The sequence below is a fragment of the Sunxiuqinia indica genome (assembly GCF_009847015.1).
Classification (GTDB): Bacteria; Bacteroidota; Bacteroidia; order Bacteroidales; family Prolixibacteraceae; genus Sunxiuqinia; species Sunxiuqinia indica.
In genome coordinates this window covers 288,358-346,028 of record NZ_WVEM01000006.1, presented here as the reverse complement: position 1 = coordinate 346,028, position 57,671 = coordinate 288,358, and the positions used below count along the sequence as shown (strand labels likewise).

General features: G+C 42.3%; 35 protein-coding genes and 2 pseudogenes (2 of these 37 only partly in view). 18 read left to right on the top strand and 19 right to left on the bottom strand.

What is annotated here, in order from left to right; translation table 11 throughout:
* The 5 genes from GR929_RS11510 to GR929_RS22015 form a co-directional block, all read right to left on the bottom strand.
* Positions 1–1,848: the 5' portion of a RagB/SusD family nutrient uptake outer membrane protein gene (locus GR929_RS11510; protein WP_159519909.1), read on the bottom strand. Its footprint begins 117 nt before the window's first position; only the first 1,848 of its 1,965 coding nucleotides appear in the window; its start codon is at positions 1,846–1,848; its stop codon lies off the left edge, out of view.
* 19 nt (positions 1,849–1,867) lie between these two features.
* A complete protein-coding gene (locus tag GR929_RS11505; protein ID WP_159519907.1) occupies positions 1,868–5,272 on the bottom strand; it encodes a TonB-dependent receptor in 3,405 nt (1,134 codons plus the stop codon).
* A gap of 199 nt (positions 5,273–5,471) precedes the next feature.
* Complete coding sequence (locus GR929_RS11500; protein ID WP_159519905.1) at positions 5,472–6,611, bottom strand: FecR family protein; 1,140 nt, start codon at positions 6,609–6,611, stop codon at positions 5,472–5,474.
* Positions 6,612–6,710: 99 nt separating this feature from the next.
* Positions 6,711–7,355 (bottom strand): RNA polymerase sigma factor, encoded by a 645-nt coding sequence (locus tag GR929_RS11495; RefSeq protein WP_235934289.1) that lies wholly within the window; start codon positions 7,353–7,355, stop codon positions 6,711–6,713.
* A 95-nt stretch (positions 7,356–7,450) separates the two neighbouring features.
* On the bottom strand, positions 7,451–7,585 hold the full coding sequence (locus tag GR929_RS22015; protein WP_262886048.1) for a hypothetical protein: 135 nt from the start codon (positions 7,583–7,585) through the stop codon (positions 7,451–7,453).
* 152 nt (positions 7,586–7,737) lie between these two features.
* Here GR929_RS22015 and GR929_RS11490 point away from each other — a divergent pair, with 152 nt between their 5' ends.
* The 3 genes from GR929_RS11490 to GR929_RS11480 all read left to right on the top strand — a co-directional run bounded on the left by GR929_RS11490 (position 7,738) and on the right by GR929_RS11480 (position 11,333).
* Positions 7,738–8,895 carry a Gfo/Idh/MocA family protein gene (locus GR929_RS11490; RefSeq protein WP_159519901.1) on the top strand — a complete coding sequence of 386 codons (1,158 nt, stop codon included), beginning with the start codon at positions 7,738–7,740 and terminating at the stop codon, positions 8,893–8,895.
* Positions 8,896–9,003: 108 nt separating this feature from the next.
* Entirely contained in the window at positions 9,004–9,999 is a 996-nt protein-coding gene (locus GR929_RS11485; protein WP_159519899.1) for a sugar phosphate isomerase/epimerase family protein, read from the top strand.
* Positions 10,000–10,022: 23 nt separating this feature from the next.
* Positions 10,023–11,333 carry a Gfo/Idh/MocA family protein gene (locus tag GR929_RS11480; RefSeq protein WP_159519897.1) on the top strand — a complete coding sequence of 437 codons (1,311 nt, stop codon included), beginning with the start codon at positions 10,023–10,025 and terminating at the stop codon, positions 11,331–11,333.
* A 299-nt stretch (positions 11,334–11,632) separates the two neighbouring features.
* On the opposite strand, the gene GR929_RS11475 is transcribed toward GR929_RS11480, so the two are convergent.
* Complete coding sequence (locus GR929_RS11475) at positions 11,633–12,373, bottom strand: 5'-methylthioadenosine/adenosylhomocysteine nucleosidase (protein ID WP_159519895.1); 741 nt, start codon at positions 12,371–12,373, stop codon at positions 11,633–11,635.
* 126 nt (positions 12,374–12,499) lie between these two features.
* Here GR929_RS11475 and GR929_RS11470 point away from each other — a divergent pair, with 126 nt between their 5' ends.
* The 9 genes from GR929_RS11470 (at position 12,500) to GR929_RS11430 (ending at position 30,667) form a co-directional block, all read left to right on the top strand.
* Positions 12,500–15,373 (top strand): triple tyrosine motif-containing protein, encoded by a 2,874-nt coding sequence (locus GR929_RS11470; RefSeq protein ID WP_159519893.1) that lies wholly within the window; start codon positions 12,500–12,502, stop codon positions 15,371–15,373.
* Positions 15,374–15,609: 236 nt separating this feature from the next.
* Positions 15,610–18,744, top strand: a complete 3,135-nt coding sequence (locus GR929_RS11465; protein WP_159519891.1) for a SusC/RagA family TonB-linked outer membrane protein — start codon at positions 15,610–15,612, stop codon at positions 18,742–18,744.
* A 22-nt stretch (positions 18,745–18,766) separates the two neighbouring features.
* Positions 18,767–20,296: a RagB/SusD family nutrient uptake outer membrane protein gene (locus GR929_RS11460; protein ID WP_159519889.1), complete on the top strand. Its 1,530-nt coding sequence runs from the start codon at positions 18,767–18,769 to the stop codon at positions 20,294–20,296.
* 20 nt (positions 20,297–20,316) lie between these two features.
* Complete coding sequence (locus GR929_RS11455) at positions 20,317–22,098, top strand: PKD domain-containing protein (RefSeq protein WP_159519887.1); 1,782 nt, start codon at positions 20,317–20,319, stop codon at positions 22,096–22,098.
* A 74-nt stretch (positions 22,099–22,172) separates the two neighbouring features.
* Positions 22,173–24,425: a beta-glucosidase BglX gene (gene bglX / locus GR929_RS11450; protein WP_159519885.1), complete on the top strand. Its 2,253-nt coding sequence runs from the start codon at positions 22,173–22,175 to the stop codon at positions 24,423–24,425.
* Positions 24,426–24,507: 82 nt separating this feature from the next.
* Positions 24,508–27,216: a carbohydrate-binding protein gene (locus tag GR929_RS11445; protein WP_159519883.1), complete on the top strand. Its 2,709-nt coding sequence runs from the start codon at positions 24,508–24,510 to the stop codon at positions 27,214–27,216.
* Positions 27,217–27,300: 84 nt separating this feature from the next.
* Positions 27,301–28,131 (top strand): glycoside hydrolase family 16 protein, encoded by an 831-nt coding sequence (locus GR929_RS11440; protein WP_159519881.1) that lies wholly within the window; start codon positions 27,301–27,303, stop codon positions 28,129–28,131.
* A 43-nt stretch (positions 28,132–28,174) separates the two neighbouring features.
* Positions 28,175–29,947 carry a family 16 glycosylhydrolase gene (locus GR929_RS11435; RefSeq protein WP_159519879.1) on the top strand — a complete coding sequence of 591 codons (1,773 nt, stop codon included), beginning with the start codon at positions 28,175–28,177 and terminating at the stop codon, positions 29,945–29,947.
* Positions 29,948–30,037: 90 nt separating this feature from the next.
* On the top strand, positions 30,038–30,667 hold the full coding sequence (locus GR929_RS11430; protein ID WP_159519877.1) for an HAD family hydrolase: 630 nt from the start codon (positions 30,038–30,040) through the stop codon (positions 30,665–30,667).
* Here GR929_RS11430 and ispG read toward each other — a convergent pair.
* Complete coding sequence (gene ispG, locus GR929_RS11425) at positions 30,664–32,526, bottom strand: (E)-4-hydroxy-3-methylbut-2-enyl-diphosphate synthase (protein WP_159519875.1); 1,863 nt, start codon at positions 32,524–32,526, stop codon at positions 30,664–30,666. The genes GR929_RS11430 and ispG overlap by 4 nt on opposite strands.
* Before the next feature lie 282 nt (positions 32,527–32,808).
* On the opposite strand from ispG, the gene gldA reads away from it, so the two are divergent.
* From gldA to GR929_RS11410, 3 genes and pseudogenes are all read left to right on the top strand, one after another.
* Positions 32,809–33,723 carry a gliding motility-associated ABC transporter ATP-binding subunit GldA gene (gene gldA, locus GR929_RS11420; RefSeq protein WP_159519873.1) on the top strand — a complete coding sequence of 305 codons (915 nt, stop codon included), beginning with the start codon at positions 32,809–32,811 and terminating at the stop codon, positions 33,721–33,723.
* Between the two features lie 68 nt (positions 33,724–33,791).
* A pseudogene (locus GR929_RS22160) lies at positions 33,792–33,959 on the top strand (glycosyltransferase); the annotation flags it as partial.
* 125 nt (positions 33,960–34,084) lie between these two features.
* Positions 34,085–36,742 carry a chitobiase/beta-hexosaminidase C-terminal domain-containing protein gene (locus GR929_RS11410; RefSeq protein ID WP_235934286.1) on the top strand — a complete coding sequence of 886 codons (2,658 nt, stop codon included), beginning with the start codon at positions 34,085–34,087 and terminating at the stop codon, positions 36,740–36,742.
* 414 nt (positions 36,743–37,156) lie between these two features.
* Here GR929_RS11410 and GR929_RS11405 read toward each other — a convergent pair whose 3' ends face one another.
* The 6 genes and pseudogenes from GR929_RS11405 to dusB all read right to left on the bottom strand — a co-directional run bounded on the left by GR929_RS11405 (position 37,157) and on the right by dusB (position 42,410).
* Positions 37,157–37,897 carry a DUF6261 family protein gene (locus GR929_RS11405; protein ID WP_159519869.1) on the bottom strand — a complete coding sequence of 247 codons (741 nt, stop codon included), beginning with the start codon at positions 37,895–37,897 and terminating at the stop codon, positions 37,157–37,159.
* Positions 37,898–38,785: 888 nt separating this feature from the next.
* Entirely contained in the window at positions 38,786–39,571 is a 786-nt protein-coding gene (locus GR929_RS11400; protein WP_262886047.1) for a class I SAM-dependent methyltransferase, read from the bottom strand.
* Positions 39,568–40,247 (bottom strand): annotated as a pseudogene (locus tag GR929_RS21780) (sulfite exporter TauE/SafE family protein). Before GR929_RS21780 ends, GR929_RS11400 begins: the two are co-directional and overlap by 4 nt.
* Positions 40,248–40,457: 210 nt before the next feature.
* Positions 40,458–40,793, bottom strand: coding sequence for a YXWGXW repeat-containing protein (locus GR929_RS11390; protein ID WP_159519865.1), 336 nt, complete (start codon positions 40,791–40,793; stop codon positions 40,458–40,460).
* A 223-nt stretch (positions 40,794–41,016) separates the two neighbouring features.
* Positions 41,017–41,400, bottom strand: a complete 384-nt coding sequence (locus GR929_RS11385; RefSeq protein WP_159519863.1) for a YkvA family protein — start codon at positions 41,398–41,400, stop codon at positions 41,017–41,019.
* On the bottom strand, positions 41,397–42,410 hold the full coding sequence (dusB, locus tag GR929_RS11380) for a tRNA dihydrouridine synthase DusB (protein WP_159519861.1): 1,014 nt from the start codon (positions 42,408–42,410) through the stop codon (positions 41,397–41,399). Before dusB ends, GR929_RS11385 begins: the two co-directional genes overlap by 4 nt.
* 960 nt (positions 42,411–43,370) lie before the next feature.
* Between dusB and GR929_RS11375 the strand changes: the two genes are divergently transcribed.
* Both GR929_RS11375 and GR929_RS11370 read left to right on the top strand, forming a co-directional pair.
* Complete coding sequence (locus tag GR929_RS11375; RefSeq protein WP_159519859.1) at positions 43,371–44,075, top strand: hypothetical protein; 705 nt, start codon at positions 43,371–43,373, stop codon at positions 44,073–44,075.
* 273 nt (positions 44,076–44,348) lie between these two features.
* Positions 44,349–45,272, top strand: a complete 924-nt coding sequence (locus GR929_RS11370; protein WP_159519857.1) for a CPBP family intramembrane glutamic endopeptidase — start codon at positions 44,349–44,351, stop codon at positions 45,270–45,272.
* Here GR929_RS11370 and GR929_RS11365 read toward each other — a convergent pair.
* From GR929_RS11365 to GR929_RS11340, 6 genes are all read right to left on the bottom strand, one after another.
* Positions 45,265–45,999 (bottom strand): hypothetical protein, encoded by a 735-nt coding sequence (locus tag GR929_RS11365; protein WP_159519856.1) that lies wholly within the window; start codon positions 45,997–45,999, stop codon positions 45,265–45,267. The genes GR929_RS11370 and GR929_RS11365 overlap by 8 nt on opposite strands.
* Before the next feature lie 182 nt (positions 46,000–46,181).
* Positions 46,182–47,174 (bottom strand): quinolinate synthase NadA, encoded by a 993-nt coding sequence (nadA, locus tag GR929_RS11360; protein WP_159519854.1) that lies wholly within the window; start codon positions 47,172–47,174, stop codon positions 46,182–46,184.
* Between the two features lie 189 nt (positions 47,175–47,363).
* Positions 47,364–50,573, bottom strand: a complete 3,210-nt coding sequence (locus tag GR929_RS11355) for a glycoside hydrolase family 2 TIM barrel-domain containing protein (protein ID WP_159519852.1) — start codon at positions 50,571–50,573, stop codon at positions 47,364–47,366.
* 339 nt (positions 50,574–50,912) lie between these two features.
* Positions 50,913–52,820, bottom strand: a complete 1,908-nt coding sequence (locus tag GR929_RS11350) for an endonuclease (RefSeq protein ID WP_159519850.1) — start codon at positions 52,818–52,820, stop codon at positions 50,913–50,915.
* Positions 52,821–52,972: 152 nt separating this feature from the next.
* The gene (locus tag GR929_RS11345) at positions 52,973–54,244 is read right to left on the bottom strand and encodes a hypothetical protein (protein WP_159519848.1); all 1,272 of its coding nucleotides are present in this window, start codon (positions 54,242–54,244) and stop codon (positions 52,973–52,975) included.
* Positions 54,245–54,356: 112 nt separating this feature from the next.
* Positions 54,357–56,975 carry a TonB-dependent receptor gene (locus GR929_RS11340; RefSeq protein WP_159519846.1) on the bottom strand — a complete coding sequence of 873 codons (2,619 nt, stop codon included), beginning with the start codon at positions 56,973–56,975 and terminating at the stop codon, positions 54,357–54,359.
* A gap of 671 nt (positions 56,976–57,646) precedes the next feature.
* On the opposite strand from GR929_RS11340, the gene GR929_RS11335 reads away from it, so the two are divergent.
* Positions 57,647–57,671 carry the 5' portion of a hypothetical protein gene (locus tag GR929_RS11335; protein ID WP_159519844.1) on the top strand. The gene runs 449 nt beyond the window's last position, so only the first 25 of its 474 coding nucleotides appear in the window; its start codon is at positions 57,647–57,649; its stop codon lies beyond the right edge, outside the window.

Here is a 57,671-nt window from a genome sequence, read left to right as displayed (position 1 = left end):
ATCGGCACCAGTGGTTCCGGTATATTCCCATCCCCAAACAGGGCTTGAGAATTCCATGACGGCTCTTTTGGTCCGTATCATGTCCCAGAAACGGCTTCCTTCAAAGGCAAATTCAATGCTTCTTTCCTGAAGGATGATGTCACGCATGCCTTCCTTGGTTTTGTGCTTATTGACCGTTTTTACGATTGAGGCATCAGCCCAAACGCTTTCAACATCAGGAACTCCGGCTCTCTCGCGAACCACATTAATGGCGTCATAGACCTCCTGGGTTGGCGTGTCATAGTATTCGTTCAGGGCTTCCGCTTTCATTAGATACAAATCGGCCAGACGGATAATTGGATACGGATACTTTACCGTACGTGCCCAGTGCCCGGATTTAGATTCCATGTGAACAAACTTCTTGATCCCAATTCCGGTTTCGTAATAGTCGGTTGTGTGTTGCGAAGAGTTGAATCCACCGTGACTACCGGCATACATCATCGTATTAATCCGAACACCGTGAGAACGCCAGTAACCACCCGTAATGGCCAGGTTAGCATAAAAACGTGGTTCACGATTCATGTACAGATTGATCGTTTCGGCTCCGGGCTGCATAATGCCGCGCAGTTCCGTGTATTCCGGGTCGTTGGCTCCGGGAGTTGTGGTCAGTTCCCACTTTTTATCCTGATCAAAGTTCAGGTCTTCTTCTATGGGAACTCCGTTTTCGGTATAATACCGTTCTGCCATCCGGTAGGTTGCTGCCATCCACTGCCAAGAGAAACCAGGCTCATTGGTAATGCCACCACCATAGCCTTCGGGCAGGCGCATGTTGGTGGAGTGTGCCAGCTCGGAACCACCATAAATGTCAATGTTGGAGAAGCCCCAGACCAACTCCTTGTTCCATGGGTCGGTAATGGCCATTCTCAAATCGTAAATGCGTTGTACGTTTTCTGTATTGGCCATATAATCTTCACGATCAAAAATATAGGGTTGTGCGCTGTATTCGTATAGTTCGATGCCGTTGGTCTCGCAGGCCAGTAAGGCTTCTTCGATAGCGTCGATAGCCTCTTTCCATTTTTCCTTATTATAGTCTAGAGGGAAGTAGGGTTCTCCGTCGGGGCCAACAAAATCACCAAAATATTCCATATTGCCATTGAAGAAAGGACTGGCACGGAACAGCATCACTCTGGCTTTAATGGCTTTAGCTGCGGCCTGATCCACTTGACCGAGGAGCGTAGCAATCGCTTTTTCCCGAAGATCAGGAATGGCTTCATTCATCAAGGCGATGATGTAGTCAAAGCAGTCTTCCACTTTCGTACGTTCCAAAAACAATTGGTCTTTAGATGCATCCGGGGCAATCAATTCATCTGAAATGATAATTGGCCCGTATTTCTTAACCAACAAGAAGTTGTAATAGGCTTTCAGGAATTTGACCTGGGCACGCCATTCGCTTCTTTCTTGGTCCGACATATCCGGCACTTGATCGATATTGGAGAGAAAAACATTGGCTTGGCGGATTCCAGCGTATAGCCGTGTGCCTCCATTTGTATTTGACCAATCGCCCAGCAGAGGATTTGTAACAGATTGTAGTCCCCGCATCAAACGGATTCCTCTCAAGTCTCCTGTATTATCGTTATAATCCAAGCGTCCGATATACTCATCTCCTGCTGTCCAGATAGAGCTGTGTGTTTGTTCTATTCGTGGCATATAGCTGTAAACTTTGGCTAATGCATTCCAGGCTTCCTCTTTCGATTTAAAGAGGTCCTCCAGGGTTAAAGTATTGTCCGGCACCACATCCAGATAATCAGAGCAGGATGGTGTTAGGCTAAGGACAAGAAACAATATGATTAAATTTTTCAATCTTTTCATCTTCAATCTTTTTTAGGTATTAAAATGATAACTGGACACCAATATTAAATCGTTTGTTTGGCGGATAGCCCAATCCAGCGCGACCCATTTCCGGATCCCACAGTTTGAACGGACTGATAACAAACAAATTGGTTCCACTGGCATAGAGCCGGACGCTTTGTAAGCCGATCTTCTTGAAGGTGTCCGCCGGGAGATTGTATCCCATTTCCACGGTTTTTAAACGAAGGAAGGCGCCATTACGCAACCACCACGATGATGTTCTGGTATTGTTTTCGAGGGGATCGACCGATAAACGTGGCCAAAAGGCATGGACATCCGGGTTGGTTTCACTCCAGTAATCTTCAGCGATTATGGTCAAAGCGTTGCGTCGTGAAGCGAACGGAGCGATACCGTAACGATTGTTGATAGGATCGCTCACATCGCTTGGGTCAATAAATACAGAGACACGGGCATTCCCCTGGAAGAAGAACGATAGGTCAAAGTCTTTAAATCCACCCGACAACCCAAATCCATACTGAACTTCGGGTACGGTAGGTAAGCCCAGAGGGACTTCGTCGTTAGCATTCACTACGCCATCACCGTTTACATCTTTGTATTTAATGTCACCGGCCTGGTAGGTACCAAAGTCTTGCTTGGGCGAGTTGGCAATTTCAGCTTCATCCACAAACAAACGCTCGGCAATCAGTCCCCACCACTGTCTGATGGGATGTCCCTGGCGTTTCAAGTACTCATCGGCATAATCCCGTTCATCCAATTGCACATATTCATTGGTGGCAAAGGTGAAGTTGGCACGGCCGGTCATCCACCAATCCTTTTGCGAAATGTATTGGTAGTCAATGGAGGCTTCAAAACCCTTTGATTCCACTTTCCCTACGTTTCCGCTAATGGATGCCTCTAGACCTACAGAAGATGGGAAGTTTTGGCGTTGCAGATAAATCTGATCACGAATATCCTTGAACACATCCCCCTGAATCTTTAAAGCATCGTCGAGGAAAGTTAATTCAATACCCAGGTTCATTTTGGTTGAAACCTCCCAGGTAATATCGGGGTTGGCATATCGGTTAATCCGGTAGCCGCCATATGAATTCATAAAGGTATTTCCCCAACGATAACCTCCACCACCTTTGGCGATATCAGATAAATAGAAGAAACGATCTTCCCGACGGGCAATGGCATCGTTACCCACTTTACCCCAGGTTCCCTTCAACTTTAGGGTGTTGATGATGTTTTCCAAAGGGGCCCAGAATGATTCATTTGAGACGAGCCAGCCACCCCCAAATGAAGGGAAGAATCCAAACCTTCGGTCGCCGCTAAATTTCTCAGACCCGTTGTATCCGTATGCGAACTCGAAGAAGTAACGGTTGTCGTAGTCGTAAGTTAAACGTCCGGAGTTTCCCATGTTCCTTTCAGGAAGTGTTTCGTAAATCGACCGGCTGTTTCCACTGGTCAACAGGTACTCTTCAAACATACCCACGGTCATTAAACCTACGCTGTGTAGCCCGAATTTGCGGTCCCAGTTCAAACGTCCTTCGTAATAATAGTGTGCACTGGCGTTACGTCCCGGATTGACATCACCCAGGAAAGCTTGTCCGTCGTTTGGGTTCAGGGCAAAAAGTGTATATTCTCCGGTAATCTGGTTGTAGTTTTCCAAATCATAGAAGAAAGGATTGTATGATCTTGTACTTTTGTATTCGCTCCATGTGTTAACCGAGGCTTTGGCCTGCAACTTCAAACCTTCTGTAATAAAATCGAGATCTTGCGAAAGGGTTGCCATGGCTGTAATTGAACTTTCATTTCGGTCTTCATAGCCACGAACCATCTCTGCATAGGGGTTGGCTTTCAGGGGGCCGCCAACGAAGGTGCTTCCAAATAGTATATGATCAGCAAAAGCATGTTTTTCATCGGGTTCATATACGGCAGGGAAATCTACCGGGTTTGAGTTCATAACCTGTCTGAAAATTTCACTTGCTGCTGTGGCAGGACCATTGTAACGTTCGAACCGGCCTTGCAGTCTGGTATCCAATCGGGTGGTTGGTGTCAGTTTAAAAACAACATTGTTCCTTAACTGCACCCGGTTAATGTTGATGTTGTTGTTAAAATTATTCTCCGGGGCAACTTTCAAAAGGCCATTTTCATTTTCTATGGTTCCCGCCACATAATAGGTTGCTATTTGGCCGCCACCCGATACGTTAAAATTGGCTTTTTTATTAATGGTTGATTTTTCAAACAACTCATCGTACCAATCGATGTTGGGGTAGATCATTGGATCAAGACCATCAGCGGTCGATTGAATCTTCTGTTCACTGTATAAAGCACCGAGTATTGGATTTCTGGAAATCCGGGCCTCGTTGTACAGACGCATATAGTCTACGCCATCCAGCAATTCGTTCATCTGGGTGGGAGTGGCTATGTGTGTTTCGAGCCTGATGTTGATTTTTGCCGGTCCTTCGCGTCCCGACTTCGTCTCAACAATGATGATTCCATTCGCACCTCTGGCACCGTAAAGTACGGTAGCGGAAGCATCTTTCAGAATGGAAAAGCTTTCGATGTTATCAGGTTCCATGCGAGCCAAGTCATCGGGTGAGGCTTCAAATCCATCAATCAAAATCAGTGGATTGGTTTTATAACCAAAGGTGGTAACCCCGCGAACAAAGAATTGCGCGTTGTCATTACCTGGTTCACCTGTCGTTTGGTACGAAATAATTCCCGGAATTTTACCTGCCAAAGCACTGGTCAGATTCGAGGCGGGTTGTTTCAGATCGCCTGGCCTCACGGTCTCAATCGAAGAAATCACACTCGTTTTTTTCTGCTTACCAAAGGCAACCACCTGAACTTCCTCCAGCTGGGTGTCATCGTCATACAGCGCTACATCGAAGATATTGCGGTCTCCAACAACTTGCTCAACCGGGGTTTTTCCGATAAAAGAGAAAACCAGCGTGTCGCCAACCGCCGCTTGCATGGAGAATTCTCCGTTGGCGTCGGTCACTGTTCCCCTTGAAGTTCCCCTTATGGCAACTGAAACACCGGGAAGACCAAGTCCCACATCGTCTTTTACAAACCCAGATATTGTTTTCAGGCCGGGTTGTTCTATAACTTCCTGCACCTGTTCGGAAGCAGCGGTTTGGTCAGGGATAATAACAATTTGCCGATCAGAGATCTGATAGGTTAGGTTTGTTCCTTCAAAGGCTTTTCTAAGAATTCGTTCAACAGAAAACCGTTCAGCCTTGACGCTTACTTTCTTTTCCAAATCCACATCGCTGTCCTTGTAGAAGAAAATAAACTCGCTCTGGTCCTGAATTTCTTCAAAAAGTTGTTTAATGGTTCCATTCTCCATATTCATTGAGAACCGTGTACTCTGGGAATAAGTAGAAGTTGCGTACAAGCTGCCAACCCCCATCATAAATAGAAGTAAGGTTAATTTCATAATTCTCAAGAAGTGTGCACAGTAATCCCTTCTATGGAAAAAATAAGCACAGGTGTTACTTTTTTTCATAAATTTGTTCACTTTTAGTTAATAAAATATCGCTTTATGCGATGTTTTTTTAGTTCATAAGCTTGCAGGTGTTACAGCATCTGCAGGCTTTTTTTGTTAAGTTTGATTGATACTATCGTTAGTTTTTAGTTTAGTATATTGTGACTATTTTTTCCTCCTCTTTAAAGTTAAATGGTGTTGTTTTTTTTATGGTATGTAAAACTTCTTTGATGTTGTTTTTTAGGTCCAAACGCCCCGAAAAGGTTATTTGAGCAAGTTCCCTGTCTTTCAGATCGATCTCAATATTATAGTAGCGTGATATTTTTTTTAGAATATTTCCAAGCGTTTCGCTTTTGAAAACATAATAGCCGTGATGCCATGAAAGATAGTCGGATGGATTAACTTTCCGGACAACAAGTTGCTCTCCTTCTTCTTCAAATGTAACCATCTCCCCGGGAGATATCATTTTATTCTCAGTTGGCAAATAAGCTTTTGTTTTCCGGATTAGCTTAATGGAACCTTCCTTCAAAACGGCAGTTGAGCTTTGATCGTCCGAATAAGCACTCAGGTTGAAAATTGTTCCAATTACCTCTATGTTAAATTGCTGTGATTGAACTACAAATGGCCTTTCCGGATCTTTGGAAACATTGAAAATGGCTTCGCCGTCGAGGTATACTTCGCGTTTGTTTTTAGCAAAAACAGCGGGATAAACCATCTTTGAGCCCGAGTTTAACCAGACGGTGGTACCTTCGGATAGGGTTATTTTTGACCGTTTGCCGTACGGAACGGTAAGCGTATTGTAGCTCGGCTTTACAGGCTCCAGTTTTTGTTGAACAGTTTGACTGGATCCAATGGCAATTTCCTCTCCCTTAGTGTCGTATTGGATTTCTGATTCCACTTCAGAAATCTCAATGGCCCGTGCTTCACTTAGTACCAGACGCGTAATGGTATCGTTTTTACTTTCCTTTATGCTGTTGGCAAAATCAGCAATCTCAGAGGGTTGATTGAATTGGCTGTACCAGATTCCACCGGAAATAGCAAAAATGAAAACCGAAGCGGCGGTAAACCAGATTCGTCGGGTTTTTCTCCGGGTTATGGTTTCGATCGAATGTTGTATTCGGAAGTGCAATTGTTTTTTTTCTAGTGCTGACCACTTATTTTTTGGAGTTTTTAAGTAGGAATATAGCTGATTGGCGGTATCTAAAATCTTCGGACTGGCATTTGGCTCTTCCTTGATTTTCTTTTCCGTAATCCCTTCTTCTACTAAAATATCTTCAATTTTCTTTTTCACGTGAATAGTTCTAATACCAAGATAAAGGAGAAAAATGCCAAAACATAGACAGCAAAAATGATTTTTTTTGAAAAAAATCAATAAACTGATGTATAAAGCTTACTGTTTGTAGCAAAATTGAAGGAATAAACTCAAGTAAATCCGGTTTTTTGATACACTTTTTCGCAGTGATTTTAAGGCACGGTACATATTGGTTCTGGCTGATTCAACGGAGATATTCAGCAGGGTGGCAATTTCGGCGTAAGTAAGATCTTGTTCAAACTTCAAAAAAAGTGCTCGTTGTTGGACCTTGGTAAGTTGACTGACGGCATTTGACAGCAGATTCAGGTTTTCCTGTTGCATTTCTGAATGGATCAGAGCCTCGTCCGACGCTGGTGCATGTAAGTGGAGCATTTGCTCGTGGTTTTGGTTCAGATTTAATAAGTTGATTTTTAGTTTCTGTTTGTGAATGATTCGCCTCAAAGCACGGAACAGATAGAACTTGATGGAGTCAGTCGGTCGCAATTGTTCCCGGTACTTGTGTAGGTCCAGAAACAAGTCGTGGATACAATCTTTGACGAAATCAGGATCTTTGCAAAACTGCATACCAAAGCTATATAGCGCATCGCTATATTGATCGTATAAATCGCAGAAAGCTCTATCATCCCCTTCCCTAAAGCTTTTCCAGAGCAAATGGTCTTTGTTCGGTTGGTTTTGCATACAATTCTGTACCTGGCGGTTTCCTAAAACTCTTAAGCGGTTCAAAGTTAGAATTAATTTCGTTAAGAATAGGTTCTCATTGAACATCAAATAGTTTTGTTCTTCATTCTAAGGACTTTATGCTTTCCTGTAGATGCCAATTATGGCTTGTTTGCTTGCTTCTCTGGAAATGCTGATTCTGATGATGATAGTCCGGCAGCTGCAAAACTGCCGAAGGCAGCATCTCCGATAAAATTTCTTCTTCTCATTGTAGAAATCACTTCTGGATTGCCCATTCATATATTGTCTGCTTATCACGGAGTTTCGCACGGGCTGATTAAAATTTCACTCCTTCTAAGTTATTCCCACTGCTATTCTGATCTGTTTTTTCCGTCTTCAACAGAAGTTTTATACATTTGGGAATTACTAAATCAATAAACCAAATACTATGAGTAGGAAACTTCGCATGGGCATGATTGGCGGTGGAACTGGTGCCTTTATTGGAGCTATTCACCGAATTGCTGCGATCATGGATAACCAGATTGAACTAGTCTGTGGATGTTTTAGTAGCAGTCCTGAAAATTCCCTCAAATCCGGCAAGTCTTATTTTTTACCCGAAAATCGAATCTACTCTTCCTACCAACAAATGCTTGAGTTAGAAGCTCAATTGCCGGAAGATGAGCGAATGGATCTTGTGGTTATTGTAACACCGAACCATGTCCATTTTGATCCGGCAATGCTGGCAATGGAACATGGCTTTCATGTGGTGATGGATAAGCCAATTACCTTGTCATTGGATGAAGCACTTCAACTTAAAAAGAAACAGCAGGAGACCGGTTTGGAGCTGGCTTTAACCCATACTTATTCAGGTTATCCTGCGGTGAAGGAAGCTAAGATGCGTGTTGCACGGGGCGACTTAGGGAACATCCGCCGTATTTATGTCGAATATCCACAGGGCTGGCTTTCAGCAAAGGAAGAGGATAGCAACAAGCAAGCTGAGTGGCGAACCGATCCTAAGCGATCAGGGAGAGCTGGCTGCATAGGCGATATTGGTACACATGCCCACCAAGTGGCTGAATATATTTCGGGATTGAAAACCACCGAGATTTGTGCCGAGTTAAATAAGTTTGTTCCCGGGCGTTTGCTGGATGACGACGGCGCTGCACTATTGCGTTTTAATAACGGAGCACGTGGTGTACTGATGGCTTCTCAGATTGCGGCCGGTGAAGAAAATAACGTTAAAATACGAGTGTATGGCGAAAAAGGCGGTTTGGAGTGGCAACAGCATGAACCCAACACCTTGTGGGTGAAATGGGCTGATCGTCCAACCGAGATGGTGCGCGTTGGAACCGGACAGATGGGTGAATGGGCGCAACACAACACGCGTACGCCCGGCGGACACCCCGAAGGTTACCTGGAAGCATTTGCTAATATTTACCGGAACTTTGCGTTAACCGTTCAAGCGAAGATGAATGGTGAACAACCCACTTCAGAAATGCTTGACTTTCCTGGTGTGGAAGATGGAATACGCGGCATGCAATTTATCGACACGATGGTAAAAGCCGGATATAACGATTCGGTAAAGTGGGTGAAATTTGGGGAGTAAAGAAGAATGTGGGAAGAAGGAAGTTCGACCACCGTGCGCTGGCCCTTTTAGTAAATAACAATTCAACTTATAAACCAGTTACAAGTTAAACTTAAAACTTAATAAACGATGGGTAGACCAGTAACATTATTCACCGGACAGTGGGCCGATTTAACAATTGAAACCATGTGTCAAAAAGCGAAGGACTTTGGATACGATGGTTTGGAGCTTTGTTGTTGGGGCGATCATATGGAAATTGATAAAGCGGATCAAAAATATTGCGATGACCGTATCACTTTGTTAAAAAAGTATGACTTGAATTTGCACACTATCTCGAATCATCTGGTCGGTCAGTGTGTTTGCGATCAGATTGATGAGCGCCATAAAAATATTTTACCGGACTACATATGGGGAGACGGTGACCCTGAGGGTGTTCGTCAACGGGCAGCAGCCGAAATGATTAACACGGGCAAAGTTGCCAAACAGCTAGGTATAGATACTGTAGTTGGTTTTACCGGAAGTTCCATTTGGCACCTGCTGTATGCTTTTCCGCCCGTATCGAAGGAAATGATTGATAAAGGATATGAAGATTTTGCCAGGCGATGGAAACCTATTCTGGATGAATACGAAAAGATGGGTGTAAAATTTGCCTTGGAAGTTCATCCTACCGAAATTGCTTTTGACATTGAATCGGCCAAGCGCGCTTTAAAAGCATTGGACAACCATCCAGCATTCGGTTTCAACTACGACCCAAGTCATTTGGGGTATCAGCATGTCGATTATGTCCGGTTTATATACGAGTTTGCCGACCGTATTTTCCATGTTCATATGAAAGATGTGTACTGGAGTGATGTTCCAGCGACAGTGGGCGTTTTTGGAGGACATATTCCTTTTGGTGATAATCGTCGATATTGGAATTTCCGCAGTATGGGGCGAGGCAATATTAATTTTGAAAATATTATTCGTGCATTGAATGATATTCAATATACCGGACCGCTTTCAGTGGAATGGGAAGACAGCGGGATGAACCGGGAAGCAGGAGCTGCTGAGTCTTGTGAGTTTGTCCGCTACAGTGATTTTGATCCATCGGATATCGCTTTTGACGATGCCATGCAAAGTGAGTGACCTACCAACTAATTTAAGTATAAATGACAACTAGAAGATCTTTTATTAAAAGTACCACTACGGCAACTGCTGCTGTGGGGTTGGCCGCTTCAATGCCGGCGGCGATGACGGCCTGTGCTCCAAAAATTGTTCGTTGCGGACTGATTGGAGCCAAAGGCATGGGATTTGCCGATTTGAAAGCCTTTTTAGGCCAGCCGGACACGGAGTGTGTCGCGATTTGCGATGTCGATCAGCGGGTACTGGATGCGCGCATATCAGACACAGAAAAGCTTCAGGGCAAAAAACCAAAATCCTACAACGATTACCGCCAGCTAATTGCTGACCCGGAAGTGGATGCCGTCATTATCGGAACACCCGATCATTGGCACTGCCTGCCTTTTGTTGAAGCTTGCAAGGCAGGAAAAGCTGTTTATTGTGAGAAACCGTTGGGGAATACCATCGAAGAAATCAATATCATGGAAGCTGCTGCCAACAAGTACAACACCGTTGTGCAAATTGGGCAGTGGCAACGAAGCGATTCCCATTGGCGCGATGCTGTCGATTTTGTGAAGTCCGGAAAATTAGGCAAAATCAGGACAGTCAGAACCTGGTCCTATCAAGGCTGGATGGGGTCTATTCCGGTTAAACCTGATCGTGAAGCGCCCGAAGGTGTCGACTACGATTTTTGGCTGGGACCTGCAAAAGAACGTCCGTTCAACCCTAATCGCTTTCATTTCGACTTCCGCTGGTTTTGGGATTATGCCGGCGGATTGATGACTGATTGGGGGGTGCATATTATAGACTATGGTCTTTTTGGTATGCAGGTTAAAGCACCGAAATCGGTGATGGCGATGGGCGGCAAGTTCGCCTATCCCGAAGATGCTGCAGAAACACCGGATACTTTGCAAGCAATTTATGAATTTGATGACTTTACCATGTTGTGGGATCATGGTATTGGGATTGATGGAGGTTATTATGGCCGCACACATGGTGTTGGTTTTGTTGGAAATAATGGCACGCTAGTGGTCGATCGAAAAGGATGGGAAGTCATTCCTGAACGTAAAAATGATCAGGATTTGATGGAACGTGTTGAACTTCAAAAAGGAACAGGGAAAGGGCTTGAACACCACATGGAAAATTTTCTGGATGGTGTTCGTGATAATAGACGCGACTTGAATTGCAGCATTGATATCGCCGCAAATACGGCTCGGGTAGCTCATCTTGGAAATATCGCTTTGAAAACCGGGCGACGATTGTATTGGGATAGCGAACAAAGCCGGTTTATTGGCGATGATGAGGCTAATAAACACCTGGTTCCAAGCTATCGAAGTCCTTGGGAGTTACCAACAGTGTAATTGATTTTGTCAGAACAAATCTGATGGAGATTTAATTGGCGAGATATTTCTTGAAAAAGTAAAAACTCCTGAGCACGTTACTCAGGAGTTTTTTTCTGGTCTTTCTAAACTAAAAGTCTCATTGTTTAATTGTTCCCACATCTTTGTGGGGTATATATTGTTTTTGTGGCTGAAAAGAGAACCACAACATCTGTGCCATCTTATGCTGTTGCCGATCTAGCATCCTAATTTTTTTTATAGATAATCGGTCCGATTCTCATCGTTATTGCTGTGGAAGTATAGTTTGTGGCAGTAAGTGACTAGTTTAGCACCAGTTTGGCCAGCTCAACCGAAATCTGACTAATATTTTCAAAGAGAAAACTTGTAAACGAATCGTGTGCCTCTTCGTCTGCTTTGTCTGATATCACGCGAATTACCGTACACGGAATATTGTAATCTGCTCCAACCTGCGCGATTGCGGCTCCTTCCATCTCAGTACATAAAATCTGCGGAAAGCGTTCGCTAATCTTCATTTTACCATCTTTCGATGCGATAAACTGGTCGCCGGTACCAATAGCACCTACATAAACGGTTGGATTGTAGGTGGAGCTAATGGAGGGATAATCTCCTTTTCTCAAATTGAGAAGGAATTTCTCAACGGCTTCAGAGGCTTTCATTTCGGAATCAGACATCACTTTAAAGCTAAACTCTTTCCAAAAGGGAGATTGAACATTGGGGAATCCATCAAGCCTGGTCAAGTCAACATCGTGTTGAATGAGCTGATTGGCGATTACTATATCTCCAATATTCAGATGAGCTTGAATGGAACCAGCCAAGCCAATAAAAACCAATTGATCCACTTTGTAGTGGTTTATAAGTGTAGTGGCAGTGGTTGCAGCGGCAACTTTTCCCCAGCCCGACAGGCACATCACCATTTCTTTGTTATGAATAGTGCCTGAATAAAATTCTCTCGACCCGAATTGCTCCGATTTTAAGTCTTTAATGTCTTTTTTTAAGAGGAGGATCTCTTCATGCATAGCTCCAATTATACCGGTTTTCATAGTTATCAATTCAAAATTTTGGTAAAAATAGTAGTCTTGTAGGTTATAAAACATTACCAATGACAAAAAAATCGTTTTTGCTATATTTGTTTTATGCGCTTTACTCAGTTTAAATACTTTTTTCTTTTGGTATCGCTTTTTATGAGCGTGTTCTCTTACGGCCAATTAAAAGATATTGGGGTTCCTGATATTCGAAATTTCACAAAGCAAACCTATGAGGCAGGAACACAAAATTGGCAAGTAGAAAGAGGGAAAAACGATTTCATCTATTTTGCCAATAACGATGGCTTGTTGGAGTTCGATGGCAATCACTGGCAATTGTATGATTTGCCGAATCAATCCATTGTTCGGTCGCTTGCTATTGACGAAAATGGACGCATTTATTTAGGGCAGCAAAATGATTTTGGTTATATGGAGCCTGGTGTTGATGGAAAGCTTCGATACCACTCCTTATTGGAGCTAGTGCCAGCTGAAGCCCGTAATTTTGAAGAAGTATGGCGCATTCACCTCACTAGTTTTGGAGTTGTATTTCAATCTTATACTTATCTCTTTATCTATCGGAATAAACAGATGTCAATGGTTGAATTGCCAAATCGACTTCGATTTTCGTTTTACGTCAACGGTCAATTATGGGTACAGGATGAGCTTGAAGGAATAAGGGAATATCGGCAAGGACAGTTTTTTGATCTTCCCGGACTTGAATTGTTGAAAGATAAAGAGGTTTGGACAATCTTGCCCATTTTTAATAACCGTCTTTTGATTGGAACTGCAAATCATGGTGTTTTTACCTATGATGGTTCAAAACTTAAGGCTTGGACAGGGCCTGCCAATCAGTTCTTGATGGCTAATCAAGTTTTTTCGGCTACCCGGTTTATGGAGGCATACTACGCATTTGGAACCATACAAAATGGATTGTTGATTACTGATGAAACCGGAACGATAGTCCAACATATCAACAAAAAAAAAGGTCTCCAGAATAATACAATCCTCAGTGTTGGTACCGACCAGGATAACAATCTTTGGCTGGGCCTTGATAACGGGATTGACTATGTTGATGTCAGTTCGCCTTTTACCTTTATGTATGATGAGGAAGGGCTTGGGGCAACATACACAACCTTAGTTTATAAGGGAAAGCTATATGTTGGAACAAACCACGGTCTTTTTGTAAAAGATTGGCCGGAGGAAGTTGATCTAAATCCAGAGGGGTTTAGGTTAATACCAAATACAGTGGGACAGGTTTGGTGTCTGGAGGTTCATCAGGAGGTGATTTTATGTGGACACAATAATGGGACTTACGTTATTGAAGGAGAAGAAGCAAAATTGGTGTCGAATGTGAATGGGGCCTGGACATTCCTCGAACTGAAGGATCAGGATGAGTATTTAATTGGTGGAAATTACAATGGGCTGACTCTTTTCAAAAAAGACAATGATCGTCAATCGTGGGAGCTTGTTAATGAAATTAAAGGGTTTTCAGAATCATCCAAATTAATAGCACAGGACAAAAATGGTGATATCTGGATGAGTCATGGGTTTAAAGGCGTCTTTCGTATTCGCCTGAATCAGCAGTTGGATAGTGTTATTCATTACGACTTTTTTAATTCAAATGATGGATTTCCTTCAAATATTTATTTAAACCTGATGACCGTTGGTGATGATATTGTCTTCACCTCACCTAATGGTATTTATGAGTACGATGCGGCTTTAAATCGATTTGAACGATCGGAATATTATAACAGCATTTTTGAAGAGCAGAAAGACATCGATTACATTAAGGAAGATCAGTTTGGAAATATCTGGTTTGTGGGAGAAAACGTTCCTGGTGTTTTAAGGTTTCAGGAAGATGGTACCTATAATAAAGTGATCGGTCCTTTTGAAAAGTTGTCAGGACATATTATTTCAGGTTTTCAGCATATTGAGACTGTTGATCGTCAGAATACGTTCATTACGCTTGTTGATGGTTTGGCACACTACAGGCCAAATTACCAGGCAAATCAAGAGGAAAAATTTAATGTGTTTATTCGGGATGTCACCAATTTGCATAATGGTAAAGCGTTTAATCCTTCCCTGATGTCACCTGATATTCCTGAGGATTCACTGATATTTCAACATAAAGGCAATAATCTGGAATTTACATATTCTTGTCCCGATTACAACAGCTTTAACAATACGGAGTTTAGTTATTTTCTTGAAAACTATAGCAGCGAGTGGTCGGAGTGGTCAGAAGAGTCGAGTTGTGAGTTTATGAATTTACGCGAGGGAGACTATGTTTTTAAAGTGAAAGCAATGGATCCTTTTCAGTTGGAAACCGAAACTGCCAGCTTTGCATTTTACATTAAGCCTCCGTGGTATCGGTCAATAGTTGCATTTACCTTGTATGCCTTGTTTGTACTTAGTCTGATTGGACTAACAATTTGGTACATGTATTATCGGGTAAAGATTTCCAAACGAAGAGAACGCTTAAAAAGCCTACAGGAACATCGGAAGCAGCTCCAGCAATATCAGCGTGAAGCATTGATATCTGAGCGTGAAATTGTGAAGCTTCGTAATGAGAAGTTGCGTGGGAAAATGATACATTTGGATAAGGAATTGGCTAATCAAACGATGAGCCTTGTTCAGAAAAATAAATTCATGGCACGGTTGAAAGAAGAGCTGAAAGGCTTGCAAAATCAAGCAACAGATAGTGGCATGAAGTCGAAAGTTAGCTTAATCATTAGTCGTATCGATAAAGAATTCGATGATAAAAAGCAAAAAGAGCTTTTTGAAACGTATTTTGATGAGGTACACGAAGACTTTTTTAAACGCCTTAGTGAAACATATCCTTCCTTAACACCACGAGAACAGAAACTGTGTGCTTACATTAAAATGAATATTCCCACCAAGGAAATTGCAGCTCTTCAAAATATATCAACTCGTGGAATAGAGATCAGCCGTTATCGTTTACGGAAAAAGTTAGATTTGGATCGGGAAACTAATTTAGGAACGTTTATTTCCAACATTTAACTGTCCTGTTGTATAACACATTGCTGTGTGATGTATCAAAAAACAATACTTATACTTTTTTAATTATCTGATATATAGGCATTAAGTATTTTTATGTAGTATTTTTGTTGTAGTCTGGGATATCCTTATGTAGTATTATTGAAGTACGCAATAGTTTTACTGTCCTGCTGGTAAAGTACATATTTGAGTCAAAATTAATTTGTAAAAAAGATTATTTGCTATTTAAAACTTAACGCATGAAACGAATCTTATTTATTTTATTCTGTTCTTTCTTTAGCTTGAGTTTACTTGCCCAGGAAGTATCCGTTACGGGTAATGTAACTGCGAAAGAAGATGGACAACCCCTGCCTGGGGTAACGGTATCTGTTTTGGGGACAATTAATGGTACAGTTACCGATATTGATGGTAATTATACGTTAGAAGTACCGACAGACGCAACACTGGTATTTTCTTATATCGGTATGGAAACTCAAAGGATTGAAGTGGACGGTAAGACTACTATTGATGCTGTGCTATCTGGAGACTATACGGACCTTGATGAGGTCGTTGTGGTTGGTTATGGAGTACAAAAGAAAAGCGTTGTAACGGCTGCAATTAGCAGCGTGTCTTCAGAGGAGATGGAAAATTCAACTCCAACTCGGATTGAAGATGTTATGAAAGGACGTGTTTCCGGAGTTCAAATCACACAAAGTTCCGGTCAACCGGGGTCTGATTCGAAAGTCAGAATTCGTGGTATTGGTACTATTAACAATAGTGAACCTCTTTATATTGTCGACGGAATGGCTGTTGGCGGTGGTATTAGCTACTTAAATCCATCTGATATTGAATCTGTTGAAGTGCTGAAAGATGCTGCTTCTGCGGCTGTTTATGGAGCAAGAGCTGCCAACGGAGTTATTTTGGTGACAACAAAAAAAGGTAAATCAGGCAAGGCGTCTATTAACTACGACTTTTCTTATGGAATGCAAAATCCCTGGAAAAAGAAATCAGTGCTGAATGCCAAAGAGTACATGATGATTATGAACGAAGGGGAGTTGAATGACAATAAAGCGCCTCGTTATTCTGCTGACCAAATTGCCAATGCTGGTGCTGGAACCGATTGGCAGGATGAAACTTTTAACTACGATGCTCCGGTGCAATCGCATCAAATCAGTATTAATGGTGGTAGTGACGATGTGACCTACTTTTTATCTTTTGGGTATCTTAACCAAGAAGGTATCGTTGGAGGAGATTATGGTCGTTCAAATTATGAGCGTTATAGTATCCGCTCGAATACAACGTACAATGTTTTTGAGGCTGACCGTTCCTTTCTGAATAATGTAAAAGTAGGGGTGAATGCAGGTTACTCGCGTGTTTTATCTAGCGGTATTGAAACCAACTCAGAGTATGGTTCTATTTTAGGAAGTGCTCTCACTTTCAATCCGCTTGTTCCGGTTTATGCTCAAGACCCGGATGCTGTTTTGGCTGCTCACCCCAACGCGGTGACCGATGAAAACGGAAATGTATTTTCGATTCCGCCAGCAGGGTTTCAGGAAATTGCCAACCCGGTGGCTATGTTGAATGCACCTACCGGAGGTGAAAATAATGAAGATAAATTCGTCTCTTCCTTTTGGGGAGAAATCAACGTGGTTGAGGGCTTGAAACTCAAATCAAGCTACGGAGTTGATCTGGCTTTCTGGGGAGCAGATGGTTACGAATTTGAGCACTTTTTGGCAACACAGGGAAAAGACCTGACGCAAAGCCATGTCTACTCAAACATGCATCGTGGTTTTGCCTGGCAGCTTGAAAATACGCTGACCTATGCCAAGACAATTAATGAGAAACACAATTTTACGGTACTGCTAGGGCAGTCGGCTCAGGAATATACAGTTCGTCACTTATATGGTGATGACTACGATTTGTTGGAAAGCGATCCGAGGAAAGCTAACATTGATTATGCCATTGCTCCTCCTACCGAAGGACGCGTAGCTGGCGGAACCGGAGGTTTCTCCAACGAAACGCTGGCGTCTTACTTTGGTCGTTTAGATTATAACTTTGATGAAAAGTACATTTTGCAGGCTACTATTCGCCGTGACGGTTCTTCCTCATTCGGACCCAACAACAAATGGGCTATTTTCCCTTCATTCTCCGTGGGGTGGAACGTACTCAACGAAGCATTTATGGAAAACGTACCAGAGTGGTTTAATTACCTGAAGCTGAGAGCGAGCTGGGGAACCAACGGGAATAACCGGATTGGTAACTTCGCCTACACGAGTTTGATGGCTGGTAATCAGAACTACTACTTTGGAACGGATGACGATATGTACATGCAGTACGGTAGCAGTCCTTCAAAATTGGCAAACGCCGATGTGAAATGGGAAGAATCAGAACAAATTGATATTGGTTTCGATACCCGGTTCCTGAACAGTGCCTTATCCTTTGGTTTTGATTATTTCAAGAAGACAACTAATGGGATGTTAATTGATCAGCCAATTCCTGGTTATGTTGGAAAAGGTGCTCCTATTGCTAATGCTGGAGATATGGAAAACAGCGGATTAGAGTTTGAATTAGGTTACAGAGGGAGTGCAGGGGACTTTAGCTACAATATCTCAGCTAATGCTACTTACCTGAAAAACAAACTGATCAATATGGGGAATGACTCCGGTGAAGCGATTTACGAATCCGCTGGGGCGTCAGGTGTTGGAAGTTATGTGAAAGGGATGAATGGCGAAGTATTTCCTTATTTCTATGGATATGAAACCGATGGCCTGCTTCAGAATCAAGCAGAAGCGGATGCTTACAACAGTTTGTATGGCGAAAATGCCAAACCCGGCGATGTTCGTTTTGTTGATTTTAATGGTGACGAAAGTATTACAGATGATGATAAAACGAAAATTGGTAAAGGAATGCCCGACTGGACCTATGGTTTTACAGTGGGTGCTGAATGGAAGCAGTTTGACTTCAATATGTTTTGGCAAGGATCTTTAGGAAACGACATCTTTGACTTCTCGCAGCGTGGTGATATTCCTGCAATGAACCGTCCAAGCTGGATTCTGGATCGCTGGACTGGCGAAGGAACTTCAAATTCAATTCCTCGCATAACCAATTTAAACAATAACCGGAACTGGAGATCATCTGATTTATATATCAAAGATGGTTCTTATGCACGCTTGAAAAATATTCAACTGGGTTATTCTTTGCCAACGGCATTATTGCAAAAAGCATCGATCTCACGCCTGCGCGTATTTGTTTCAGCGGAGAACCTTTTGACGATAACTGATTACGATGGTTTCGATCCTGAAGTTGCATCTGGTGGCTATACAACAATTGGTATTGACCGGGGAATCTATCCTCAATCAAGAACAATTAACATTGGAGCTAATATTACTTTTTAATCAATAAAAAACAGAAGAAGTTATGAATAAATATATTAAAGCAATAGTCTTTATTGCGATATTGGGATTTACATCGTGCACGGATGATTTCCTTACAAATTATCCGACTGATTCTCAGGCGTCAGGAGGAACAGCAACTGAGGGTGCTATTTTATCAAACTTAGGCTCCTGTTACCAGGTTCTACTGTTCGATAGTTATGCAAACAATAACTATAATAGTATCGTTCTGATGTCTGACCTTCGCTCAGATGATATTTTCAAAGGTGGTGGTGACGCTGGTGATCAGGGGCAATTGTACCGCTTGTCGCAGTTGGATGCCACTCCGACCGAATTACCCGAAGGCCTTTGGACGATTTACTATAACGCACTGGCTCGTTGTAATAATGCTATTTCGGCATGCGAAAATGCGGTAGGCGTTGATGAAGCCAGTCTGGCCCAATACAATGCCGAAGCTCACTTCCTACGTGCTTATTACATGCATTGGTTGTGGAAGTTTTGGGGTAATATTCCTTATTTCGAAGAAGATTTGGCTGAACCTTATTTTGCACGTCAATATACGGCTGATGAAATATACGCCGAAATTATTGAAGATGTCAATTTTGCATTGGAAGGTGACAAGCTGCCAATGAATGCGTCCGGTGCTAAAGAAGGACGGGCAACTAAAGCTGCTGCTATGCTGCTGAAAGCCCGCGTAGTGATGTATCAAAACGACGAGTCTAAGTACGCTGAAGTATTGGCCGACATGAATGCAATTTATGAAAGTGGCGAATATAGCTTGGCTAACTTCGCATCTATTTGGACCAGAGAAGGTGAGTTTGGTGCCGGATCCATTCTGGAAGCAAATCATCTTCCAGGTGAATATGGCGGTAAAACATGGGCCGATGGTTGGACTGGTTTTGGAACCAACTTGCCTGCTTTTATCTCACCAAACGGATTGAGTGGAGCTGACCAGTTAAGTGGCTTGTCAGTTTTCCAAGGTGGCTGGGGTTTCGGACCCGTACGTTCTGAGTTAGTCGATATTTTTGAAGATGGAGATGAGCGACTGGCTGCTTCAATCAATCATTTTGCTGATGGAACCTATACGCCACGTTTTCAGAATACTGGTTATTTTATGGGCAAATATGCTGCTCGCAAAGGCTATAATGAGCCACCGGGTGATGTTGACCTGAACTACGAAAACAACCTGCGGATCTTCCGTTATGCTGAGGTCTTGCTGAATGCTGCTGAATTAATCGTAATTCATGGTGTGGCTCCTGTCGGACAGTTGACGGCCGAAGTTGCTATCAACGAAATCAGAGATCGCGCTGGCTTGGATCCTGTAGCACCAACTGCGGAATTAGTTAAGCTTGAAAGACGTCGTGAGTTTCTGGGTGAAGGCATGCGCTTCTGGGACCTCGTTCGCTGGGGTGAAGGCAGTACCTTAACTGAAAACCTTCCTGAATATTCTTCAACCCGTACGTGGGATGCTAATAAAAAGTACCTGCCAATTCCTCAGTCAGAAATCGACAAAACGGAAGGGGAGTTCAAGCTAGTTCAAAATGATGGTTATTAATCGCTAAAATTGAAAAAACGATGAAAAATATATTTAAAATTAGCTTGCTAATGTCTATGTTGGCAATGCTATTTACCGCTTGCGAACCGCAAGAATTTGACTCGGGCGATGCCAGAGAAAGTTACCCTCCTTCAGAAGAGGAGGTAATGGCAAATGTCAGTCAGGGAAGTGATGCGTACCATTTCAATATGGTTAACAATACTGAAGTTTCTGGTATTCATCTGGTAAAATGGGACCTGGGAAACGGTAGTGTCGCTGAAGGGAATGAGGTTGAAGCTTATTATCCGCTTCCTGGTACCTACGATGTGACCCTGACCATTACAACCAATACGGGAGCATCTACTCAGAAAGTAGTTGCTCAGATTGTTCAGGAAGAAACGGACTACTCTATTTTTACCAGCGAAGAATTTATTTTCCTGAGTGGTGGCGTTGATGACTTGGATGGAAAAACCTGGGTGTTGGATAGTTTAGCCAAGGGACACCTTGGGGTTGGACCAGCCGGTTCCAATGGTTTGGAATGGTGGAATGCTGATCCATTGGCAAAGCAAGCTGTTGGTGTTTTGTACGATGATGAAATTAACTTTCAGGTGAATGGATTTGGTGCAACATTGACTAATCACGGACAAAGCTATGTGAAGGGTTTTGTAGCAGATGATCCAGCTTACAGTAATGGATATGAAGATGATTCTGATTTTGTAGTTGACTACAGTCCGCAACCCGGTAGTTGGTTTTTAGAGGAAAGAGATGGCAAGTGGTATTTGGCACTTTCTGGACCTACTCCCATGTTTCCCTGTTTCGATGTAGGTGCTGTCAATGGTTCATACGAGGTTTTGAAAATCGAAGAAAACTTGTTAGAGCTAGTTGCCATTGACCGTGTTGAAGGTAACGCTTGGCATTATCAACTGATTCCAAAAGGCTATGTGAAACCTTCTGTAACAGCTGAACTTTTGGTGACTGATGTTTCTGCAACTGAAGTGAATACCTATGAGGCTTCATTGACTAATATGGATATCCCAGCAGGGCAAGCGATTAATGGAGTGATTTTCGACTTTGGAGATGGAGAGACAGTTGTTGCTGACAGTAATACCGATGTGGTTTCGCATACATACATGCGTGCCGGAACTTACATGATCAGCGCGCTAGTAAGCACATCAATTGGAGACTTGAATCTTTTTGAATCCGTAACTGTTGATGCCAATCACCCGGATTACGTTCCATTTTTATTGGACGAAATGGTTATGTATAACGACTTTAGCGAAGTGCAGTTAGCGCCAATCGTTGGTGAAGACTGTTTTGTTGCAAAATCCGACAATCCAAGTCGCATTTATCCCAATAGAAGTGCAAACGTTGCTTTTTACTCGAAAACTGATAATCAGTGGGCAAATGCAAATATGCAGCTTCCGGCAGGATACCGTTTTGACCTGAGATCAATCTCAACCTTCAGAATTATGGTTTATGGAAATGCGGGTGATGTGGTACTGTTGAAATTGGAAAATACGGATATGGGTGGAAATGCCTGGCAAACAGGTGTGGAGCTCACTTACACCATTCAGAATGACAATACCTGGGAACTAGCTGACTATGATTTTTCTGGAGCGGGAACTGCTGATCTATCATGGGATGCAGGATTAGCTCCATTGATGGCTAGTGATGTTACGACTGATAATCGCTATAACCACGATTATTATGATATCGTTCGGATCATGCTGAATCCAGGTAACGGAGAAGGCACACACGAATTCTATCTCGATGAATTGTCTGGTCCTCACGTAGAGGGAATTAAGTCGACAAAAATAAATTAGTTACACTTTGATTTTAAATTGAAAACCTAACCTGCCCGATATCGGGCAGGCTGGGTTTCTTACCCCCTTAAAACATGAAAACAACATTTCTATTTTTAATAATCGGATTACTAATTTCAACCGAGGCTGTTGCAACGGTTTCTCCGGTGAAGGATGAACAAACAGAGAAGAAGATAGAGGAACTCATTTCAAAAATGACACTGGATGAAAAACTGGGGCAAATGGCTCAGTTTGATCCATATCAATTTGGAGGTGACGAGCAAACCAAGCAAGCTATTAAAGAAGGAAAGGTTGGCTCTATTTTAAACCTGGTCGGTGCCAAACGAATTAATGAACTACAACGGATTGCTGTTGAAGAAAGTCGTTTGGGAATACCGATTATCATTGGTCGTGATGTCATTCACGGCTATCGGACAATTACACCAATTCCTTTGGGAATGGCGGCTAGCTGGAACGCTGAGCTGACATCCAAGGCAATGGCCGTGGCTGCAGAAGAAGCAGCATCTGAAGGAGTTCATTGGACTTTTGCACCAATGATTGATGTGTCCCGCGATCCGCGCTGGGGCCGTATTGCCGAAAGTTGTGGCGAAGATACCTATCTGTCCACGGTAATGGCAAAAGCAATGGTGCAGGGTTTTCAAGGTGACGATTTAAGCGATCCGAAAACCATTGCAGCTTGTGCAAAACACTATGTTGGTTACGGAGCTGCAGAAGGCGGTCGTGATTACAATACAACTTACATTCCAGAGAACCAACTTCGGAATGATTACTTACCTCCGTTTAAAGCAGCTGCTGATGCTGGTGTCGCCACATTTATGTCAGGCTTTAACGATTTAAATGGTGTTCCCGTCACTGGTAACGAGTTTACACTTAAAACGATCTTACGCGAAGAGTGGGGTTTTGATGGTATGGTGGTAAGCGATTGGGCGTCGATCGCCGAAATGATTGCTCACGGATATGCAAAAGATACGAAAGAAGCCGGCTATAAAGCACTTCGAGCTGGCGTTGATATGGAAATGGTTAGTCGATGCTATTTGGATAATGTTCAGGAACTACTGGACGAAGGCAAAATTGAGATGGCAACCATCGACAAGTATGTTGGTAATATCTTGCGTGTCAAGTTCCGCTTGGGACTATTTGATCACCCTTATACCGATGAGACATTAGCAGAAAAAACAATCCTTTCAGAAAAAAATAAAGCGATTGCAAAAGAAGCAGCAAGCGAAAGCTTTGTATTACTTCAAAATAAAAATGAAATTCTACCCCTATCCAAAGACATTAATTCGGTAGCAGTAATTGGTCCGTTGGCCGATGCTCCACACGATCAAATGGGAACTTGGGTGTTCGATGGTAAAAAGGAAAATACGGTCACTCCTTATACCGCCTTAACAGAACTGCTGGGTGCCGGGAAAGTCAATTTTGCTGAAGGATTGGCAACCAGCCGCACAAAAAACACGGACGGATTTGAAGCTGCCATTCAAGCGGCTGAAAAATCAGATGCTGTGCTGTTGTTTTTAGGTGAAGAGTCTATTCTATCTGGTGAAGCACACAGCTTGGCCGATTTAAACTTCCGTGGTGCACAGTCGCAGTTGTTGGATGCCATGGTTGAAACCGGAAAACCGATTGTGTTGGTTATTATGGCCGGAAGACAGCTGACTATTGAGGATGCCTTGTATAAAGCAGATGCCATTTTATACGCATGGGCTCCCGGAACCATGGGAGGACCGGCATTGGCTGAAATGATCTTTGGAGAAACAGTTCCGTCTGGAAAATTGCCTGTCACTTTCCCCAAAACAGTAGGACAGATTCCGATCTATTACAACCATAAAAATACAGGCCGTCCGGCTGATTATAGCAATTGGACTCACATCGATGAAATTCCGGTCGAAGCAGGGCAAACCTCACTGGGAAATACTTCTCATTACCTGGATGCCGGGTTTGAACCACTTTTCCCGTTTGGATATGGATTAAGCTATACCACCTTTGAATATTCTGATCTTAAATTATCATCGAAAACAATGGAGGCAGATGGCTCGATTGAAGTTTCAGTAACCCTAAAAAATACAGGAAAATATGAAGGATCCGAGGTGGTGCAATTATACATTCGCGACCGTTTTGCTAGCCTGACACGTCCGGTAAAACAATTAAAAGGATACAAAAAAGTAAATGTAAAACCAGGTGAAACCAAGCAGGTAACGTTGATGTTGAGCGCAAAAGATTTAGAGTTCTTTAATGGAACAGATTACGTTATTGAGCCCGGTGATTTTGATATTTGGGTGGGAACCAACTCAAAAGACGGCCTGCATAATGAATTTTCAATCAACTAACAGATATCAACTAAATTTAAAATCTTCTATGGTCAGGTAGTGAAACTAAGCCTGATCATAGAAGATAAACTAAAGACACACAATGAAGTTAACCGTCAAAATTACCATCCTTTTACTCGTTATTTCAAACTGGGCGTCCGCTCAATATTTGCACGTCGATGGTAAAAACATCGTTGATGGTAACGGCGATAACTTTATTTTGAAAGGGATTGGAACCGGGAACTGGATGTTGATGGAAGGCTATATGATGAAAACAGATGGTTTTGCCGGAACTCAACATGAAATTAGGGCCAAGTTGATTGAAACAATCGGAGCAGAGAAAACCGATGTCTTTTTTAAGACCTGGTTGGCTAATCACTTTACAAAAACTGATGTTGATTCAATGAAAGCATGGGGCTTTAATAGCGTTCGGGTTGCCATGCACTACAAATGGTTTACCCCACCAATTGAAGACGAATTAACTCCTGGTGTAAATACCTGGCTGGTTAAAGGGTTTAAAATGATCGATAACCTGTTGGATTGGTGTGAGGCAAATGAGATGTACCTGATCCTTGACATGCACGGAGCTCCGGGAGGACAAGGGGCAAATGCCGATATTTCGGATTATGATCCCTCTAAACCATCGCTATGGGAAAGCCAGGCTAATAAAGATAAAACAGTGGCGTTATGGAGAAAATTGGCCGAAAGGTATAGCAGTGAGACCTGGATTGGTGGATATGACTTAATTAACGAAACCAACTGGACATTTCCTGAGGGTAACAATTCGCAAATGCGTGAGCTTTTTGGGCAGATTACAAATGCTATTCGTGAGGTGGACACCAACCATATCATATTTATAGAAGGAAACAGCTGGGCAAACGATTTCTCCGGCTTAACTCCCCCATGGGATGATAACATGGCTTATAGTTTTCATAAGTATTGGAGCGGTACGTCAACAGCTGATCTGGACTGGGTCTTAACCCTCAGAGATGAACACAACGTGCCAATTTGGATGGGAGAGTCCGGGGAAAACTCAAATACCTGGTTCACCGAATTTATTACAACATGCGAAACAAATAATATTGGTTGGTCGTGGTGGCCGGTAAAAAAGAACGGAATTAATAATGTATTGAATGTCCCTATAAATAAGGGATATGAAGATTTAGTGAAATATTGGAAAGGTGAAATATCGACGGCACCAACGGAGAGTAAGGCTTATGATGCGCTTATGCAATGGGCTGAAAACCATAAAATAGAAAACTGCACCGTACAGTACGACGTGATTGACGCCATGATGAGACAGCCACATACCGATGCGGTGATTCCTTTCAAACAGCATCAATTGTCTGAGCCCATTTTCTTTAGTGATTTCGATTTAGGAAAAAATGGAGTTGCGTACTTTGACAAAGTTGTGGCGAATTACGGAGGAGAATGGAATGCATGGAACAACGGATGGGGATTGCGAAACGATGGTGTTGATATTGAAACGATCCAGGGTGCGGAAGATATTACAAATGGCTATAGCGTTGGGTGGACAGACAAAGGTGAATGGATGCAATATTCACTCAGCACCGATTCCACCGCTATTTACACGCTTTCAGTGCGACATGCTTCCGGCGGAAGCGGATCAAAAATGCACTTCGAAGTTAATGGAGCTAATGTCTCCGGAGAGTTAGATTTGCCGGCAACAGGCGGATGGCAAAAATGGGAGACTGTTACTTTTGAAAATATCGTCATTCCGGGAGGAAAGATCAAGGTTAAATGTGTCATTGATGAAGGAAGTTCTAATCTAAACTATTTTAAATTTACCGATCCAAAATCGGCTAAAGAGGTTGATTTTAAAGCTTCGTCGGCCCGTACCTCTGAAGATGGATTTGAGGTTTGCATCGCTTTAAACAAGAATATTACAAATACCGATGATGAGTTGATTTCGAGCGATTTTGAGTTGATGATTGATGAAACTCCGGTTAACTTGGAGTCAGTCAGCAAAGATTTGGCTTTATCGAATGTGCTTATTTTAACGCACGACACAAAAGTATATTCCGACAACGAAATTAAAGTATCCTACAGTGGTACATCAGTAAAATCAGGCACACAAAACCTGACTGAGTTTTCAGAACTTGTGGTTCAAAACAGGCTTCCTGTCACCCATGTAATTCCAGGTAAAATACAGGCAGAGGATTTTTATCACAACAACGGATTTGCACTTGAAGACTGCAATGATATTGGAGGTGGTCAAAATACCGCTTATGCTGGTGCTGACAAGTATTTGGATTATGAAGTGCATGTAACTAAAGCCGGTAATTACAAATTAGATTATCGGGTAGCAACTGAAAAGTCTGATGCTGAAATGATACTTCAGGTTGGGGATGGAGAAAGTTTCACTTCGCTCGACACGACGAGGTTTTTTTCGACCGGAGGATGGCAAAAATGGGAAGATCAGTCAACCAGTGTTCATCTTGATGAAGGGTATTATTTTATTCGCATGTTGGTTAAACAGGGAGAGCATAATCTCAACTGGTTTGAGTTTGATTTTAGTACAACAACCTCAGACATTAAAAGAAAGGATGATGGATACCGGGTTTATCCAAATCCTGCAATAAATAAGCTATACGTCAATTTTGATGCAACTCCAAAGGCTGACTATCAATTGCGGATTTGTAACTTATTAGGTGAGGTATTAAAAACGGAGAAATCGCAGCGAACCAATCAAGCAGTTCTAGATATAAATGGACTGCCGGGAGGAATCTATTTTTTGCAAGTTGAAGGAGATAAAAAGTACACGAGCAAAAAATTTATAGTAATGAACTAGTCTTAACAATTGTCAGTATGGAACGAGCATGATTGTTATGCGATTTGCATACGATGCATTTGAAAAGAAAACAATTATAAATACATGAAATTAAATGGATTGTCTCTGATTTCTGTTCTGTTTATTCTGGTATCCGGAATAGCTTGTAATTCAGAAAAAGAGAAAGAGGGTGAGAATAGTCAGGATGGCTATAAGCTGGTGTGGGCAGATGAGTTTGATTACGAGGGACTGCCTGATTCATCCAAGTGGAGCTATGATACCAAAGGAAATGAATGGGGCTGGGGTAATAATGAAGAACAGTATTATACCAGCCGTCGAATGGCAAATTCAGAGGTAAAAGACGGCAAGCTGGTTATTACCGCAATCAAAGAAAATTACAAGGATCATAAGTTTACGTCTGCAAGGTTAATAACAAAAGGTAAAGGCGATTGGCTGTATGGAAAAGTTGAGGTGTGTGCAAAGCTTCCCGAAGGGCGTGGTTTGTGGCCCGCCATTTGGATGTTGCCTACTGGCAAGGAATACGGAGGTTGGCCGGCCAGCGGGGAGATCGATATTATGGAAAATGTGGGATACATGCCTGATACGATTTTGGCCACCGCACATACTCAGGCTTACAATCACAAAATCAATACCCAGCGTGGCGATACAATTGTTGTGCCGACCTGTTACGACCAATACCATTTGTACCAGCTGGAGTGGGAGCCAGATCAATATCGGGTTTTTGTTGACGGAAAGCATGTATTCACTTTTGAAAATGAAGGAACAGGATACAAAGAGTGGCCGTTCGATAAGCCGTTTCACTTGCTATTGAATGTGGCAGTTGGAGGTAGTTGGGGAGGAGCAAAAGGAATTGATTATTCCATATTCCCTCGATCAATGGAAGTGGATTACGTTCGGGTATATCAAAAAAAATAAACTTCAATTCGTTTAGTTCCTTTCTCAATGTAAAAGAGCAAGAATGAAAAAAATTCTATTTATAGGTGCGATCTTGTTGGTTGGTGGTTTGATCAGTGTTCGGGCACAGGATTCAGGCTGTGAGAGCCTGGTTTGGAGTGACGAGTTCGATACCGACGGAGCTCCATCGACTGCTAAATGGAACTACGACACAGGCGGCGGTGGCTGGGGAAATAATGAATTACAAACTTATACGAACAACCGGACAAATTCATGGGTTGAAAATGGCCATTTGCACATTAAAGCCACGAAGGCGAGTGGCAGTTGGACTTCGGCAAGATTGGTGACACGGGATAAAGGCGATTGGTTGTACGGACGTATTGAAGTGAAAGCAAAACTTCCTTCAGGGAAAGGTACCTGGCCTGCCATTTGGATGTTACCAACCGACTGGGAATATGGTGGCTGGCCCGCCAGTGGCGAAATAGACATCATGGAGCACGTCGGATACGATCCCGGAGTGGTGCATGGAACCATCCACACAGAAGCCTATAATCACGGCATTGGCACACAAAAAGGGGGAAGCATTACGGTTGACGATGCCAATTCTGTTTTTCATGTTTATGCTATTGAATGGACAGCTGAAGACATGAAGTGGTATGTTGATGATCAGCTGTATTTTACCTTCAATAATGAAAATAAAACCTATAAAGAATGGCCTTTTGATAAACGCTTTCATTTGTTGTTAAATATTGCCATTGGCGGCGACTGGGGAGGAGCTCAGGGCATTGATCCAAACCTGACTGAAGCCGTGATGGAGGTTGACTACGTTCGGGTTTACAACGATAAGATGGCTCAGCCTGTGGTTCAGGGACCAACAATCAATGCAGCGGGCGATGAGCCAACTTATTCTATTAACGCTGTTCAGGGAGCTCAATACAAATGGCATTTTCCGGAGGGAGTAACGGTAATTAGTGGAGAGGGTACAAATGCTGCTTCAGTCCGGTGGAACGATTCGCCCGGTGATATTCAGGTGGAAGTTTTTACGAGTTGTGATACGGTTGTTTCCGATATCTTTCACGCAAACTACTTGGTTAAACCAGACGCGGAGCAGTTGGAAATTTCAATTCTGAATGAAGACCAGGAGTTGCTTTGGGGAGCAACTCCTGGCTCTGACAATACAGTAGGCTTGTCGGAAGAGAATGGAAATCTGGCTGTTGCATTTCAGATAAGCAAGCCATCTCAGAATCCCTCTGTTTATTATGATTTTGATGGCTTGTTCGACTTGTCTGAAATTAACCAATTGGCTTTCGACCTGAAAGTTGATCCGGCGAATCCACCTTCCAACATGCGAATTGATTTGGTTGATGTTGATGGGAGTGTCAAACTTTCAGACCTGTTTAAAATTGATTCGTTTGAGTTGGATGGCTCTTTTCACGCTTATAGCCATCTGTTTACAGCAAGTGCTGATGGCTCCTTTCGAATTGATCGGGTGGCACAAATACGCGTGTATTTCAATTATGGTATTTTTGGAAAAAGTGGAAGCGGAGCCTTTCAACTAAAAAATATGCGCTTGCAAGTTCCGGTCAATACCGCAATCGAAGAGCTGGTATCCGACACCGAGTTCAAGGTTTTTCCTGTTCCTGCCAGCGGGTTTGTCACGATCACTTCTACTTCACGGATTCATGAAATCCGGCTTTATTCATTGCAAGGGAATATGATCCTGTCAAAAAGTGATGTTAGCGATAAAAGCTATCAACTGTATCTGGGGGAGCTGACTCCCGGAGTTTACCTGTTAAAAATAAACGGACAGCATACCCGGCGCATTTTGCTTCAATAAATCGTTAAACTTAGCTTCCAATTTTCTGTTACAAGAAATACATTGAATAGATTTGTGACAACGTATGATTGAAATAGAAAATTGAATAACATGAAGCAAGTTCCGGAAGGAGTACAAAATATTATTTTCGATTTAGGTGGTGTTTTGCTGGATATCGACCCCGATCGCTCTATTGAAGCGTTTAAAGCACTGGGGTTGACCGATGTCATAAAACCCGGTGGCTGGGGGTACAAACACGAGGTCTTTCTGAACATGGAAGAAGGATTGCTGACCGATGATGAATTTCGCGATGGCGTGCGTAAGTTATTGTCTCAAGAGGTTACTGATCATGCTATTGACACGGCCTGGTGTGCAATGCTGATCGATTTTCCTGTTGACCGGATTGCGTTGTTGAGGGCACTGCAGGCGGATTATCAGTTGTACCTATTCTCCAATACCAACAACATTCATTGGCAGTATTTTCATCACCTGTTTCATCAAAAATTTGGATATTCGATTACCGAATTGTTTGAAAAGGATTTTTACTCCCATGTCATTCAAAAGCGAAAACCAAGCTTGGAATCGTTTCAAATTGTTTTGAATAATGCAGGCTTGAGTCCACGGGAAACGCTATTTATCGACGATTCCAAAGATAATGTGAAAGGGGCTCAGAAAGTAGGGATGCACGCTGTGCACCTAACTCCCGAAAAAAGCTTACACGAAATTTTTGCTGCTGATTAATTGTCTTCCGGCTCGTTCCAGTCACCATTCTCTTTAATGAGGGTTTCCAGTTCGTAAACGGCGTTTTCGAAAGGAATGTGACGCTTTTTGAGGGTTTGACCTTTATATAAGTTTACCTTGCCGGGACCGGCTCCTACAAAACCGTAGTCGGCATCACCCATTTCGCCCGGACCATTTACCACACAACCCATGACTCCAATTTTAAGGTGGCTGAGATGTTTAAAGTGCTCCTTGATATTTTTAGTCGTTTCGTGCAAGTTGAATAAGGTTCTGCCACAACCCGGGCAGGAAATAAATTCCGTTTTAGTTACCCGCATCCGGCTAGCCTGCAATAGCGAGAAGCTCAAATCTTTCAGATCGGTAAAGGTGATGTTGTCGCCTTCGTTGGTAATACAAATTCCATCACCATAACCGTCCAGCAATAAGCCGCCCAAATCAACTGCCGATTTGATCTGCAAATCATCCAGCCTTTTTTCCTTGTATTTGCGGTAGATAATTACAGGCACTTTCCAAATATGGGTTTCTAAACTCATAAAAAAGGCTCGTAATTCAGACAGTGGATTTTTATTGAAACTTTCAAGAATCAGAACTGTTTTGCGGGTCTGCTTAAGCTTGGTAATAATCTCCGGATTTTCGGTCATAAAACGATCAAACTCGGGCTTGTTGGTGCGGATGAATTTCATCTGTCCCCAATGTGAGCCACCAAACAAATATTCTTCAACTGAAAGGATGGGATACGAATTACCCTCCAGGTCAAGTACCTCATCATTTTTCAAAAAGTACTCCGGAATCTGCTTGCCGCGCAATGGAAGAATCTCAGAGATGCTTCGGTCACGTAAATCGGCAACAACAACCGGCACTTGCTTGCCTCCCATACCCATCACCGGGCGAACAGACCGACGCTCGTATTCAAATGGATTGGTTTGAGCAAAAAGAGGGGCTTTGATGGGCTCATGTCCTTTATAGGTTTGAACATGTCCAATAATTTTTTGGGCAACCGGAATCTCCTTTTCAGGCGATTCAGTTAGCGAAACACGAATGGTATCACCAATGCCATCAACCAGCAGAGCGCCAATCCCAACAGCTGATCGGATTCTTCCGTCTTCTCCTTCGCCAGCCTCGGTTACCCCCAGGTGGAGAGGAAATTTCATCTCTTCCAGGCGCATTTTTTTGTTGAGCAGACGAACGGTATACACCATCATTCGGGTATTACTCGACTTGATGGAGATCACAACATCGTTGAAGTTTACTTTCTTGCAAATGCGCAAAAACTCCATCACCGATTCTGATATTCCAGCGGGAGTATCTCCAAAACGGCTCATAATCCGATCTGACAGCGATCCTTGGTTTGCACCGATTCGCAATGCCGTATTGGTTTTTTTCAGGATGCCGAGGAAGGGAATAAATTGGTCTTCAATCTTGCGTAATTCCTCTTTGTATTCGGCATCGGTGTATAAGTGATGCTCGAACCGGGCGCGCTTATCGTAAAAGTTACCCGGATTAATTCGGATTTTCGATACAAATCGTGCTGCAACTTCAGCTAAACGGGGATTAAAATGGATATCAGCAATCAAGGGAGTTTCGAAGCCTCTGGCAACTAACTCCTTCTTAATGTTTTTCAGGTTTTCAGCGTCATTAATGCCTTTTACAGTTACGCGAACGTAGTCTGCACCTTCTTTAATAATCCGTACAATTTGATCAACGGTGGCATCTGTGTCCCGAGAATCTGTGTCGGTCATCGATTGCACACGTATAGGATATTCACTTCCCATCGGGACATTACCGATTTGCACAGGGCTGGTTACCTGACGTTGATACTTCGTTAAGTCTTTGATATAATTAAAATTCCGATCTTTCATTACCACCTCTAGTTTGAGCGCCACAAAGTTAATTTAAAGTTAAGAAATAAAAAATCCCAAAGCTTAAATTCCACGCACAGCGAATACAAATCTTTTTATATGGGTGGTATTTGTGTGATTCTTACACAACTCGAGGTTTTTCTTTTTTCTTGATTCTTTTTCAGGATAGCAAAGAAAGCTAACAAGAATGACATATTCATTACGGGAAGCTTAATTTTTAGCCTTTTTATCAGCTTTTTGGTTTGGTTGAAATCACTTACTTTTGATCAAACTTTATTTTGTATGCCGGTACAAGTTGAAACAGTTACGAAGACCTATGGAAGCCAGAAAGCGCTTGATAATGTGAGTTTTGGATTTAATGACGGTGAATTGGTTGGTTTTTTGGGTCCGAATGGTGCAGGAAAGTCGACCCTGATGAAGATTATAACAGGATTTTTGGCGCCTGACGAAGGGCAGGTGATCTTGAATGGTGAAGCCATGACACCGGAAAATTATCAGCTGCGCAATCAGATTGGTTATTTACCCGAGAACAATCCGTTATATACCGACTTGTATGTCAGGGAATCGTTGAGTTTTGCCGCCGGGTTCTACAAACTTTCAAACAAAAAGCAAAAGATTGCTGAGGCCATCGAAATGACGGGGCTGGGCTTGGAGCAGCACAAAAAGATTGGTGCACTTTCAAAGGGATATCGTCAGCGGGTAGGGCTGGCTCAAGCGTTGATTCATGATCCTTCGGTATTGATTTTAGACGAGCCGACAACCGGGCTTGATCCGAACCAGCTGGATGAAATCCGCTCACTGATCCGGCAAATCAGTCGGGAGAAAACCGTACTTTTTTCGTCTCACATTATGCAAGAAGTGGAGGCTATCTGCAACCGGGTGATTATCATTAATCGAGGAAAAATTGTGACTGATGGTACCGTTGATCAGGTTCGCTCCGGGCAGTTGATCTCCAAACAACAGGTACTGGTTGAGCTGTCAACTCCGATACAAAAAGAAGCCTGGCAAACGCTGGACGGTGCGGATACAATTGAGCTGCTCTCGGAGAAAGCACTGCTGCTGACAGCTTTGGATGACCGCGATTTGCGACCGGCCATTTTTCAATTCGCCGTAGACAATGGCCTGGTTATTCTGACGATGAATGAAAAGCAAGCCGGCCTGGAAAGCGTATTTCGCGAATTAACCCGCCGTGTTTAGTGTTTCGTTTGATGAACAAGCTGCCGATCTCTGTCATCCTTCCATTTTAGCAGGCTGAACAAACACTTGCCCGGGCTATTCAAGCCATCCCGGATCAATCGTTCAAAGAGTTTGAATTGCTGCCGGTCGATAACAATTCAACCGACAATAGCGCCGAAATTGACCGGCAATTTGCCCGTGCTGATTCGCGGATCAAACTGTTTTCAGAAAAGCGCAGGGAGTTGTTTTACGATTGAATGTAGCTGTTGGTTTAACTGATAAGACTGCGGTAGGAAGAATCACCAACTCATGATTTTTTTGTTAAAAAATATTTGATTTGATTAAATATTATGCTAAAATTGAAAAACCTTTAACCATAACCATGAAGCAAGTATTTTTCGAATTTATCATCGTCTTTTTGTTTGTATCTTTTAGTTCAAAAACGTATAGTCAGGATATAGGAAGTGTTATAAACTCCGGGTTTTTAAAGATGAAGGAACGTCCTCCTATGGAAAAGTTATACCTGCATTTGGATAAGGCAACCTATAGTTCTGGCTCAACAGTTTGGTTTAAAGGTTACCTGGTAACTGCATCAGGACATGAACCGCTTGCCTGGAGTAGATTTATTTATGTTGAACTTTTTGATAAATCGGAGAAGTTAATTGCACGCAGGAAGATTAAGCAGCAAGAGGGAACATTTGCTGGAAATATAAAATTGGAATCCGGGATTCAAGAAGGAGAATATACCATTCGGGCTTATACAACCTGGATGTTAAACAACGATTCCGATTTCTTTTTTCACAAGACAATCCAAATTGTAAATCTTCAACCAAGCGATATCGTTTCACAAATTGATTACGAAACAGATGAAGATGGGGAAACCACTGCAATTGTAAGTTTCTCTGATCAGGAGGGAGAAGCGATTGAAGAAATGGCGATCATCTGCAAAGTGAAGTTGGATGACAATGAAACAGAGACATTCAAAAGGAAAACAGGGTCTGATGGAAAAATCAGATTTGATTTTGTTCGTGAAAGTACAGATCTGAAAAATCAGTTTGTTGAAGTGGCTTTTGATAACAGTTCGACAGCGTATACCAACAAATTTTTTATTCCGGCATTCGCGAAAGAAGATTTTGATTTGCAGTTTTTCCCGGAAGGGGGCTTGTTTCTTGCAGGAAAAGAAACCAACGTAGCTTTTAAAGCCATTGCACAAGACGGTTATTCAACTGAAGTATCGGGGTATATTCTTAAAAATGGAACGGATACTATTTCGTTTGTAAAAAGTGAACATCGTGGAATGGGCGCCTTTAAAATTAAACCGCTTATTGACGCTGAGTATGCGTTTTTTGCGACCAACTCAAAAGGGCAAACAAAGCGCTTTAGCTTGCCACCGGTAGTTTTGCAGGGAGCGGCTTTCTCGGTTAAAAGGCTTGGCAGTTTTGTGCAACTTGAAATACGGGGAAGGGGCGACGATCTGCCCAAACCTTTTTACATCCTGGCCCATTCAGGCGAGAGTTTGCTTTTCACTCAGCTTGTAGATAAGTTGCAATACAACATTCCGGGCGAAAACTTACCCGAAGGAATTATTCATTTTGTATTGGTTGACGGAAATAAGAATCCGGTTTCCAGTCGGTTGGTTTTTGTAAAAAAGGATCATCCCGTCACCGTTTCTGTTCAGTCTGATAAGGCCAATTATGCCAAGCGCGAAGCAGTAACGCTTGCGGTAGATCTTCAAAGTAAGGACACACTCGTGCGAACCGGAAATTTCTCTTTGTCGGTGACTGACGATTTGGTTGTTGAGACTGATTCGTTAGCCGATAATATTTATTCGAATTTACTATTGACTTCGGACTTAAAGGGGCATGTGGAAGATCCGGCATTTTACTTTATGAAGGATGATTACAGGACAAATTATTGCCTGGACTTACTGATGTTGACGCAAGGATGGCAGCGATTTGACGTTGGTGATATCATTAATAACAGACTTGACAGGCCTCGTTATTTTCTGGAAGTGGGACAAACACTTTCTGGTACTTATGAAGCGGCCCTTTTAGGAAAACGAGAAGGGGTACCAATTACAGCTTTGGCCGTTGATCCCTTAATCTCTGTTTCGACAAAAGCTGATGAAGCGGGGAACTTTTTATTTAATGAACTGGATTTTCCGGATAGCACGGTCTTTACTATTCAATCGCAAAAATATACCAAAATACGGCAGGAGCCATCGGGATTTATTGAGCTTGATAAAGATTCATTTCCCCCATTCTCGAACCAAAACCGGTTGTCTGCGAGAGTCAGTCCACTGTCAGCGAGTTTGCTTCAGAATGCTCAGGAAAGGATCTTTTTCGAAGGTGAAGGAAGAATGATACTGTTGGACGAATTTGTGGTAAAAGGAACGGACAAACGGACGAAGGACATGGTTGAATATGGAATTTCGAGCACAGTGCTTGATGAAGAGGCGTTGGCCAGAAAGTATCCGGTTGGACAAACGGCTGATTTTATTGTGAAAACCTTACCTGGTGTATCATATTCGAACGACCAGATTTTTATAAGAGGAGGAAGTGCTCCGGCCGAAATTTTTGTAGATGGAATGATAGCAGAAATGTCTTTTCTTTCAACAATTAACTCATCCGAGATTGACAAACTTGTTGTCATGAATGGTGCCAATGCCGCCATGTACAGCCAGGGTGGCGGTGGAATGGGTGGCGTTATTCTGATAGAAATGAAGGAGGGTGGAAGTTTTGGCGCTCGTAAATTGGCAGGCGTGGTTAAGTATATGCCGCTTGGTTATCAGAAACCAAGCGAATTTTATGTGCCTAAATATGAGGTCGATTCAATCCGATTTTCTACCGATCCGGACGTGCGGTCGACTGTTTATTGGAATCCACATGTAAAAATTGATGAATCGGGAACAGCAACCGTTAAATTCTATGCGGCCGACCCGAAAACAAATTACACGTATGTGCTTGAGGGGCTTACTAACAGGGGTGATATTTGCAGGTATGTTGGTAAGTTGAGGCGGGGATCAGAGTTGGATAATTAAAATTGATTCGCCTATCGATGACTGGTTCCGGAAAACGATCAGTCCGATGGCATAATCCCTTGGTTAAAACTGGTTGAACGAACTACATTCTGTAAGTTTGAATTCGTTTATGCAATTATAATCGTTTGTTTTTCGTGAGGTATCCGATGAAACTCGCTTATAATTGTCTTCCGGGGCCGGAAGAACGTTTGCCTGCTCGCTTCATATTAATAGACGAGGTGTAAAATTAGGTCTATTCGTAAAAAGCAGTTGTTTTTATTTCAATAAGCTTGTTTTGTTGATTAATTGGTGATATTCTGATATAATGGAGCTGTTTCAGATAAGAAATAAATTCTTGTTTTTTCACGCCTAAAAAACCCGCTACTCTTATGCAAGTTCAGCGGGTTCGGGTAAGTAAAACCAATGAAAATAACTTTACGTTGGCTGCTGGGGTTCGTGTCCGCCCGAGCCTTGCCGCGCCAGCATGTTCGCATAATAGCTTCGGCCGGCATTCAACAAGTCTAACGCCTGAATAAACAAGGGTGTCTTAAGCGCTTTTGCCATGGCCAGCACGTAGTTGCAAAATTCTTTATAGATCTGGTATGTTTCCTTGCGCACCACTTTCATGTCATAAGCCTCGGCGTGTGCTTCCGACTGTATGCGGCTATCGAAGTGTGCTTTAAACGCCTCGTTTTTAGTTGTCAGGCGGGTAATGTAACTCTCCATGTTCAGCAATTCTACCTTTGAACTATTGGCCGGTTTTCCTAGTTCATCCGCCAACTTGTCAATGGCCATCGTTTCTGCTTCGTAGTTGAGCGAGGATAAGCCTTTAAAGTTCTGCAAAATAATTTTCAATCCGCGGGCAGCTTCTGCTTCAGCCTCATCGTCCGACATTAAATGCAGCTTTACACACAGTTCAAGGGCCCGGCCGGCTTTGTCGCGGTCATCATCGGCCCGGCTGATTCTCAACGTTTCTTCGTGTGTTTGTACTTGCGCCAAGGCCTTCTCGTAAGTGGTGCTTTGAGCCGTTAGCTGTTGAATGTAAGTGTTAAAAGGCTCGTCGGTTCGTAAACCAGGATCAATACTTCCTACATCGGTAAGATGTCGGTTGATGAGCTGCCCTGCTTCCATATTGGTGAGGCTGGCAAATCGTAAAGGTTGAAGTGTTAAACTCATAAATTAAATTGATTTTTGATTAATAGGTGTTGTCTAATTTAACACAATATGTTGAAATAATCATAATAAACTGCCGGTAATTTGAAATAAATTGTACGCAACCAGCTTAAGTGCTCCCGGAAACCCGGTTGGTGAAGAGAAAAAAAATAGCTGAAGCTGGAAACTGAGTTTCCGTTCCCAACAAAACTTGTTTAGCTCAGCTACCCGGTCGATCGGATAAACAAAAGCAGTTGAGACCGAATACCGGGTCGGTAGCTGTAAATCAATTCATTTTGCTCTAAAAACCGGGTCGATTTCAAGAACTGAATTTAAAACAAGCTGGAAACTGAGTTTCCGGCACCTAAAAAATGTGCGGTGGAAACTCAGTTTATGAGAACCGGAATTGAACTGCTGATGATTAGTTGCTAGCGATAAAACAGGCTGGATGCTTCGTGATTTATCCGTTTGCTATAATCGACAATACCACAATAAATTGTAATTTTTCAATTTTTAATGAAACTAAATAGAAGCTATTAAAAGCAGTTATTCTGTTGAATTGATTGACTGGTGACCGTTTTTGATGGAAACCATCGGGAGTCAGCTCAATCTTATATACAAAAGCGGGATCAACAGAAAGCACCTGGAATCTGAAAAGAAAATGTTTATTCGTCGTTATTATATCGCTGGTTTTTTCTGTTGCGGACGGGCAGAATGATTGCATTTTACAAACCAGTGCAGGCGTTGCAAGTGGCTCAAGTGTTGTTGATGGATATTGTTTTTTCTGAAAATCAGGAGAGCTGTCAGCTTTTCGGCTAACAGAGGGCTGACGCAGGGAGAACGAGAGTCACGATTTGTAAGCTAAATTAAACCCGACCTTTTTGACCCATTGAAAAGGTCGGGTTTAACTTATTAATCTTCGTTTTCAACCTGTCCAATCACCACGTGCTGAGGCGCCATTTGAAAGCCGTATTTTTGCAGTCGTTCTTTGAATAGCGGGAGTTGATCCTTTTTTGCTTCATACTCCGGACGGCCTTGGAGTTCTTCCAGCAGGCTTTTCATTTGCTCGTATTTTTCATCCAGAATTTGCTCTTCAAACTTGGGCTGCTTCATCTTTAAATGAGTAAACGACTCCTGTATGTCAATCCGGTTTTGGGCGATGATGGCATCGATCTCATCCGGGGTATAGGTTTCGCGGTGGGTGATGCCATGCAGGCGGTCGACAAACGATTTGAAATGATGCAACAGCTGCTGATTTTTCTGAGCCTCGTTCAACTCACCGTCCGAAATTTCACAGATAATAAGCCAACCACCCGGCTTGATTACCCGTTTCATTTCGCTCAATGTTGTGGTCGTATCTTGCAAATGGTGCAGGGCGTTGGCAATGCTCACCACATCGAATGTATGATCGTCGAACGCCAGCTTTTCGCCACTCATGCACTGAAACCGGATGTTGTTCTGCGGGAAATTGTTGCGGGCTTCCTTGAGCCACTGCTCGCCGGGATCGACCCCAATGATGGAAGCCTCGCCTTGAAAAGTATCGTTTAGTATTTTTACAAAGTCACCCGAGCCAGTGCCAATATCCAATACCTGTTTGATTGTGTGTTTGTTGAAAAATTGTTGTAAGCGTTTCATATCGTTTGTCGTTATTTCTGTCGAACTGGAGTTGTTTGTATCGTCGGTTTTATTGTTGTTCAAATTAATAATAGAAAGGCAGAAACTGCCGTAACTGCGATGACTACTACCCGGTAAACTTTTTCGGGTATCCGTTTCACCAGCAAAATTCCCAGAAAAGCACCCAACGCAATGGCCGGGAGAGTAACCAGATCAAGTTTTAAACTCTGCCAGCTAATGGTATTCCATACGAATAAATGCAGGGGAAACTTACAGAAATTGATGATCAGAAAAAACCAGGCTTTTGTACCAATAAAGTTGTTTTTGGGCAGATGCATAGCCAGTAAATAAATGGCAAAATGGGGCCGGCCACATTGCCAATCATGGTGGCAAATCCGCCCAAAACCCCCATGAGTGCAGCAAACCACCAGCTGTCGGGGAAAAGGCTACCGTTTTTTGTGCGGTCTTTCCAAAGCATCAGGCCAATGCAAATGAAAACCACAATGGCAATAATGTCCTTAAACTGTTCATCGTTTACCACCTCGCCAACCCACAGGGCAATGCCTACTCCAACAAAAGCCCAGGGCAATATTTTAAGCAGGTATTTCCATTCGGCATGACGGCGGTAGTAGCCCACACCAAACAAGTCGGCCATCATCAAAATGGGCAGCAAAACACCGGTTGATTGTTTTCCGCCGAATATAAAAGCCAGAATAGGAACCACGATGAGAGAGACTCCCGGAACCCCAACTTTAGACATGCCAATGAGCATGCCGCAAACCGCCATGAAAAACCATTGTAAAGCTGTTAAATCGAAAGGAGAAAGAAGTTCCATCTTGTGTGTTTAGAAATACAAAAGTAATAAAGATGGGTAGACCAGAGCGTGTAGGAACTAAAAAAAGGCCGGATCACTCCGGCCTTATAACTCAAAAAAACACATCATAAACAAGCAAACAAAAACACGGCTCAATTACTTGAAAAAGTATCTCTTCTTTTTAATTTTCTCCCACTTACCGGGAATCCATTTCCAGCCTTTTGACTGTTTCTGCCAATGTCCCGGTCTCCATTTTTTGTTTTCCTTCTTTTCAACCCACCGGGGGCCAACCCAAACGTACATTTTTGAGGGCCTGTGCCAGATCCAGTGTCCCGGTATCAGCTGGTAGTTTGCTCCGGGTTTTTCGGCTAGCGAAAGTTTGTACTCCGGTGGAGTTGGTTTTTGGGCGACAGTGACCTGTGCCGATGCTGTTTCCTGATTCAATAAGAAGGCAACAATCACAATTGCAAGTATAAGTAGTGTTCGTTTCATGGCTTTGAGACTTTTTAAATGCTTGCTGCTGCTCAAAAATCAAAAACAATGCCAAGAATAGAATCAGATGTTTTTAAGGAGAATGGAGTGATGAGTTGAAAGGGGTGTTGAACGTACAAAAGAAGAACTCTAACAGGTCGCTCTGGGCCTGTTTCAGAGGCTGTTTGTCAAGTAATGCCGATCCTGAAACGACTTTAGGATGACGACCACACGGATATCGTTTCTAGAAAATTTTAGCGTGGATTTCGTCCAGTTTTTCTTCATCAAAATCATTAAACCACGAACGAAGTTGCGATTTCGCTTTTTCCTGAAGCTCGGTAGTAATGCTGTCGCTGATTTGCGAAAGGGCAAAAATCAGCACGCCCAGATCATCAGAATAACCAACCAACGGAGCTAAATCGGGGATGGCATCGGTTGGAAAAATGAAGTAGCCCAGGGCGGCAGCAATGATCACTTTGGACCGGAGAGGAACCGATGGGTCTTTCATCATGTAATACAAAAGCAAGGCTGAGTAAACCACTTGTATTCCGGCGGTTTTAGCAAACTTTTGAAGTTTCGTTTTAAAAGATTGCTCGTTGTAAAAATCTTTGTATTCTTCCTTGTTCATTTCAAACTGACGTTTGTATAATCAACCCGTACCTCGCCATAGTGTTCAATTATTTCGTCCAATACTTGCTGAACAGCGTCCATTTCTGCAGCTTGTAATAACCTGATCCGGAGTGGACGAAAATCTGCCAGGCCGGGAAAAGCTTTGGCAAAATGGCGGCGCATCATCAAAATAGTTGGGCGCTCGTGGCCTTTCCAGTCGAGAGTCATTTGCATAAACTCGCGGGTACGCTGAATAATTTCGGTAACCGTTGGTGGCGGGAGTAGCTCTCCGGTTTGCAGATAGTGCTTAATTTCATTGAAAATCCACGGGCGACCAATGGCTCCCCGGCCAATCATCAAGCCATCAACACCGCTTTCATCCAGGCATTGCTTGGCTTTTTCGGCACCATTGATGTCACCGTTTCCGATAATTGGAATGTGGATGCGCGGGTTGTTTTTCACCTCGGCAATTTTGCTCCAGTCGGCTTCGCCGGTATACAATTGCTTGCGCGTGCGACCATGAATGGCCAGTGCCTGAATACCCACATCCTGCAGGCGTTCGGCCACTTCCTGTATCGAAATGCTGTCCTGATCCCAGCCGATGCGTGTTTTGGCTGTTACGGGCAGCGAAACCGCTTTTACGATCTCGGCAGTCATCTTCTGCATTTTGTCCAAATCCTGCAACATACCCGATCCTGCTCCTTTGGTTACAATCTTTTTCATCGGGCAGCCATAATTGATGTCGATATAGTCGGGCTGAAATTCTTCGGCAGCTTTGGCAGCACTCACCATCGAATCGATATTGGAGCCATAAACCTGGATGGCCACCGGCCGGTCTTCTGGATACAGTCTCATCTTCTGTTTGGTCTTCTCCACATCACGAATTAGTGCTTCCGACGAAACAAATTCCGTGCATACCACATCCGCGCCATATCTCTTGCAAATATTTCGAAACGACTTGTAAGTAACCTCTTCCATCGGCGATAAAAACAATGGTGTTTCGCCTAGTTCAATTGATCCAATCTTCACCTTATCAAAAATTTAGGTTGCAAAGATATAAAAACGTAGACGTTTAGCATTTCAAGGTTTCGAGTTGTTAATCGGAAGTGTTGGGGTTTCATTTAATTGTTTGTCAATTTCTTCAGGAATGAATATTTGCCACCTTTGAGGATTTATCTTTTTAAAATCAACTCGTTCGTAGTTATTTAATTACAAACGAGTGAGTTTACCATCATGGCATGCTATCTTCTTTAGATGGAACTTTCTGTATCGATACATCCCTGAACTACTTGAATATAGGACGGTGAGAAACAGTTTGTCGGGGAAATAGTGAACAAAAGTCCGGGTCAATCGATATGTTAATTTTTAATTTGCATATCGATAATTATGCTGCTTGTGTTTTAAGTTGAACGTAACATGATATCGTTTTTTATTAAGGGAAATATTGATGGGAGATATTAAGTGTCTTGAGAATTACAAAAGATTGAAAGAAATGCTGGCGAATAGGGAAAAAGGTAATGCCAAGTATTTCTCCCGAAAATTGAATATCAGTACTCGGACCTTTTACAGGCTTGTCAAATATTATTACGAGATCGAAGGAGTTCAAATTAAGTACAACAAAAATCAAGATTTTTACTATTTAAGTCATTAGTGTCCGGTTAAAATTTCAAATGATGGGCTAAAGCCCGCATCATATCTGGCATTCACCAACCCCGGGATTAATCCCGGGGTTAGTGATCGCACCAGAGCGTCGGGGCTTTAGCCCATAACTCCATTTTTCCCGGGCAACAGTGATTTAAAATAAGTATAAATTACGATATGACATATTGTGTCATACTTATAACTTACCTTTATATGGTATAAATGTGCGTAGCTTGGTGAATTGGAGCTCTTATCTTCATAACTATACGTGGTTGTAGTTGATTAGTACGTTTAATTTTTAATTTTCACGATATGGAACAAGTAAACTTGTGTTTAAAAAGATACTCAATGTTAGTGTTTATTGTATGCTTTTCAAATGGTCTGGTACTAGCTTCTGATGTTCGCACGAATGAGGAGGAACGATTCGAAAAAATCATTGATTCAATAGAGGCGTACTTTACCGAAACTTTAAAGTCAACTTACTCTACTGATGTTGCCGAAGAGGCTTATATTCGTTTTATGAGTTCTTATTTCAGCACTTGCACCAGTTCTGACAGTATAAGCAATTTTTATCTAAATCTGAAAGCAGACGGTAGGGTGAAAGAAATAACGAACGAATTGATGACTTTTAATCAAGAAAACGGCTACTGTTTATTCCCCGATTTCAGATATGTTGAATCTGAAGATAAGCTCGAAGAATTAAGAAGTTCCCCCCGAAGCTCTGGAGTTGTCTATGTTTATTCTTCAGCGTATTCATCCGAAGAGGATTATTATGAAAAACTTAATAAAAGACGCAGCCTGTCTTTTATTAAGGAAGGATCTTGTTTCAAAAAACTGGATCCGGTAAATACTCGTACTTCAAAAGTAATTAATGAGCAGATGGATTACACTGGTGAGGTTGGCTTCTTGAATTTGGCCGCACTGTATATTGAAGGCAATGCTAAAGATGAATTGTCAAACCCTGAAGTTCAACGAATTATCAGTGTGGTCTTTTGGAAGTTAATCTGTGTTCAGTCGGGTATAGAGTTTCGGAGCCAACGAACTAATAAATGAAAAGCTGTAGGTTGGAAAACTATTCCAATTATCGGTTTAATATGAAGGACGTGAGTAATTTAGAAATGAGCGAAGAAAATCGCCAGTAAATTGGCGAGCAAGTTGAAAAGGCTCAGGAGACGATGGAAAAACATCAGAAGGCAGAAATAGGGGTAATTTGAAAGAGAGAAAATAGCTCAATTTTAGCACGAATGGGCGCTTGCCTGGGAAAGTATCTTTCCGGTTTTTTTTTCGCTTTGGAGGAGTTATCTTTAGGCCTCTAAAAATATAATTATGGCGATTACAGCATTTCGGGGGATGAATCCCTGGTCTCAATTTATTTTTGCTGCTTTTATTATTCTGGTTTCTTTTCTGCTGGTGTTTGTTCTTTCAATTTTAGCGGTTATTCCGGTTATTGGAGTTTCTGGTATTACGAATGGACTATCCGGCGGGAATCTCTCCGATCCGTCAACAATCGCATTGTTAAAATACTTTCAGGTGGTACAGTCTGTTGGGCTTTTTGTGTTGCCGCCGCTAGTTATCGCTTATTTGTACGACGGAAATATTGTTTCGTATTTGAATTTACGGCAGAAAATCGATACCCAGAGCATTATTTTGGGATTGCTGGCTGTTTTAGCTGCCGGGCCTTTGGTGGGCTTTTTAGGTGAGTTGAATCAGCAAATGACCTTTCCGGAGTCGATGGCCGGATTTGAAAGCTGGATGCGCACCATGGAAGATAGCGCAACTGAAATGATTGATCGGTTTATTCAGGTCGAAACCGTTTGGGGATTGTTATTCAACCTTTTTATGATTGCTGTAATTCCTGCTATTGGTGAAGAGTTATTATTTCGTGGAGTGATTCAGAAGATTTTTACTCAAATGACCAAGAACTATCATTGGGGAATCTGGATTTCAGCTTTTGTGTTTAGTGCCTTACACATGCAGTTTTACGGCTTTTTACCACGCATGCTACTTGGTGGATTATTTGGCTATTTGCTGGTTTACTCGGGCTCTCTCTGGCTGCCAATACTGGCTCATTTCTTAAATAATGCGATTGGTGTGTTGGCTTTGCATAGCGAGCAGCAGGGAAGCGAAACGGTTGAAGCAATTAATCAGTATTCCGATTCGTACGGCAGTTCACCCGGCTTGGCCATTGTCGGTTTAGTCCTGTCTGTTTTGTTGTTGTACTTTCTGAAAAAGAAGTCTTTTGCTAGTTAAAGCTTAGGTTTGTTTGAAGCTTTTCAGCTTCCATTTTTTTCAATTCAGATTGTCGAAAAACATAAACGAGCCCATACTCCTGTGCTTTTTCACGACGCTGGTCAGAAGGGAAATCGGAAAATTTTTCTTCTACCTGATTCCATAAATCCTGAATGAGGGCATCTGCATCTTCGCGCATTTCTTTCACTTTTAAAGTGGCACGATCTACATTATTTTGCAGTATTTTTTGGTGATGAAAAGCGTCTTTAAAATTTTCGTAATGAACTTTTACCAGCGCGATAGATGGACTATAAATGGCGCTTCCGCCCTGCATGCAACGTTTTTGCTCACCAGCAATAATACGCTCGCCCCAGGCCAACACATCATTTTCTAAGTTTAGTGGAGGAACTTTAGCCGAATGAGATGGCATGCCATAAAATTCGCGGACTTCAGGTTTCATCTCTTCACGAAGAATGGCGAAGTTTAGTACCTGTACAAAGTGCGAAAGGTAAAGCTTAGCCTTTTTGAAGATGGTGCCATACTCGTTAGACCGGTCAAACTGTATTTGCTTGCTTGCTTGTAGCTGACGAATGGAGTTTGATAGTCGAGGATAGAGGGTTTGAATTTTTTCGAGTGTTAAGGCATCAAATGCCAGCTCACTAAACGCAGTGCGTTTTCCTTTCTCCAGCGCCATTTCAATGGCTTTCATCCTCGCTTGGTCTGTGTTTGGCAATCTTCGGTATGGCATAAGATATTTTTTTGCTTAGTACGAAGATATGAAATCAGCAAGTGCAGATTGGTGTCTTCGCACTAAAACTAATCAACAGGTAGTTGTTTAAAAGTCAATAGTAGTGGGCTGTTCGGCTATATTTTCCCGATATCAACTCGCAATATGTAATAAATAGTGATGTGGTTGAAAGTTTTGAACAGCTATTTCGACACTTCAAGCATCCGAATAATAGGCACTTTCGCTTTCTCGATAACTTCCGCAGAAAGCTGTATTTCAGGCTGTTCATACTTCATGCAGATGTATAGCTTTTGTAAGCTATTCAGTTTCATGTAGGAGCAGTCGCTGCACGCACAAGTTTCATCTGTTGAGGGAGCTGGGATGAATAGTTTATCGGGGCAGGCTTTTTGCATTTGGTGGAGGATTCCACTTTCAGTTGCCACAATAAACTTTCTCGCATCGCTTTCCTGAACGAAATTAAGCAAGGAGCTGGTGGATCCAATGTGTTTGGCCAGCAGTAAAACCGGTTTTTCACATTCGGGGTGTGCGATAAATTCAGCATCCGGATGTTCGTCCATCAGGTTGATGATTCGTTCAATCGAGAATTTTTCGTGCACCATGCAGGCACCATCCCAAAGTACCATATCGCGACCGGTAATGCTGTTGATGTAGTTACCCAGGTTTTTATCCGGTGCAAAAATCAATTTAGTATCTTTTGGGAAACTCTCCACGATTTTTTTCGCATTGGATGAAGTACAAACAATGTCAGTCATCGTTTTTAAGTCGGCAGTACAATTGATATACGAAATGACTTTATGATCGGGATATTTCGCTTTAAACTCAGCAAACTTTTCAGCAGGAGCCGATTCGGCTAGTGAGCACCCCGCTTTTAAATCGGGCAAAATAACTTTTTTAGATGGATTGATAATCTTTGCTGTTTCAGCCATAAAATGAACACCAACAAATACGATGATGTCAGCTTCAGTTTTTGCAGCAGCCTGAGCCAGCTGAAGGCTATCTCCCACAAAGTCGGCTATATCTTGCAGTTCGCCATCAACGTAATAATGACTTAAAATGACGGCGTTCTTTTCCTTTTTCAGGCGATTGATTTCCTCGACCAGTTTTAACTTCGGATCGATTTTCTCATCAATATAACCTTTCTCTTCCAACATCTCCTGTATCAATAACTTTTCCATCTTGAAATACTCCTTTTTTCAGAATAGTGGGCGCAAAATTAAGAATTCCTCTAAAAAAACAGATAACAATCTTTAAATGTTTTGATTTTGAAGCGATCAGACTCTATTTTATCTGTTTATATAGAACGAGAATCCCTGACAGAACAAGTATCTGCCAGGGATTTGCTTTGTTATTAAGGGTAATCAGTACTAATTGAGTTTCAATTTTGCATTTTCTACGGGATTAACGCTAGATGTAATCGGGCGCATCCGGAAAGAATAGCTGTAACTTTTCCCGGTTAAACGGTATTCATCGTGTGTCCAGGCGCCCCAGCTGGTATCACCGCCAACACCCATTTGTTTATAATCGATATTTACCGAAGTCAGATCGCGTGGTTTTACATCATCGGTATGTCGATTCACAGGCTTCACGCCCTCTTCCTGGCGACCATCCGTGCGTTCGGGCGATTCGAAATCTTCCATAATGTTGTGGTGTGCACTCACCGACAGTAGTGGTTGTCCTACAAAAAGTAGCCCTTTTCCGTCTTCGTTGGTGATGGTCATCCAGCGCACATCGGTTTTGTTTCCGTTTTCCTGTGGACGCAGGTATGCCCAGTATTGGTCGGCAACGGAGCCGGAATATTTGTCAACGAAGGCCGAGGTTTTGCGATCCCAGTATGATTCGTGCGGCCCGCGTCCAAACCAGCTCATTTGATCAAACTGGCGAGACATTTGCAGATTCATGCCCATACGTACAATTTCGGGAAGCGTGTCGCTTGCCATTTTAAACTGGTTGGCAACTACCACATCGCCGCTGCCGTATACTGTATAGTTTGAACTGTAATCGGCAATTTTCTCGCCTTGTTCGTTGGTCAGATCAAATTTGAAATCGATCACCAATTGGTTGGCTGCTTTTTTCGTGAGCTTGACTGAGTTTACTGTCCGGTTTTCTCCGGCTTTGCGCCACACACGGCTGCGCTTGTGCAGGTCGTTTCCGTAGTCGTTGTCGATTGGAGCGCGCCAGAAATTAGGAATCGGACCTTCTTTCAACAGTTCGGTATCTCCAGACTGGAAACTACTTAATACACCGGATTCCTTGCTGAAAGTCAGACTGAAACCTTCGCCTTGAATGGTGATTTGTGAATCGGTTTCGTTGGCTTCAAGAGCAGGAAATTCAGTGATGTTGGCTTTTGGTGCTGCTTTTTCGTAAGGCAGTTTCATTTGTTCGGCAGCCAGTTCATAATTGGCAGGAACCAGTCCTTGTGCCGTTTTCGTTTTCGCAGAGAAGTTTAGAAAGTATTCTGTGCCCGGTTTCGGGTCGATGGAGTAATCCAGTTGTACTTGCTTTTTTGTTCCTGGAGCCAATTCGAAGTCGTTCAGCATTCCTTCTTTTACCACTTCGCCATCGGCAGTAATGGTCCAACTCAAGTTCAGCTCGGACAAGTTGGTGAAGGCATATTTATTTTTAATTTCTACAACACCTTTTTTCAGATTTTTAGCTGTGAAACCGATATTTTGATAAACTTTTTTTACTTCAAGCAGGTGCGGTTTAATTCCGCGATCGGGATCAACCAGTCCGTTATTGCAGAAGTTGCCGTCTGATGGAACCGTATCCGGTCCGAAGTCGCCGCCATAAGCCCAAAATTCTTCACCTTCCTCGTTGGTGGTCAGCAGTCCCTGGTCAACCCAATCCCAAATGCAGCCGCCTTGCAGGACATCGTAGTGTTCAATCGCCAACCAGTAATCTTGCAAGTTACCAACACTGTTTCCCATGGCATGTGCGTATTCGCATTGAATCATTGGTTTCTCAGGATCCGATTTTGCATACTTAACCATATGGTCGATACTGGCATACATCGGACAATTAATATCGGTATTTTCGCCGCCGTGAGCTTGTTCGTACTGAACCGGGCGGGTTGAGTCCTGTTCTTTCAGGTAGTTGTAAGTAGCCATGAAGTTAACCCCGTTTCCGGCTTCGTTACCCAACGACCAAATAATGACAGACGGCTGGTTTTTGTCGCGTTCAAACATGTTTTTGGTACGATCAAGATGTGCTTTCCCCCAAGTAGGATTTTTTGCTAATGATTCAGGTCCATATCCCATCCCATGCGATTCGATGTTGGCTTCGTCAATCAGGTAAAGTCCATATTCATTGCAGAGCTTATACCACAATTCGGGTTGTGGATAGTGTGAGGTACGAACGGTATTGATGTTATGGGTTTTCATCAATTCAATGTCTTTGAGCATGGTTGCTTTATCCTGTACGTGTCCGGTAACATCATTGTGTTCGTGCAAGTTTACACCTTTAACATAGATTGGTTCGCCATTCACCATCAACTGGGCATTGTTAATTTCTACTGTGCGGAAGCCAACATCCTGACGAAGTACCTCGATGGTGTTGCCTGCTTCGTCTTTCAGTGTGAGTAGCAACAAGTAGAGATTTGGATGTTCGGCTGACCATTTTTTTACATCAGCGAATGTTTCTTTAAAAGAAACTATTTCACTGGGATTGGCCAATTCAACAGTTTGCTCAAACGATTTAACAGATGTGGTTCCGTCAAACAATTCGGCTTCCAATCTCACTTTTTGAGCAGCATCGGCCGAATTAGCCAGTTCCACATTCAAGGCAAATGTTCCATCCTGGTAGTTTTCGTCCAGTCCGGCTGTAACCCTGAAATCGTGTATGTTTTGCTTGTTTCTGGCCATCAGGAAAACGTCGCGGGTCATTCCGCTGAGGCGCCAAAAGTCCTGATCTTCGAGGTAGCTGGCATCGCTCCAGCGGAAAACTTCAACGGCAAGCGTGTTTTCCCCTTCTTTTAGCAAGGGTGTGATGTTGAATTCGGCAGGTGTTTTGCTGTCCTCGCTGTAGCCGACAAATTCTTCATTCAGCCAAACATTCATGGCCGAACTTACTGCTCCAAAATGAAGTATAATTTCTTTTTCATCCCAATCTGCAGGGATCTCGAATGTTCTTTTATAAGAACCAACGGGGTTGTAGTGGTCTTGGATGAGTGGAGGAGTTTTCGCATGCGGATACTTCACGTTGGTATAGATGGGGTAGTCAAATCCTTCAACCTCCCAATTTGAAGGAACTTTAATTTCGTCCCAGTCGCGTGTATCGTAATCGTTTTTGAAAAACCAAAAAGGTCTTTCACTTGGATTTTGTGCCAGATGAAACTGCCAGGTTCCGTTTAGTGAAAGCAGGCTGGGCGATTCCCATTTTTCATCGGCGATGGCCTGTTCTGCTGTTGCGTAAGGAATGTAATGTGCTCTTGGCGCTTCTTTGTTAATTTGTACAATTTCCGGATCTTCCCATGGTTTTGGGTTAGGTTCTTCAAAAGGTACATCTTCATATTTGCTTGAACATGAGATGCCCAGGTAAATAAATAGTAGTAGCGAAAGTAGTTTGTAGCTTTTCATTTTTATTAATTTTAATTGCTTCCCAACTGGTTGGTACTAGTAGGTAGCAAAATTCTCAAAAATATTTTTTAAAAGCAAGGAAAATTATTTACCGGAAAGTATAAAGAATCTTTTTAAAAACAGGCTGTGAGGAGTTTGTAGATATAAAGCGAGCATGCAACAGTCTGTCGGTACGCGAGAATTAGTATATGCGAGTTTCACTAAAATGAGCATGCTCGTTTTAGTGAGCACTTTTATGGTAAACGGTAGAATGAAGAAAGGATCGTTGAAGATTTCAAATTATGATGAGATAAAAAAGGGAGCTGTAGCTACAACTCCCTTTTTATGTGTTTTTAAATTTTAGCGTGATTTAAGAAACTTTTCATAGTCAGAGTGGCCATCGGATGATATTAAATGAATTAAGTAAAGGCCCGGACTAAGATTGGAAACGCTAATTTGATCGGCTTGATCAGCTATATTTTTTATCAATTGCCCGCTTAAATTAAAAATTTTGATGTGCTTAATTTCTTCAGAGCTTTTAATGTATAGAATATCGGATGCTGGATTCGGATAAATTGAAGCAAATTCAGCGGCTCGCGGTATTTCCCGATAGTCAGTTAGTAATTGGAAATCATTCTTATCGCGTGGCAGTAGCTGGTAGGTTTGATTATACTGGCTCAAAACGCCTGTTATGTTCATGTACCCGGTTGGTAGGGTTTCGCCAACTAGTCGCGAGCTGCTGGAAACGAAGAAAACCCCGGCTCCTGCTTGGTCTGAAAAGGTAAACGAGGTGTTTGCCTCAGGAATTGTTTGCCCCCCATTTTGAAAGCTTACTTTGTTAACAGTGACTAACATTCCTTCATATTCTTCGCTAAAGTCAGCGGTTGTAATGACTTTTGGCGCCATTGGCTTGTTGGTTTTGTAATTGTATATGTAGCTGATATTGCCAATCTCGGTCAGGTTGTTGTATTCTTCAACAGTACCACGCACAATTAAACTGTCGCCAACTTTGCCGCGTGTTACTGTATTGTAAATATTGATTCCACTATACTTCTCGTCATTGGTTTCAAGGTAGAAGGAGTAATCATAGTTGGCTGTAATCCGTCCGGCAATGGTTACTTCTTGCCCAAGGAGAGGACTGGCTTGTTGTGTTCCCTGAACTTCGCTGATGGATGTGATTGATTCGGGATTGATTTTTTCCGGAAAGCGATAGCTGGCATGGCAGGTGTAAACTGAATCCGTGCTGGTGGCACTAACCTTCAAATGTAAAAGCTCGTTGGGAGAGAATCCGGTTGGCGTGATTGTGGCCGAGTAGCTCGATCCATTGGCTTCCATGTTGGCTTGGTTATCTTCCGAAGCATATTTATTACCCCAAAAAAGGGTGATTGCCTGTAGTGCTTGCTCGCCTTCAATTTTTATGGTGACTGTCAATTCATCGTTTATTGAAGGAAACTCCGGAGCCATTTGAAATTCAGAAAACTCAATGCCCGATGGAGATTTGTTGTCCCAAATAAAATCAGCAAATTCAGGATGGTCGATAAAGGGATTTCGGTTTTGTTGTGACTCGAAAACCCGTTCATTTCTGCGTCGTTCCAAGTCCGATGGAGGATAGTCGCGATTCCATTGAAGCAAGGCATCCAAATTGCCGTGCAGTGCCGATGGGTAGGTGTGATTGTGGTCGACAAGTTCGAGATCCAGTTCATCTCCTTCTCCTTCATATCGGGTAGCCATATAAAATAAGGTTCGGGCTACTTGCCCTTTGGTTTTAGGTCCCGGTTCCCAGGTCGAATCGGTATAGTAGCAATATAGTGCTTCCGGGTGCTGCGATCCTTGCGGTTGAATGTTGTCAAAATCTTTATTTCCCCGGTCTTCATTTACTGAAGCATCTGCTGGGTGAAGGTTGTGTGCATCTCCATCCATGGGCCAGATTCCTTTAAAGTTTCCATGCGACTTTGCCCACACATGCTCCCGGTTAACGAAGTCGCCACCACTTCCATAGTTACTGGCTGCGCGGGATTCCTGCAAATAAAACAGAATAACATTGTCTGGATTCTCAGGATCAGCATCAGCATAATTGATTATGTTTTTTGCAAAGCTGTACGAGAAATCAACATGGTTGCTGATGATCTCATTTAAGCTTGTTTTTAGTTCTTCTCCGCTTTTGCCTTCAGTGCCATTGTAGTATCCAACTGGTTGAGCAATGGATAATTTGAAGAAGATGAGGATGGCAAGAATAGCGATGGATGGTTTTGTAATTTTTAATCTCATATTTCATCCTGTTTAGTTGTGGCGTGCAAAATTAATTCGGTAAAATTAAAGGAAGTGGATCAACTTTTAAATGACGATTGAATTCTTTATCAAGAAAAAGACCACCTCTGAAAAAGATGAGGTGGTCTTAGCTTTGAAAATATTAGAGTATTTTATTCAATAAAAGTAAATTGGGGGTTCGGGCCCGCTTTCGTGCACTGAAATTTTAGGGTGTACTCTGCATCAGTGCCATCGTAAGCAGCAATAGTCACAAGGTACATCACATCAACTCCGCTAACCTGAGTAACCGCATTCGGATATTTGATAGGCAACAATGCTTCGGCGATCCCGGCTTTTGCAGCTTCTAAGCCAGAAGAAAAGCTGGAGTCGAATTTACCATCCCGAAAGTCAAAGTTTTCGTAATAGGCTCCGGCTCCAAAATAGAATTCCTGAGTTCCATAGCTATCGATGTATTCACTTCCATATTCACTTTTTACGTAGTCAACAATAATCTGATAGTCATCTGATGACATCGTAAACAGGACAGAAGGGTCAAAAATCCAACCGGAACTTGTTTTCAGGAATTGATCTGTTTTTTCAATTGTGCTTTGGTATTCCTTCCAACCTTCGGCAGTTTTTGTGTACTGTTTCGCTCTGCTCGATGTTGATCCACTGGAATAGTATTTGTAAACCACGGCAACAGTGCTTTCTTCCATGGCATATGGAAATTTCAACGACAGAAATGTTGGCAGGTAACTGCCTGGAGACATTGATGAGTCGAAGTTGTTGTATTTTCCGGGTTGTCCTGAATTTTCACCCATAGAATCATAATCGTCTGAGCTTAATCTATAGCTGGTAACACCTTCCGGCAAGTCAACTTCAATAGCTGCCCACGTTGATCCATCAAATTCATAATACTCGCTTACATCGCTGACTCCTCCGCTGTAAAATTTGTAGGTCACAAATACTAAGTCACCGTTTTGTGCATCAGGATACTTGGATGAAAAGAAAGCTGGCAGGTAGTCTTCAGGAGGTGTCGATGAATCGAAGTTATTGTATTTCCCCGGTTGTCCTGAGTCTTCGCCCATCGAGTCATAATCGGCAGTAGTCAGCTCATAGCTTGATGCTTCGGTTAAATAATCCAGATAGTTCAGTCCACCTCTATAATAATTGTAAGTAACATTTACTGCCGAATTTACATCAAGCGTTGGATATTTTTCAGCAAGAAAGTCTGGGATGTAGTCTGCGGCCGGAGCATAGCTGCTAAAGTTATAGTAGTCGCCAGGGTCTCCTCCAATTGATTCATAATCTTCGTCTGTTAGCGTATAGTTCAGGTTCTCTACTAAATCAATCGGATTGTCATCGTAGCCTTCAAACTGATCATTATATTCTTCGCATCCGAATACGACCAGTGCCATCAAAAATAGGTATAATAACTTTTTCATATGTTTATAATTGTTTATTCTAAAAGGTACTCTGTGCAACTTGCCTGATAATTATATTTCTGATTGATAGTTTATTATCGTGCTTGTTTCATGATTGTACAATTCTAGACGATTAAAAATTAATTTTAAGTGACACGGAACCTGTTCTTCCAAATCCATAGAAAACAAGTGCGTCTTCCCAAGTTCCTGATGAGCCACTGTCGGCATCGGAAATATATTCTTTGTCAAGCAGGTTGTGAACGTTTCCTCTAATTGAAGCATTCAATCCGCCAATTGTAAAATAATAAAGGGCGTTGGCATCAACAGTTCCGGCTCCGGGTACCTTCCAGGTATCTTCTCCCTCAAGATCCCGAATACTACCCGGATCGGCATACAAGCGTGCATTGTACTTGTAATCAACTCCAATTTTTAGGTCTTTAATTATTTTGTAATCTAAACCAAGATAAGCATTCGTTTGCGCGGCATCGCCCACATGTACTCCTCCAATATTCAATTCAATTTTGTCGGCTTCGTCAACTGTATTTACAATATCTCCATCGCTATTTACCAGTTGTCCGTCACGGTTAAAAACATAGGCTTCAACGTCTTTATCCCATTTCCAATCACCAATTGAAAGCATTCCTTTTAATGTAAGGTCTTTGGTGATTTTAGCCTTTGCTTCAAGCTCAACTCCTTTGTGAATTGCATTTACACCTTCAGCATTATAGCGTCCTGCATCTGGATCTCTTGAGTCAAGAGCTCCTGCCAGCGATTTGTCTTGCCACTCTGTATAATAAACGTTTAAGTTGGCCGAAAGAATTCGCGACTTATATCCGTATCCAAGTTCGGCTGAGAACACTTTTTCGTTTTTAGCTCCATCGTTAATTTCGTTACTTACATCATCAGCAAGAAAAACATTGGAATAAAATGGAGCTCTGGAGAAGTAGCCAATGTTTGTAAATACATTGTTTTTCGCATCGATATTATAGTTGGCTCCACCTTTTGAGCTCCAGCCCAGAAAGCTAATATTATCTGACTTTTCTTCGCCGGGAGCATAGTACATATTGTCATATCTCCAGTAAGTCGTATTTGAAATAGCACCTGAGTAAAATACACTCCAGTCGTTATAATTATACTCTAACTGTCCAAAAAGCCCTTCCCAAAGTACGTGACCGTCATAATCTCTTGAAATCTTATCTCCCGTTGAGAGTTTTTCATAGAGATAATCCTCGTTTCCGTCTTGGTAAGCAACATTTTCACGATCAGGATCAATAAAAAATTCACCTCCTAGCAGATCAGTAATTGTGCGGTTGTGTTTTCCAATGTAGTAGCGTAAATCAACACCTCCGTAAAAATCGATGTCTGGCGTAAGTTCAGCAGTATAAGTCGATATTGCTCCCATCCATTGATGACCGTTATTAGAACTTCCTAAAATAGCCTGAGAGCCTTCCATGTTGGCGGCATTGTCTCGTTGAATTGCAGCGTAGTCAAGGTAGCCGTTAATGGTTCTATCATCGTCATTTGACCCGTATAATCTTGAACGTTCATTTCCTCGTTGGGTACGTCCACCTCCTTCGCCAATAGAATAATAAAGTGAGGTGGAAAGGCTGGAAATATTATTAATTGTCCAAAAGTGGTTTAATGAAAACTGGGGTTTATGGTAATAGTTTTTGGCAGCTACAACTCGCTGTCCGTCAATTCCAAATCCGTAAGTTGCGTTAAATCGGTATTCTTCTTTAAATTGCTGCCATTCTCTAATGGTGTACTTGTCAAACGAGCTACGCTGGTTGTGCCATTGTGGAGCTCCAAACCCTGTAAACGACAAGGTGTGTTTATCATTGAATCGTTTTGAAAGGTTGAAAAAGTATGAGTAACCTTCAAACTCAGTTCCCTGGATGTAACCATCACCCCAGGTTTTTGATCCTAATAATGAAAACGCCCAGCCGCTTTCAGTCAACCCTGAAGAAACAGAAAATAGAACTTTACGATAACCGTCGTTTCCATAAGCGGTAGAGAATGATCCACCTTCTTCTGCATCAGTGGTTTTAGTTACAATGTTTACCGATCCTCCTACTGATGGCGCGGCAACTTTCGAAGCTCCCAGTCCACGCTGTACTTGCATGGAGCGAAGTACATCCGTCATTCCCATCCAGTTAGACCAGTAAATACCTCCCCATTCCATATCGTTAACCGGAATACCATTGATCATGACTGCTACGTTTGGAGAGTCGAACCCGCGAAGGTTAAAGCGACCGTCTCCCCAGCCCCCACCTTCTTTCGTTGCATAAACACCCGGTGTTGTTTGGAGAATTTCAGGAAACTCCTGTGTCCCGATTTTTTCAGTGACCAATTCCGCATCAATGGTTGAGATAGCAACGGGCGTTTTACGCTGAATACCGACAGATGCTAAAACCATAACTTCATTGATTCCAACAGCGTCAGGGTCTAAAGCAATTGTTCCAAGATCTTTGGTTTGCCCGTCGACAACCGAAACAGCCATCTTTTTATCGAGAAAACCGAGATAGCTAATTACAAGTTGAGTTTCGCCGGCATCAACCTCAATCTTGAAAGTCCCGTCGAAATCGGTGACTGTTCCTCGTGTGGTTCCTTCCAGAACAATCGATGCACCAATCAATGTCTCATTGGTGTCGGCATCTACAACTGTTCCTCGCAGTGTTCCCTTTGATAGGGCCACTAGTGAACTAAGGCCGAATATGGCCAGAAAAGTAATCTTTAGTAGTTGTGTTTTCATAGAATATAATTTTGGAAAATAAGTCGTTTAATGTATTAAAATTCAAGTGCATAATAAATGACATTCTGTGATAAGATATGAACCGGATTTCAACACTTTATTAACCCCCACAGTTGAAAATGTTAATCACTGTTAAATTATTTATAGCACTCCAAAGTAATAGTATACATCTTAAAAGAACGTAAACTTTAAGTTAAGTGTAAAGGTTTTTTGGATGCGGAGTTTGAAAATGATTTCAGAAATTGACAAAATGGAATGCATTTCGACTTAAATAGCCACTTATTTGAGATGTTGTTCCTCCTTTTTTGCTATTGTGACTAGCAGTAAATAATGATAAAAGTCATATTATTCAAATAATTTTAAAAAGATGCCAAAAAACATAGCGATGTAATATGTTGTAATACAGATGTATAAGAGCGCGTGTGAAAATTAATGGAAAATTTATAGTACTTTGTATTGCATAGAACCATTTAAAGTACATATATTTGTAATACCGAATTCGAGGTAAAGAATAGAAATAGTTTTAAAAAAGTTCTATACACAGTGTAACGAAAACGAAAAACAATCGTCTTAAAGACAGAAACAGAAAACAATAAGCTCTCAAAGCAAAAGCAGTTAAACAAAAGCATCAGAAAACAGAAAACAGAAACAAAAGCACAGGAGGACAAATCATGAAAACACAAAACAGCGAAACAG

What these genes read in the sequence shown, in the direction of transcription:
- GR929_RS11485 (WP_159519899.1), top strand. Translation starts at nt 9,004, where the DNA reads ATGGGTAGACCAGTAACATTATTCACCGGACAGTGGGCCGATTTAACA.
- GR929_RS11350 (WP_159519850.1), bottom strand. Translation starts at nt 52,820, where the DNA reads ATGAGATTAAAAATTACAAAACCATCCATCGCTATTCTTGCCATCCTC.
- GR929_RS11460 (WP_159519889.1), top strand. Translation starts at nt 18,767, where the DNA reads ATGAATAAATATATTAAAGCAATAGTCTTTATTGCGATATTGGGATTT.
- GR929_RS11505 (WP_159519907.1), bottom strand. Translation starts at nt 5,272, where the DNA reads ATGAAATTAACCTTACTTCTATTTATGATGGGGGTTGGCAGCTTGTAC.
- GR929_RS11440 (WP_159519881.1), top strand. Translation starts at nt 27,301, where the DNA reads ATGAAATTAAATGGATTGTCTCTGATTTCTGTTCTGTTTATTCTGGTA.
- ispG (WP_159519875.1), bottom strand. Translation starts at nt 32,526, where the DNA reads ATGAAAGATCGGAATTTTAATTATATCAAAGACTTAACGAAGTATCAA.
- GR929_RS22015 (WP_262886048.1), bottom strand. Translation starts at nt 7,585, where the DNA reads ATGGGCAATCCAGAAGTGATTTCTACAATGAGAAGAAGAAATTTTATC.
- nadA (WP_159519854.1), bottom strand. Translation starts at nt 47,174, where the DNA reads ATGGAAAAGTTATTGATACAGGAGATGTTGGAAGAGAAAGGTTATATT.
- GR929_RS11455 (WP_159519887.1), top strand. Translation starts at nt 20,317, where the DNA reads ATGAAAAATATATTTAAAATTAGCTTGCTAATGTCTATGTTGGCAATG.
- GR929_RS11385 (WP_159519863.1), bottom strand. Translation starts at nt 41,400, where the DNA reads ATGAACAAGGAAGAATACAAAGATTTTTACAACGAGCAATCTTTTAAA.
- GR929_RS11340 (WP_159519846.1), bottom strand. Translation starts at nt 56,975, where the DNA reads ATGAAAACACAACTACTAAAGATTACTTTTCTGGCCATATTCGGCCTT.
- GR929_RS11445 (WP_159519883.1), top strand. Translation starts at nt 24,508, where the DNA reads ATGAAGTTAACCGTCAAAATTACCATCCTTTTACTCGTTATTTCAAAC.
- GR929_RS11365 (WP_159519856.1), bottom strand. Translation starts at nt 45,999, where the DNA reads ATGCCATACCGAAGATTGCCAAACACAGACCAAGCGAGGATGAAAGCC.
- GR929_RS11410 (WP_235934286.1), top strand. Translation starts at nt 34,085, where the DNA reads ATGAAGCAAGTATTTTTCGAATTTATCATCGTCTTTTTGTTTGTATCT.
- GR929_RS11475 (WP_159519895.1), bottom strand. Translation starts at nt 12,373, where the DNA reads ATGAAAACCGGTATAATTGGAGCTATGCATGAAGAGATCCTCCTCTTA.
- GR929_RS11480 (WP_159519897.1), top strand. Translation starts at nt 10,023, where the DNA reads ATGACAACTAGAAGATCTTTTATTAAAAGTACCACTACGGCAACTGCT.
- GR929_RS11435 (WP_159519879.1), top strand. Translation starts at nt 28,175, where the DNA reads ATGAAAAAAATTCTATTTATAGGTGCGATCTTGTTGGTTGGTGGTTTG.
- GR929_RS11390 (WP_159519865.1), bottom strand. Translation starts at nt 40,793, where the DNA reads ATGAAACGAACACTACTTATACTTGCAATTGTGATTGTTGCCTTCTTA.
- gldA (WP_159519873.1), top strand. Translation starts at nt 32,809, where the DNA reads ATGCCGGTACAAGTTGAAACAGTTACGAAGACCTATGGAAGCCAGAAA.
- GR929_RS11355 (WP_159519852.1), bottom strand. Translation starts at nt 50,573, where the DNA reads ATGAAAAGCTACAAACTACTTTCGCTACTACTATTTATTTACCTGGGC.
- GR929_RS11370 (WP_159519857.1), top strand. Translation starts at nt 44,349, where the DNA reads ATGGCGATTACAGCATTTCGGGGGATGAATCCCTGGTCTCAATTTATT.
- bglX (WP_159519885.1), top strand. Translation starts at nt 22,173, where the DNA reads ATGAAAACAACATTTCTATTTTTAATAATCGGATTACTAATTTCAACC.
- GR929_RS11465 (WP_159519891.1), top strand. Translation starts at nt 15,610, where the DNA reads ATGAAACGAATCTTATTTATTTTATTCTGTTCTTTCTTTAGCTTGAGT.
- GR929_RS11430 (WP_159519877.1), top strand. Translation starts at nt 30,038, where the DNA reads ATGAAGCAAGTTCCGGAAGGAGTACAAAATATTATTTTCGATTTAGGT.
- GR929_RS11375 (WP_159519859.1), top strand. Translation starts at nt 43,371, where the DNA reads ATGTTAGTGTTTATTGTATGCTTTTCAAATGGTCTGGTACTAGCTTCT.
- GR929_RS11345 (WP_159519848.1), bottom strand. Translation starts at nt 54,244, where the DNA reads ATGAAAAAGTTATTATACCTATTTTTGATGGCACTGGTCGTATTCGGA.
- GR929_RS11490 (WP_159519901.1), top strand. Translation starts at nt 7,738, where the DNA reads ATGAGTAGGAAACTTCGCATGGGCATGATTGGCGGTGGAACTGGTGCC.
- GR929_RS11405 (WP_159519869.1), bottom strand. Translation starts at nt 37,897, where the DNA reads ATGAGTTTAACACTTCAACCTTTACGATTTGCCAGCCTCACCAATATG.